Genomic DNA, 45,674 nt, shown 5'->3' with positions numbered 1-45,674 from the left:
GACTCTCCCGGCACGGGTGAGGAGACGGCCCCACGGCAGATTGCCCAAGGCGGGGGCGGCTCACCGACCCGTTCCCGTGGCAGATACCGCAAGGCTTGGGCAGCGCCGAGCTGCCCGGAGGCGAGTGGCGGTCGACTGCCGCGGACGGGGGGCGGGTAAATCAAGCCCCTGCGGCGATTGAGCAGCGGGGTCCGGGGCGGAGCCCCGTGAGGTGGGCTCGGGTGTCGTTGCGCGGGCGTCGTGGCGGGTAAGTCAAGCCTCTGCGGCGATTGAGCAGCGGGGTCCGGGGCGGAGCCCCTTGGGGTCGGCCCCGGTGCCGTGGCGCGAAACCCGTCGAAAACCCCCGCCCGGCCGAAGACCCCACCCGGTCCGGCCGGAGGCTACAGCCAGCCGGCGAATTCCAGGAGGTTCTCGCCGTCCCGGGCCCGGCCCACCCGAAGCGCCCGGGCACCCGATTCCACGGCGCGGAAGAGGGTCCACCCGCGCAGGCGGTCCTGGTCGACCTCCAGGGACTCCGCCAGGCGCTTCACCCGGCGACGGGTGATCGCGGGGCCCGAGGGGGAGCCGATCAGGTCCTCGACGCGGTCACGGACCAGACGCGCCAGGTCGAAGGCGGTCTCGCCGACGACCGGGTCGGGCCCGACCGCCAGCCACGGCATCCGCTCCCCGGACAGCACCTTGGACTGCCGGAACGTACCGTGCAGCAGCCGGAGTTCGGGCGGCGAGGACACCAGCTCGTCGCGGGTTTCGAGAGCCGCCTCGATCAGCGGCGCCACGTCCGGGAAGGACTCCACCGTCGCCCGCATCGCGACCGCCTGGCGCCCCGTGCGCTCCGGGACGGTCTCGCAGTTGCGGCCCTCCGGCGGGTCCACCCACAGGCGACGCAGCGTCCCCGCCGCCTCCAGGAGCGCCTTCGCCTCCGGCAGCGTACGGACGGAGATCTCCGGGTGGAGGCGTTCCAGGAGGAGCGCGCCGTCGTTCACGTCCGGGTCCAGCAGGCGTACCGCGCCGAAGCCGTCCCACTTCGTCAGAGCCGCACGCTCGGCCTCGGGACGGAACCGTTCGGGTGCCAGCTTGAGGATCGCCGGCGAGCCGTCGGCCCGGCGGACGTGGGCGACCAGGCTGCTGCGCCCACCGGGCACATGCACCCGCTCCACCGTCACACCGCGCCGCTCCGCCGCCTCGTCGAGCAGTACGCCGAGCCGGTCGAGCCACGCCGACGCCCCGTCGTCGCGCACTTCGCCGAGCGCGCCCACAAGGCGCGGAGGCGGTTCGAATGCCATGCGCGGGGATGCCATGCGCGGGGATTCCCTTCCCAAGTCTGCCTACGTGCTGGGGTCCGCCGACGGGGACGACGACGCCGACGGCGCCGAGGCCCGTTCGGAGAGCCCAGGGAAGGCTACGCTGCTGCCGCCCCAGCGCACGGCACGGACCGTCGCCTCCCGCAGCGCGTCGGCCGCGTCCCGGCGCCGCCCGCCGCTCGCCGCCCGGACGAGGTCCGAGTAGACGCCGGCGACCCTGTTCTCGATGTCGGCCGCGAGCCGCGCCGCGGCCGACGCGTCGGGTACCGGGAACGGCAGCGCGTAGGCACCGGCGGACTCCTCGGGACTGCCGCCCACGTCACGCACCGTGCGGCGCAGCCCGTCACGGCGGGCGCGGTGCGCGTCGTACGCGTCCCTGGCCTCGGCCCTGCGGTCCTCGCCGATCCGGCCGCCGACCACCCCGTACCCGTACACCGCCGCGTGCTCGGCGCGCAGCGCCGCCTGGAGCGCGGCGATGAGTGCGTTTTCGGTCATGTCGTCAGTCCTTCGCCAGCAGGTAGGCGTGCGCGGCCCCGGCCGCCGCCACCGACGCGAGCAGCCGCGCCAGCTCGGCGGGGGCGTCCACGAGCGCGGTCGTCCGGCGGTCGGAGAGCTGCTGTTCGGCCACTTTGAGCGCCTTGAGGATGTCCTTCTCGGCGACCGGCGCCGCGGTCGACTTCCGGCCGGGAGGCGCCGCCGCGGCCGACGGCGACTTCGCCCCGCCGAACGCCCGCACGTGCCGCTCGACCTCGGCCCGCAGCGGGGCGAGCCGCGAGGCGAGCGCGGGACGGGCCGAAAGCGCCTGGTCGTACTGGCCGAGCAGGTCCGCGCTCTCCCGCGCCGCCTGGCTGCGCAGTCGCTTCTCCCGCGTGGCCGCGGGCGCCCCGCTGCCCCCGTCGGCGGCGTCACCGCTGCCCGTGCAGCCGGTCAGCAGAGCGGCCCCGGTCAGCGAGGCGAGCAGGGTCCTGCGGCGGGGCCCGGAGCGGGCGAGAGGGGGCAGCGGCACGGCGGGCGTCCTCGATGAGGGGTGGTGAGAAAGCTTTTTCGTGGGTGCGACTTCTTGATCGGAACTGGTCGGGTCCGATCAAGGGGGAGTGGCGGTGATCACCGTACCGTCGCGCTTGTCCGGGTGGACGGCAACACCCCCCTGGACCGGATACCCTTTGAGCTGACGCGCAAGGCAAGTCAGCAACCACAACAGCACACGCGGCCGAGGAGTCACCCGGATGAGCACCACCCAGAACGAGAGGCTGCGGGAACTACTGGAACCGCTCGTCACCTCACAGGGGCTCGAACTCGAAGAGATCGAAGTGGCCTCGGTCGGACGCAAGCGTGTGCTGCGCGTCGTCGTCGACTCGGACGAGGGCGCCGACCTGGACGCGATCGCCGATGTGAGCCGCGGGCTCTCGGCGAAGCTTGACGAGACGGACGCCATGGGTGAGGGCGAGTACGAGCTGGAGGTCGGCACGCCGGGCGCCGAGCGCCCCCTGAGCGAGCACCGCCACTACGTCCGCGCGACGGACCGCCTCGTGAAGTTCCAGCTGAAGGACGACAGCGAACTTGTCGCGCGCATCCTCGAGGTCGACGACGACGGCCTCGACCTCGAAGTTCCGGGCGTGAAGGGCCGCAAGGCCACCACCCGAAGGCTCGACTTCGCCGACATCGCCAAGGCGCGGGTCCAGGTCGAGTTCAACCGTAAGAACAAGAACGACAGCAACGACAACGAAGAGGAGGCGTAGCCGTGGACATCGACATGAGTGCCCTGCGGGGTCTGGTCCGGGAGAAGGAAATCTCCTTCGATCTGCTGGTCGAGGCGATCGAGTCGGCTCTCCTCATCGCGTACCACCGCACCGAGGGAAGCTTCCGCCACGCGCGCGTGCGGCTCGACCGCGACAGCGGCCACGTAACGGTCTGGGCGAAGGAGGACCCGTCGGACCTCGAGGAGGGCCAGGAGCCCCGCGAGTTCGACGACACCCCTGGCGACTTCGGCCGGATCGCCGCGACGACCGCGAAGCAGGTCATCCTGCAGCGCCTGCGCGACGCCGAGGACGACGCGACGCTCGGCGAGTACGCGGGCCGCGAGGGCGACATCGTGATGGGCCAGGTCCAGCAGGGCCGCGACCCGAAGAACGTGCTGGTCGACATCGGCAAGCTGGAGGCCATCCTGCCGGTGCAGGAGCAGGTCCCCGGCGAGGAGTATCCGCACGGTCTGCGCCTTCGTACGTACGTCGTGCGCGTCGCCAAGGGCGTCCGTGGCCCGTCCGTGACGCTCTCCCGTACGCACCCGAACCTCGTGAAGAAGCTCTTCGCGCTGGAGGTGCCGGAGATCGCCGACGGCAGCGTCGAGATCTCCGCCATCGCGCGCGAGGCCGGCCACCGCACGAAGATCGCCGTGCGCTCCACCCGGAGCGGGCTCAACGCCAAGGGCGCCTGCATCGGCCCGATGGGCGGGCGTGTGCGCAATGTCATGGGCGAGCTGAACGGCGAGAAGATCGACATCGTCGACTGGTCCGAGGACCCGGCCGAGATGGTGGCCAACGCGCTGTCCCCGGCCCGCGTCTCCAAGGTCGAGATCGTGGACCTCGCGGCCCGCTCCGCCCGCGTGACCGTGCCCGACTACCAACTCTCCCTCGCCATCGGCAAGGAGGGGCAGAACGCCCGGCTCGCGGCCCGGCTCACCGGCTGGCGCATCGACATCCGCCCGGACACCGAGCAGGGCGGCGCCCCCGACGGTCCGGCGGACGGGGAATAAATCCGAGCGCTGAGCGCTTGGATCACGACAGTATGTGACGAGCCAACCGTTCGATCTTTGCCCCAAAGGGGTGAGGTCGGTACGGGGAGGTAGACTTAACCGTGTCTGGTCGGACGCATGCCCGCGCATGCCCTGAGCGAACCTGCGTGGGATGCCGGGAGCGAGCGGCCAAGAGCGAACTGCTGCGGATCGTGGTGATCGAAGGGCAATGCGTCCCTGATGATCGCGGTACGCTGCCCGGCCGGGGTGCTTATGTGCATCCCGCCCAGGCCTGTCTTGACCTGGCGGTCCGCCGCCGGGCGTTCCAGAGGGCTTATCGGGCCCCTGGACCGTTCGACACGGCGGCCCTGCGCCACCGCGTCGAGCAGGCGACACCGTAAGAAGCGCCGTACGGAACCGCCGTGCGGCCCTGGTACCTCGCGAGTTGGAAGTAGGTCGAGATTGCGATGAGCACTCGATGAGTACGCGATGAGTACGCCCATGAAGTAGCGACGGTCCGGCGTAACCCGGACCTAAAAGGAGCGAAGTGGCTAAGGTCCGGGTATACGAACTCGCCAAGGAGTTCGGTGTAGAGAGCAAGGTCGTCATGGCCAAGCTCCAAGAACTCGGTGAATTCGTACGTTCGGCGTCCTCGACCATCGAGGCGCCGGTTGTGCGCAAGTTGACTGACGCCCTGAACCAGGGCACCAACGGTGCGGCCAAGAAGGCCGCCCCGAAGAAGGCCGCGCCCGCGAAGCCCGCGGCGCCGCGTCCCACCCCCTCTCCCGCGCAGGCCGCCAAGCCTGCCGCCCCGCGTCCGGGTCCGGCTGCTCCGGCGCCGAAGCCCGCCGCGGAGAAGCCCGCTGCCCCGGCCGCTCCGGCGACCCCGGGTCCGCGGCCGACGCCCGGCCCCAAGCCGGCGCCGAAGCCCGCCTCCCCGGCGCCCAGCACGCCGGAGTTCCAGGCTCCCGCCGCTTCGCAGGCCCCCGCGGCCCCGAAGCCCGGCGGCCAGGCCGGTCCGCGCCCCGGCGCCCCGAAGCCCGGTGGCCGTCCGGCCCCCGGTCAGGACCGTGGCCAGGGCCAGGGTGGCCAGCGCGGTGACCGTGGCGACCGTCAGGGCGCCCCGCGTCCCGGTGGCCAGGGCCAGCGTCCCGGCGGCGCCCGTCCCTCGGGCCCGCGTCCGGGCAACAACCCCTTCACCTCTGGTGGTTCCACCGGCATGGCGCGCCCGCAGGCGCCCCGTCCGGGCGGCGCCCCGCGTCCCGGCGGCCAGGGTGCCCCGGGCGGTCCGCGCCCGCAGGGCGGCGGCCAGGGTGGTCCCCGTCCGCAGGCTCCGGGCGGCAACCGTCCGAGCCCGGGCAACATGCCGCGTCCGCAGGGTCAGGGTGGCGGCGGCGCCGCCGGCCCGCGTCCCGGCGGCGGCAACCGTCCGAACCCCGGCATGATGCCGCAGCGTCCCGCCGCGGGCCCGCGTCCGGGTCCGGGTGGCGGCGGCGGTCGCGGTGGCCCCGGCGGCGGTCGTCCCGGTGGCGGCGGCGGTCGTCCCGGTTTCGCCGGTCGTCCCGGTGGTCCCGGTGGCGGTGGCGGCGGCTTCGCCGGTCGTCCCGGTGGTCCGGGCGGCGGCGGTCGTCCCGGCTTCGGTGGCGGTCGTCCCGGTTTCGGTGGCCGTCCCGGTGGTCCGGGTGGTCGCGGTGGCACGCAGGGCGCCTTCGGTCGTCCCGGCGGTCCGGCGCGTCGCGGTCGCAAGTCGAAGCGGCAGAGGCGCCAGGAGTACGAGGCCATGCAGGCCCCGTCGGTCGGCGGCGTGATGCTGCCGCGCGGCAACGGTTCTACCGTTCGCCTCTCGCGCGGTGCGTCCCTCACCGACTTCGCCGAGAAGATCAACGCCAACCCGGCGTCGCTCGTCGCGGTCATGCTGAACCTCGGCGAGATGGTCACGGCCACGCAGTCGGTCTCCGACGAGACGCTGCAGCTCCTCGGTGACGAGATGAACTACGTCGTCGAGATCGTGTCCCCCGAGGAGGAGGACCGCGAGCTGCTCGAGTCGTTCGACATCGAGTTCGGCGAGGACGAGGGCGGCGAAGAGGCCCTCATGGCGCGTCCGCCGGTCGTGACCGTCATGGGTCACGTCGACCACGGTAAGACGCGACTGCTCGACGCCATCCGCAAGACGAACGTCATCGCGGGCGAGGCCGGCGGCATCACCCAGCACATCGGCGCCTACCAGGTGGGCACCGAGGTCAACGGTGAAGAGCGCGCGATCACCTTCATCGACACCCCGGGTCACGAGGCGTTCACCGCCATGCGTGCCCGTGGTGCGAAGTCGACGGACATCGCGATCCTCGTGGTCGCGGCCAACGACGGCGTCATGCCGCAGACGATCGAGGCGCTCAACCACGCCAAGGCGGCCGAGGTCCCGATCGTCGTCGCGGTCAACAAGATCGACGTCGAGGGTGCCGACCCGACCAAGGTGCGCGGTCAGCTGACCGAGTACGGCCTGGTGGCCGAGGAGTACGGCGGCGACACCATGTTCGTCGACATCTCCGCCAAGCAGGGCGAGAACATCGACTCCCTGCTCGAGGCCGTGGTCCTGACCGCGGACGCCTCGCTCGACCTGCGGGCCAACCCCGACCAGGACGCGCAGGGTATTGCGATCGAGGCCCACCTCGACAAGGGCCGCGGTGCCGTCGCGACCGTCCTCGTCCAGCGAGGCACGCTCCGTGTCGGCGACACGCTGGTCGCGGGCGACGCCTACGGCCGTGTCCGTGCCCTGCTCGACGACAAGGGCGAGAACGTGCAGGAGGCGGGTCCCTCGACCCCGGTCCTCGTGCTCGGTCTCACCAACGTGCCGGGCGCAGGCGACAACTTCCTGGTGGTCGACGAGGACCGTACGGCCCGTCAGATCGCCGAGAAGCGTGCCGCCCGCGAGCGGAACGCGGCCTTCGCCAAGCGCGTGCGCCGTGTCTCCCTCGAGGACCTGGACAAGGTGCTCAAGGCCGGCGAGGTCCAGCAGCTCAACCTCATCATCAAGGGTGACGCTTCTGGTTCCGTCGAGGCTCTCGAGTCCTCGCTGCTCCAGCTGGACGTCGGCGAAGAGGTCGACATCCGGATCCTGCACCGCGGCGTCGGTGCGGTCACGGAGTCGGACATCGACCTGGCCATGGGCTCGGACGCCATCGTCATCGGCTTCAACGTCCGTGCGGCAGGCCGCGCGGCGCAGATGGCCGAGCGCGAGGGTGTCGACGTCCGGTACTACTCGGTGATCTACCAGGCCATCGAGGAGATCGAGGCGGCCCTCAAGGGCATGCTCAAGCCGGAGTACGAGGAGGTCGAGCTCGGCACGGCGGAGATCCGCGAGGTCTTCAAGTCGTCCAAGCTGGGCAACATCGCGGGTGTTCTCATCCGTTCCGGCGAGGTCAAGCGCAACACGAAGGCCCGCCTCGTCCGCGACGGCAAGGTCATCGCGGAGGACCTCAACATCCAGGGTCTGCGGCGCTTCAAGGACGACGTCACCGAGATCCGCGAAGGCTTCGAGGGCGGTATCAACCTCGGAAACTTCAACGACATCAAGGTCGACGACGTCATCGCGACGTACGAGATGCGCGAGAAGCCGCGCGTCTGAACCGAAGGCAGCACCGCTCGCGCGTAGCGCGATCCACCAGGGGTGGTGGTCGGGCGACGGGCGGGCCCGACTGGGGCCGGTCGGCGGGACTTATTTCCGTCGATCGGCCCCGGCCGTTGCGTGTACCGTTCCCGTATCGGTGGCCGGAAGCGGTCGCCCATACGACCCCGGACCGGCGGGACATCCGGACACACACATGTATGTGGGGACTCTGTCCTTCGATCTGCTCCTCGGCGACGTCCACTCGCTGAAGGAGAAACGCTCCCTCGTCCGTCCGATCGTGGCCGAGCTGCATCGCAAGTACGCGGTGAGCGTCGCCGAGACGGGCAACCAGGACCTCCACCGCAGGGCCGAGATCGGGCTCGCGATGGTCTCGGGGGACACCGGCCACCTGACCGACGTACTGGACCGCTGCGAGCGGCTCGTCGCCGGGCGGCCCGAGGTGGAACTGCTCTCGGTTCGACGCAGGCTCCACGGCGACGACGACTGACGCAGACTGAAGCAACAGGCAAGTAAGCACTTAAAAGGAGACGGACCAGTGGCCGACAACGCGCGCGCCAAGAGGCTGGCGGACCTCATCCGAGAGGTGGTGGCCCAGAAGCTGCAGCGCGGGATCAAGGACCCGCGGCTCGGCTCCCACATCACCATCACCGACACCCGCGTCACGGGCGACCTCCGGGAAGCGACCGTTTTCTACACGGTGTACGGGGGTGACGAGGAGCGGGCCGAGGCGGCCGCCGGTCTGGAGAGCGCCAAGGGCATCCTGCGCTCGGCGGTCGGCCAGGCGGCCGGTGTGAAGTTCACGCCGACCCTGGCCTTCGTCGCGGACGCCCTGCCGGAGAACGCCCGGACCATCGAGGACCTCCTCGACCGGGCCCGGCAGTCCGACGAGAAGGTCCGCGAGGCCTCCGCGGGCGCCGACTTCGCCGGCGGTGCGGACCCGTACAGGAAGCCGGAGGATGCCGACGAGGACACGGCCGACGCCCCTGAGAAGGACGGCGAAGCCTGAGCATGTCCGACCGCACCCCTCCGCCCGACGGACTTGTCATCGTCGACAAGCCGTCGGGCTTCACTTCGCACGACGTCGTGGCCAAGATGCGCGGGATCGCCAAGACCCGCAGGGTCGGCCACGCGGGCACCCTCGACCCGATGGCGACGGGTGTGCTCGTGCTCGGCGTCGAGCGTGCCACCAAGCTCCTCGGCCACCTCGCGCTGACCGAGAAGGAGTACCTGGGCACGATCAGGCTCGGGCAGAACACGCTCACGGACGACGCGGAGGGCGAGATCACCTCGTCCACCGACGCGTCCGGGATCAGGCGCGAGGCCATAGACGCGGGCATCGCCAAGCTGAGCGGCGACATCATGCAGGTGCCGTCGAAGGTCAGCGCCATCAAGATCAACGGCGTCCGCAGCTACAAGCGGGCCCGCGAGGGCGAGGAGTTCGAGATCCCGGCGCGGCCGGTCACGGTCTCGTCCTTCGCCGTGTACGACGTCCGGGACGCGGTTGCCGAGGACGGCACGCCGGTCCTCGACCTGGTCGTCTCCGTCGTCTGTTCGTCCGGTACGTACATCAGGGCGCTCGCCCGTGACCTGGGCGCCGACCTCGGTGTCGGCGGGCATCTGACGGCGCTGCGGCGCACCCGCGTCGGCCCGTACAAGCTCGACTCGGCGCGCACCCTGGACCAGCTTCAGGAGTCGCTGACCGTGATGCCGGTGGCCGAGGCGGCCGCCGCCGCGTTCCCGCGCTGGGACGTCGACGGGCGCCGCGGCAAGCTGCTGCTCAACGGCGTGCGCCTGGAGATGCCCGAGGAGTACGCGGGATCGGGTCCCGTCGCCGTGTTCGGACCCTCCGGTCAATTTCTCGCCCTGGTCGAGGAGCTGAAGGGCAAGGCGAAGAGCCTGGCCGTGTTCGGCTGAGGCTGCCGCGCGGCCGGTCTTTGGTGGAGCGGCGGGTTCCGGTCCATGGGTGGCCGCCGCTCCACGCCCCCCCCACTGAAGGGTGTATCCAGCGCACCCGTTCACTTCACTCTTTTGGGCGGGCGCTCGGAGTGAATCGGGGTAGTGCACGGGGGCGCTTTCGTCTTGAGCGCTGTCCTGCTGATCTTTGCGCGCCTACCGTCGAGACAAGGGGTGTGGCGGAGAGCAGCGGGAGGATCGCGTCATGGTGGATCCGCCGCTGGTACGGATCTGTGATCAGGCAGGGCGGCCGCGCGGCGCGGGCTTCGCGGCGGACGACCGGGGGACGGTCGTCACCAGCCACGAGGCGGTGAGCGGGCTCGGACGCGTGCTGGTGCACGGTCCGGGCGGTGCGACGTGCGTCCTGGGACCCGAGTCGATCGTGGAACTGCCCGAGGCGGATCTGGCGCTGCTGCGCACGCAGGGGCTCGGGGCGGTGCCGCTGCCGGTGGCGGCCGCCGAGCCGATGGCGGCCGGGGCGTACGTCCGGATTCCCGCGGGCGGATGGCGCGAGGCGCGGGTGCTCGGGCACGCGCCGGTCACGTACACGACCGGGGACGACACCCATCTGTTGCAGGGCGCCCTGGAGTTGGCCGTCGGCACGGCCGGGGCGGACGCGCTGCGCGTCGGCGGCGGGGCCGCGGGCGGTCCTGTGCTGGACGCGCGCACCGGGGCCGTGCTCGCGGTGCTCGGTACGGCCCTGCGGGGCGGACACCGGGCGGCCGGGTTCGCGGTGCCGCTGCGGGTGGCGGCGGCCGGGAGCGGTGGGCGGGGACCGCTGGCCGAGCTGCTCGCGCGCAATGCGGCGACCGTGCCCGCGTACGGGGACGACCTCAACCTCGGTGGCGTGCTCCAGCTGGCCGGGATCTCGGTGGGCAGCGACGGGCCGGGGAGCGAGGGGCCGGATCCGGTCGAACGGCCGGACGTGGTGCGGGAATTGGACTCCTTCACGTCCGGTGCGGACGGTGACGCGCGGGTGCTCGCGCTGGTCGGGGAGCCGGGCAGCGGGCGGACCACGGAACTCGCCGCGTTCGCCGCGCGGCGGGCCGAGGGCGACGGCGCCGCTCCCACGCTGTGGCTGCGCGGCGCGGACCTCGGCGCCGACGACGCGTCCGTGGCGCAGGCCGTGGGGCGGGCGCTCACGCGGGCCGGGCGGATCGTGGCGGCGTCGCGGGAGGAGGCGGCCGCGCGCGAGCCGGGTGCGCTGGGGGATGTGTCCGCCGAGCGGATCGCCGAGGTCGCCAGGGAGTCGGGGCGACCGCTCGTGCTGTTGCTCGACGGGCCGGAGGAGATGCCGCCGGTACTCGCGCACCGCCTGAGCGCCTGGTCGCGGGGGACCGAGCGGTGGCTCGCGGCGTGCGGGGTGCGGCTCGTGATCGCCTGTCGCGGCGAGTACTGGGAGCAGGCGGGCGCGCTGTTCGGCGCCGATGTGCTGTACGGGCGGGCGACCCCGGCGCTGCCTGCCTGCGTACGGATCGGTGACCTGGTGGGGGAGGCGGCGCGGCTGGCGCGTGAGCGGCACGGGGTGCCGGACGGGGCGCTGGCGGAGCGGGAGGCCGGGCATCCGCTGTCGTTGCGGCTGCTGAGCGAGGTGCGGGCGGCGCTGCCGGGGGGTGTGGCCGGGTGCCCCGACCGGGACGAGATCTTCGGCGCGTATCTGGACCTGATGTGTCTGCGGGTGGCGGTTCGGCTGGCCGCGTCCTCGGGGGTACGGGGGAGCGGGGTGCGCAGGCTCGCGGCGCGGGTGGCCGGGCAGGTGCACGAGGCGGCGCGGCGGAGTCTCGGTCCCGGCCAGGGGGAGCTGGACCGGGAGGCGTTCGAGGAGCTGTTTCCGTGGGGCGTGCGGGGCGGGGTTTCCGGGTGGGCCTCTGCGGTGCTCACGGAGGGGGTGCTGGTGCCGGCGGGGGAGGGGTACCGGTTCGCCCACGAGGAGGTCGCCGAGTGGATCCAGGGGATGCACCTGGATGTGGACGGGGCGTTGGAGGCGCTGGTCTTCCGGCGGCGGGGGGACGGGTTTCCGGTTCCGCGGCATCGGGCGGGGCCGGTGGTGCGGGCGCTGCTCCTGATCGAGCGGCAGGCGGGGTGCGCGGAACTGGAGGTCCGGTTGCGGGGGTTGTCGGCGGGGGTGGGCGTGCCCGCACCGGGGCTGGGCTCACGGGGCTCTGCCCCGGACCCCGCTGCTCAATCGCCGCAGGGGCTCAATATCGCCCAGCGGGCCGCTCAAGCCCCGTCGGCGGAAGAAGCCGGGGCTGCCGCGGACGCGGAGTGGTGGGCGCGGGAGTTGTTGCGGGGAGTGTTGGTCCGGGTTCCGGATGCGGGGGCGTATCTCGGGGTGCTTGAAGGGCTGGCCGAGCAAGGGGGGTTCGACGGGGCGTTCTGGATGCGGGTCGCCGTGGACGACGACAGGCGGTTCGAGCTGTTGCGGCGGGCCGTCGTGCAGGACCGGGGCGAGGTCGGCGGGCGGTGTCTCGACGCCGTCGCGGAGGTGCTGGCCGCCGAGCCGTGGCGGGCGCAGCGGAGGCTGACGCTGTGGTTCGACGACGAGCGGGAGTTGCCCGCCCTGCCGGATGCCACCGTCGCCGCCGTGGCGCAGGCGCTGCTGCACACCCACCGGCACCGTGACATCGACGGTCTCGTCGAGGCCCTCGTCGAGTGCGCCCACCCGCGCGGCGACGAACTGCTGGTGACCTTCGCCGACGAGGAGCCGTCCGCCGTGTGCCGGGCCGTCGGCCGGTGGGCCCACGACGAGCGGCCCGACCGGTGGACCGCCGCCGCCGAGTACGGGGTGCGGGTCGCGCCGCGGGCCGGTGACGCGGCCGACCGGGAGCTGCTGCGGTATGCCGCGTTCGCCCTGCTGGAGCGGGCCTGCGAACCCTCGCTGCACGGCCCCGCGCTCGCCCTCCTCGTGCGCGATCCGGACTCCAGGCCCGCGTATCTGGCGCGGGCCCTCGAGCGGTTCGCGGCGGGCGACGCCCGGCTGCCCGCGCACGCGCTCGTCGCGGCCGTCGCCACCCACCCGGAACCGGTGTTCGCGGCGTTCCAGGCACGCCTTCGGGAGCCGGGGCCCGGCCTCGGCGACATCCTGCGGACCCTCGCCGAGCTGGCCGAACCCACCGCCGCCCGGCGCGCCGCCGGACTCGTACGGGAGCTGGCCGAGGACTGGCCCGATGCCGCCGCCGGGCAGGTGGCCGTGTTCGTGGACCGGTGTCTGGAGCGCGGGGACGGCGCGCGGGCCGTGATGTTCCCGCTGGTCGTGGGGCTGGTGTCGGAGCGGCCCGCGCCGGTGCGTAGCGCCCTCGCGCGGGTGCTCGCCGCGCCCGGCACGACCGCGTCACGGGCGCTGCGGGCCGAGCTGCTCGACGTACTGCTCGAAGAGGAGCGGGACCCCGTCGTGCTCGACGCGCTGCTGTGCGCCGCCGCGCGGGACGCGGCGCGGCGCGGGCAGGCCAGGACGCGGGACCTGGTGCACCGCACGGGCACGCTGCTGGTGCGTACGCCGGAGGGCGCGTCCCGCTTCGACCGGCTGCTCGTGGAGCTCGCGCGGTCCGTGCCGGGCTTCGCGGGCCTGGTGGCGCGGTGGCTGGAGGGGGCGCCCCGCGAGTGGTCGGCGCTCATCGGGCCCAGCTCCCGCCGCATGATCGAGAACCTGGCCGGACCGCGGGTACCCGTCCGGAGCGGGTAGCCGTCGCGGGCCCGCCCGATGCGAAGCGCGGGCGGGCGGCATGGCACTCTTAGACCTGCGTATTCGGTAGAGAGACGCAACGTTCCAAACGGTCGGACACAGGTTTGCGAGGGGCAATCACCGTGCAGCGCTGGCGTGGCTTGGAGGACATCCCCCAGGACTGGGGGCGCAGCGTCGTCACCATCGGCTCCTACGACGGGGTGCATCGAGGGCACCAGTTGATCATCGGGCGGGCCGTGGAGCGGGCGCGTGAGCTCGGCCTCCCGGCCGTCGTGGTCACCTTCGACCCGCACCCCAGCGAGGTCGTGCGGCCGGGCTCGCACCCGCCGCTGCTCGCCCCGCACCACCGTCGTGCCGAACTGATGGCCGAACTCGGCGTGGACGCGGTGCTGATCCTGCCGTTCACCACCGAGTTCTCGAAGCTGTCGCCCGCCGACTTCGTGGCGAAGGTGCTCGTCGACAAGCTGCACGCCCGCGTGGTCGTCGAGGGCCCGAACTTCCGCTTCGGCCACAAGGCCGCCGGCAATGTCGACTTCCTGGCCGAGCAGGGCGAGACGTACGACTTCGCGGTCGAGGTCGTGGACCTGTACGTCAGCGGCTCCGCCGGGGGCGGCCAGCCGTTCTCGTCCACGCTGACGCGGCGGCTCGTCGCCGAGGGCGACGTCGTGGGCGCCGCCGAGATCCTCGGCCGCCCGCACCGCGTCGAGGGCGTCGTCGTGCGCGGCGCGCAGCGCGGCCGCGAGCTCGGCTTCCCGACCGCCAACGTGGAGACCCTCCCGCACACCGCGATCCCGGCCGACGGGGTCTACGCGGGCTGGCTGTACGTGAACGACGAGGCGATGCCCGCGGCGATCTCCGTCGGCACGAACCCGCAGTTCGACGGGACCGAGCGCACCGTCGAGGCCTACGCCATCGACCGCGTCGGCCTCGACCTGTACGGGCTGCACGTGGCCGTGGAGTTCGTGGCGTTCGTGCGCGGGATGGCGAAGTTCGAGTCGCTGGACGAACTCGTCGCCGCGATCGCGGACGACGTGAAGCGGGCGCGCGAGCTCGTCGAGGCGTCCAGGGCCTGAACCGCACCGGAGTGACCGGGGTCACTTCCAGGCATGTCACATCGGGGCGGGGCGCTCCGTCGTAGTGGTGTCACCACTTTTGACGGAGCGCGAAGGAGCCCCTCATGGAAGCGCGACTCGACCTCTTCTCCAACCCGGTCCTCGGCAAGATGCTCAAGCACGTCGTCGCGGCGGGCAGGGCCGCCGAGGGCTCGGGCGTGCCGACGCCGACGCTGAACCTGGTCATGATCCGGGCCAGCCAGATCAACGGCTGCTCGGGCTGCCTGGACATGCACGTCAAGGACGCCGCCGCGGCCGGTGAGACGGCGGTCAGGCTCGCCCTGGTCGCCGCGTGGCGCGAGGCCACGGTCTTCACGGAGGCCGAGCGGGCGGCCCTGGAGCTGGCCGAGGCGGGCACCCGTCTCGCGGACAGCGCGGGGGTCTCCGACGAGGTGTGGGAGAAGGCCGCCAAGCACTACGACGAGGCGCAGCTCGGCGCGCTGGTCGGCTGCATCGCCATGATCAACACGTTCAACCGGTTCAACGTGATGACCCGGCAGCCGGCGGGCGACTACGTGCCGGGCATGTACGGCTGAGCGACCGCACGGTGAGGGCCCGGCTCCACGGAGCCGGGCCCTCACCTTTTCCACGTGCGCTACTCGGCCGGGTCCCCGACCGCCGCCCAGTGGCACGCCACCTGTGACGTGGCCGCCCCCGTCAGCACCGGCAGGTCCACCGTCCGGCAGGAGTCGGCGACCCCCGCCTCGGCCGCCCGGCCGTCCGCCAGCACCTGGCAGCGGGCGTGGAAGCGGCAGCCGGCCGGGATGCGGGACGGGTCCGGGGGCTCGCCCGTGAGGACCACGGGATCGCCCTGCGCCTCCGGGAGGACCGACAACAGGGCCTGGGTGTAAGGGTGCCTGGGCGAGGTCAGGACGTCCTCCACCCGGCCCGTCTCCACGATGCGGCCCAGGTACATCACCGCCACCCGGTCCGCGATGTTCCATGCGAGGCCGAGGTCGTGGGTGACCACGAGCGCGGAGAGGCCCAACTCGTCCCGCAGGCGCAGCAGCAGGGCGAGGATCTCCCCCCGTACGGACGCGTCCAGGGACGCCACCGGCTCGTCCGCGACGATCAGCTCGGGGTCGAGGACCAGCGCGCCCGCGATGACGACGCGCTGGCGCTGGCCGCCCGACAGCTCGTGCGGGTAGCGCAGGAAGAAGCGCTCCGGCGGGCGCAGGCCCGCGCGGGACAGGGCGTTCGCCACCGCCTCGCGTTCGTCGCCCGCGTAGCCGTGGATGCGCAGCCCCTCGGCCACCGCGTCGTACACCGTGTGCCGGGGGTTCAGGGAGCCGCTCGGGTCCTGGAGCACCAACTGCACGCGCTTGCGGTACGACTTGAGCGCCTTCGAGGCGTAGTCGAGCGGACTGCCCGCGAACGTGACCCTGCCCGACGTCGGCTTCTCCAGGCCGAGCAGGGTGCGCGCCAGGCTCGTCTTGCCGCAGCCGGACTCGCCGACCAGCGCCACGATCTCGCCCGGCGCGATGTCCAGGTCGACGCCGTCCACGGCCCGCGCCTCGGCGGCGCCCCGCCGGCCGGGGAACGTGACGTGCAGCTGGTCGGCGCTCAGCAGGGCCCGCGAGGTCCGGGGAGCCTCGGGCTCGCGCAGCGTTTCTGTCATGCCGTCGTGCTCCTTGCTTCGACTTCCGTGCCGACGGCGTCGCCCGATGCGACGTGGACGCAGGCCGCCCGTCGCTCCGGGCCCGCGTCCCGCAGTACCTGGTCCTCGCTCGCGCAGACGTCGAGCGCCACCGGGCAGCGGGGATGGAACGTGCAGCCGGACGGCAGCGCCGAGGGGTCCGGCGGATCGCCGGGAAGACCGCGCGGGGCGAACCGGGACGCCGGGTCGCCGATGGTCGGGAACGCCGCCGACAGCGCCTTCGCGTACGGGTGCACGGCGCCCTCGTAGACCTGGAGCGCCGGGCCCTCCTCGACGACGCGGCCCGCGTACATCACCGCGAGCCGGTCGCAGGTGTCGGAGAGGACCGCCAGGTCGTGGCTGATCATGATCAGTCCGAGGTTCTCCTCGGTCACCAACTGCTCGATCAGGCGCAGGATCTGGGCCTGGATCATCACGTCGAGCGCCGTCGTCGGCTCGTCCGCGATGATCAGATCGGGCTCGCAGGCGAGCGCCATCGCGATCATCACGCGCTGGCGCTGACCGCCGGAGAGCTCGTGCGGGTACGCGTTCGCGCGCGCGGCCGGCAGGCCCACGTGCTCCAGCAGCTCGCCGACCTTCTTCTTCGCGCCCTCCTGCGTCGCCTTCTTGTGCAGGAGGATCGGTTCGGCAATCTGGTCCCCGATCCGGTGCACCGCGTTGAGCGAGTGCATCGCGCCCTGGAAGACGATCGAGGCGCCCGCCCAGCGGACGGCTCTGACCCTGCCCCACTTCATCGCGAGGACGTCCTCGCCGTTCAGCAGGATCTCGCCGGTCACCTTGGCGTCCTTGGGCAGCAGCCGGAGCAGCGCCAGGGCCAGGGTCGACTTGCCGCAGCCGGACTCGCCCGCGATGCCGAGCTTCTGGCCCGCATCCACGGACAGGTTCACACCGCGGACGGCCTGCGCCCCGCCGGCGTACGTCACCGTCAGGTCCTTCACCTGAAGCAGTGTCTGAGGCTCAGTCATGAACGCACCCCGAGCTTCGGGTTGAGGACGGATTCGACCGCGCGGCCGCACAGCGTGAAGGAGAGCGCGACGATCGCGATGGCGATACCGGGCGGGGCCAGGTACCACCAGTCGCCGGCGCTGACCGCGCCCGCCTCGCGGGCGTCCTGGAGCATGCCGCCCCAGGAGGTGACCGTCGGGTCGGACAGGCCGAGGAACGCGAGGGTCGCCTCGGTCAGGATCGCGGACGAGATGATCATCGTGGTCTGGGCGAGGACCAGCGGCATCACGTTCGGCAGCACGTGCCGGGTCATCACGTGACTGTGGCTGCCGCCGAGCGCGCGGGCCCGCTCGATGTACGGGCGCGCCTCGACCGAGAGGGTCTGCGCGCGCACCAGGCGCGCCGTCGTCGGCCAGGTCGTCACGCCGATCGCGATGATCACGGTCCACATCGAGCGGTCCATGACGGTCGCGAGCGCGATGGCCAGGACCAGCGTCGGCATCACCAGGAACCAGTCGGTGATCCGCATCAGCACGGTCGAGTACCAGCCGCGGAAGTGGCCCGCGACGATGCCGATGACGGTGCCGATCGCAACGCACAGGAACGCGGCGAGCAGTCCCACGGTGAGCGAGACCCGCGCCCCGTACACCAGGAGGGCGAGCACGCTGCGGCCGAACTGGTCGGTGCCCAGCGGGAATTCACCGCTCGGCCCCTCCAGTGGGCCACCGGGCGCGTCGGTCACGCTCTGCGCGTCCGAGCCGACCAGGACCGGCGCGAGAAGCGCGATCAGCGCGATCAGGATGAGCAGCCCGAGGCCCCACAGGCCGCTGCGGTGCGCGCGGTAGGACCGCCAGAAGCGGGCCAGGGACTGGCGCTTGCGGGCCCGCGCGAGGGAGCGCGCACTGGGCGCCTTCGGTGTTTTCGTGGGCGCGGGCCCGGTATCGGTCGTCGTCATCGGCCCACCCTCGGGTCGAGCAGCGGATAGAGGATGTCGGCGAGGGTGTTCGCGAGGATCACCGCGGTGGCGAAGACGAAGAACAGGCCCTGGACGAGCGGGAGATCGGGCACGGACAGAGCCTGGTAGAAGAGTCCGCCGAGACCCGGCCAGGAGAACACCGTCTCGACGAGGATCTGCCCGGCGACGACATGCCCCAGGTTCACGAACATCAGCGTGAACGTCGGCAGCATCGCGTTCGGCACCGCGTGCTTGCGCCGCACGCTGTCGTCGCGCAGGCCCTTGGCGCGCGCCGTCGTCAGATAGTCGCTGCCCATCTCGTCGAGCAGCGAGGAGCGCATGACGAGGAGCGTCTGCGCGTAGCCGACCGCGACGAGCGTGATCACCGGCAGGATCAGATGGTGCGCGACGTCGAGGACGTACGCGAACCCGGTCTCGCCGCCCGACTCCAGGCCGCCCGTCGGGAACATGCCGGGGATCGGCCCGATGCCGACGGCGAAGACGATGATGAGGAGCAGCCCCAGCCAGAACGCCGGGACCGAGTAGAGGGTCAGCGCGAACGCCGTGTTGAAGCGGTCGCTCCTCGACCCGTTGCGCCACGCCGTGCGCGTGCCCAGCCAGATGCCGAGCGCCGAGTACAGGACGTACGCCGTGCCCGTGAGCAGCAGCGTCGCCGGGAGCGCGTCGAGGATCTTGCCCATGACCGGGGTGTGGAACTGGAACGAGATCCCGAAGTCACCGGAGAGCGCGTCCCCGATGTACGACGTGAACTGCTTCCACAGCGGCTGGTCGAGGCCGTACTGGTGGCGCAGGTTCTGCAGTTGCTCCGAGGAGACCTTGCGGCCGCCGGTCATCTGCTTGACCGGATCGGAGGGGATCAGCCGGAACAGGAAGAAGCTGGTCACGAGGACGGCGAAGAGCGAGACGATCGCACCGCCGATCTTCGCGAGCGCGTACCTGACGTACGCCTTGGTGTTGCGGGCCCGGGGGCCGCGGGCGGCCGACGGCGGCCCGGCCGAAGCCGGGTCGCCGTCGATCTGCGCGTCCGCGGACCGCACGAGCGCGGGTGTGCTGTCAGCTGTCATGGTTCACATGTCTTCTTACTCGCGTAGCGACGCTTCGGTTACTCGCGCTCGTCCGCCGTGGTCCGGCGCCGCCTGGCCACGAAGACTCCGCCGCCGATGACGACGAGGGCCGCGACCACGATGCCGATCACGACACCGGTGGAGCTGGACGAACCGCTGTCCTCGCTGTCGGACCCGTCCGCGGGAACGGCCGACCACCAGCTCCAATACCCGTCCTGGCCGTAGATGTTGCCGGCCGCGGTGGGCATCGTCTGGATCGACTTGATCTGGTCGGTGCGGTAGGCCTCCACCGCGTTCGGGTACGCCATGACATTCATGTACCCGGAGTCGTAGAGCCAGGACTCCATCTTCTTCACGGTCTTCGCGCGCGAGGCCGGGTCGTAATCCGCGAGCTGCTGGTTGTAGAGCTTGTCGTAGGTCTTGTCGCAGATGCCGTTGTCGGTCTGCGCGACCTCCTTCGGCTTGCTCGGCAGGGCGGCGCAGGTGTGGATGCCGAGGACGAAGTCCGGGTCCGGGTTGACCGACCAGCCGTCGAAGGCGACGTCGTACTCACCCGCGTACCAGGGCACGGAGACGTCGTCGACGCAGTTCAGCTTGAGGCCGATGCCGATCTTGCCCCACCACTCCTTGAGGTACTTGCCGACCGCCTTGTCGTTCGGGTCGGTGGCGTGGCACAGCATGCGCAGGGTGATCGGCCTGCCGTCCTTGCCGACGCGCTTGCCGTCCTTCATCTTGTAGCCCGCGTCGTCGAGCATCTTGCCCGCGGCGTCGGCGTCGTAGCTCAGCTGCTGATCGCCCGAGGGCTGCCAGTAGTAGTCCTGGAAGCGCGGCGGGATGTAGCCCTGGCCGCGCACGGCGTGGCCCTGGAAGACCTTGTCGACGATGGTCTTGGTGTCGACGGACCGGAAGAGTGCCTGGCGGAAGTCCTTGTCGAGCAGCGCCTTGTTGCCGTCGCCGAACTTCTTGCCGTCCTTCGTCCGCCAGCCGGGGTTCACGGCGATCGCGTAGAAGCGGCGTCCTGGCCCCTCGTTGACCTTGATGTCCTTCTCGCCCTTGAGGGACGCCGCCTGGGCGGGCGTCAGGGCGGGGGAGCCGGCGACGAAGGAGACCTCACCCTTGCGCAGGGCGGCGACCGCGGCGTCCTGGTCCTTGTACGTCTTGAAGACGATGTTCTCGAACTGCGGTGTCTTCGTCTTGCGCCAGAAGTCCGGGTTGCGCTTCAGCTTCACGTACTGGTCGGTCTTGTAGCCGGTCACGACGTACGGGCCGTTGCCGACGATCGGGAACTTGTCGTCGTTGTTGTACTTCGAGTAGTCCTTGACGTCCTTCCAGACGTGCTCGGGCACGATCGGGATGTCGAGGGCCGTCATGGTCGCCTGCGGCTTCTTCAGCTCGACGACGAGCTCGGTGTCGCTCGGTGCCGTGACCTTCTTGAAATTGCCGACGAACGAACCATTGGCGGTGGCCGCACCGTCGTCCGTCATCATTTTGTTGAAGGTGAAGGCGGCGTCGTGGGCGGTGGCCTTCTGTCCGTCCGACCACTTCGAGTTCGAGCGGATGGTGTACGTCCACGTCAGCTTGTCCGAGGAGGACTTCCACTTCGTGGCGAAACCCGGAATGACGTGGTTGTCCTTCGGGTCGTAGTTGGTCAGGTACTCGTACATCAGGCGGTGGATGCTCGTACTGACCAGGCGGGTCGCCAGGAAGGGGCTCAGCGAGTCGACGCTCTGCGCGACGGCCACGGTGAGGGTCTTGTTCTTGCCGTCGTCGGCCTTGGCCTTGGCGGCGGCTTCGGCCTGCTGCGGCGCCGGGTTGAGCGGCGTGGCGAGACCGGCCGTGAGAGTGAACGCCGCGGCACCGGCAGCCAGGAGTATCCGCGCTCCGCGCCGTGCGGGGCGTGCCGTTCTGTGGTGCGTGTCTTGCTGAACTGGTGTGTCCATCGGCGGTGACCTCGCGCATCGCTCGCACAGCTGGGCTGGATCCGACTTTTTCGGGTGGATTGAAGTGTTGGTTTATCAGCGGCAGTTGAGGAACGTCAACGGTGGGTGAACCCCATGTGGCCTGCGGAAATAACGAGTTGACCTGCATTTCACGCACATTGGTCAATACCTCTGACGCTGTGCAGGCCAGAGGATGACACCCGGATGGGGGCAGGACACGCAAAAGGCCCGCACCGGCGTTCGAAAGGTGCGGGCCATTTGCACGGAGTTACTGCTGTGGGGGTGGCGGTGGGGGCTGCCAGGTGGGCTGGGGCGCCTGGGGAGCCTGGGGGTGTGGGGGGTTCTGCGGGTGCTGCGGGTGCTGTCCCCGGCTGAAGCCCTCGGCGACCATCGCGGAGAGGTCGAAGTACGCCTCCCGCACCTTGGGGCGCATCATGTCCAGGTCGACCTCGGCGCCCGCCGCCAGGTGCTCGTCGAACGGGATGACGACCACGCCGCGGCTGCGGGTCCGGAAGTGGCTGACGATGTCGTCCACCTTGATCATCTTGCCGGTCTCGCGGACTCCGGAGATGACGGTGAGGGAGCGCGCGACGAGTTCGGTGTAGCCGTGCGCCGACAGCCAGTCGAGCGTGGTGCTGGCGCTGGACGCGCCGTCGACGGACGGCGTCGAGATGATGATCAACTGGTCGGCGAGGTCGAGGACTCCGCGCATCGCGGAGTAGAGGAGACCGGTGCCCGAGTCGGTGAGGATGATCGGGTACTGCTTGCCGAGCAGGTCGATCGCGGACCGGTAGTCGGCGTCGTCGAACGTCGACGAGACCTCGGGCTCCACATCGTTCGCGATGATCTCCAGGCCCGAGGGGGTCTGTGAGGTGTACTGCCGGATGTCCATGTACGAGTGCAGGTGCGGGATGTTCTGCACCAGGTCGCGGATGGTCGCGCCGGTCTCGCGGCGGACGCGGCGGCCGAGGGTGCCGGCGTCCGGGTTGGCGTCGATCGCGAGGATCTTGTCCTGACGCTCGGAGGCCAGCGTCGAACCGAGGGCCGTCGTCGTGGTGGTCTTGCCGACGCCGCCCTTGAGGCTGATCACGGCGATCCGGTAGCAGGACGAGACGGGGGTGCGGATGAGGTCCAGCTTCCGCTGGCGCTCCGCCTCTTCCTTCTTCCCGCCGAACTTGAAGCGTCCGCCTCCGGCGCTGGGCGCCTTGCTCTTCTGCTTCTGCCGCTTGCTGTTCACCAGCCGGTCGGCCGACAACTCGACGGCGGCGGTGTAGCCGAGCGGGGCGTTCTGGTCGGGGGCGGGGTAGCTCTGCGGAGGCGTGGGCGCGGCCGGGGGCGCGGGCTGGCCCGGGGCGGCCTGCTGGGGCAGCGGTTGGGCGGGGGCGTGCTGCTGAGGGGGCGGCGGGCCGAAGTTGGGGTGCTGCGGGGGGTTGGGGGTGCCGCCCGGTTGGGGGTGTGGTTGCGGTTGCGGGAAGCCGTAGCCCGGTTGGGGTTGGGCCTGGGCCTGGGCCTGGGCCTGGGGGAAGCCGTACCCCGGCTGGGGCTGGGGCTGGGGCTGGTGTTGGGGCGTGGGCATCGGCTGGGCGGGAGGCTGAGGGTGAGCCTGCTGGGGGAAGCCGTAACTGCCCTGCGGAGCGGGGGTGGTGGGCGACTCCGCGTTGACGGGGGGCGGGGCGAAGCCGTAGCCGGGTTGTGGGGCGGGGGCGTCGGGTGTGGAGGGGCCCGGTTGGCTCGGGGGCGCCGGTTGGGCCGGAGGTGTGGGGTAGCCGTAGCCGGGTTGTGGGGTGGGGGCGTTGGCCGCGGGCGGGGCCGACTGGTCGGGGGCTGGCGGCGCGGGTGTCGGTTGGGCGGGAGGCTGGGGGTAGCCGTAGCCGGGCTGTGGGGCAGGGCTTTCGGGTGCGGGTTGGGCCGGAGGCTGCGGGAAGCCGTGGCCCGGCTGGCCCTGGGGCGCAGGTGTCGATTGGGCAGGGGGCTGGGGGTAGCCGTAGCCGGGCTGGCTTTGCGGCGCGGGTGTCGGTTGGGCGGGAGGCTGTGGGAAGCCGTAGCCGGGTTGCGGGGGTGTGGGCGCGGCGGGTTGTTCCTGCGGTGCGGGCGACGGTTGGGCGGGGGGCTGTGGGAAGCCGTGGCCGGGCTGGCTCTGGGGCGGGGGTGTCGGTTGGGCGGGGGGCTGCCGGAAGCCGTAGCCGGGCTGGGGCGTGGGCTGTGCGGGCCAGGCGTTCGGGGCGGGCGGAGGCTGCTGGCCGGGTGCGGCGGGCGGCTCGGCCGGCTGGAACGACGGTGGCAGCGGCGGGACTCCACCTTCCGGGGGTGGCGGGGGAGCCCAGCCCGCCGAGGCGGCGGGAGCGGCCGGAGCGTCCCCTGACGCCACGGGAGTCGGGGCGGCCAGGGCGTCGCTGACGGAGGGGGCGGCGGATTCGGCGGCGGGCGCCGTCGGATCGGCCGTGGCCTCGGTGGTGGATGCCGCAGGTTGCGGCAGGGGCTGGGTGCCGGTCGCTGTGGGGTGTGGCAGCGGGTCGGCGTCGGCCGTCGTGGGCTCCGTGGCCAATTCGGTAGCGGGCGCCGCGGTCTGCGGCATGGGCTGGGCGCCGGTCGCTGTGGGGTGCGGCATCGGGTCGGCGTCGGCCGTCGTGGGCTCCGTGGCCAATTCGGTAGCGGGCGCCGCGGTCTGCGGCATGGGCTGGGCGCCGGTCGCTGTGGGGTGCGGCATCGGGTCGGTGCCGGCCGCCGTGGGCTCCGTGGCCGATTCGGTAGCGGGCGCCGCAGGCCGCGGCATCGGCTGGGCGTCGGCAGTCACGGTCTGCGCAAGCGACGGCGCGTCGGCAGTCACGGTCTGCGCAAGCGGCGGCGCGTCGGCCGTCACGGGCCGCGGCAGCGGTTGCGCGTCGGCCGGTGCAAGCTCCCACGTCGTCTCGGTCTCGGGCGCGGTCGCCGCACGTTCGGTCGGCGATGCGTCAGCGGATGCCGTGGTCTCGGTGGCTTCCGGTAGCGGCCCGGCGTCGGCCGCCGCAGGCATCCCGAGCCCCTCGGCACCGCCCGCCGCAGGCTCCGCCACCGCGCCGGAGGCGACGGCCCCCGCCCCATTCGTCGGCGCCGCGAGGGGAAAGTCGGTGTCGTCGGAAGGCGTGGCGCGGGCGCCGGCCGTGTCGATGTCGACGTGCACCCGGTGGGCCTCGACCCAGGCGCGGGCCCGTTCCTCCGGAGTCGGGACCTCGGCGGCGGGCGGAGCCGCTGGCGCTTCCCCGAGGGCCGCGAGCTCCGCGAAGCTCTGCGTCAGGGACGGCGCGGAGAACCGCAGGGTGGACCCACTCTCCAGGTCACCGCTTCCCGGCTCCCCGTTCGCCACGCTCTCGTCCGTCGGGCCACCGACGTCCGTACCCCAACCCCCAGGCCCCGCCGAAGGCACCGCGTTCCCGGTCCGCGACGCCGCCTGCTCGTACCAGGGCGGCGGGGCGTAGTCGATGGTGAACTCGCCCGTCTGCTCGACACTGGACCTCGCGGCGGAGGGGTCGCCGACGGGTGAGCCGTCGCCCCCGCGGACCTCGTCCCGATCGCTGCTCACAATGCCTCCTGGTGTTCGAGCACCGGCGTGCCTCCCCCTGCCCCCTGACGTACGCGCAGCCCGCGTAGGAACACAGGACACGCCGTACCCAGCCTAATCACCAAAACCGGCCGCACGTCAGGCCCGTCCACACCCCGTCGACTAGACTCGCCGCGCTGTGACAGGGGAGGTCATGGCTTGGACCGGGGCGGGGGAGGATGCGGCGTGCGGACTCGAATCAGGGGCGGCGCACCGCCCGAACGCGTAGAGCACCCCAACTGACCTGCTCCGCACCCGACCACGGCGAGAACTCACACCCATGCCTACCGCGCTCACCCACGACGACCCCGTCAGCCTCGGCCCCTTCCGCCTCGTCGCCCGGCTCGGCAGCGGCGGCATGGGCACGGTGTACGTCGCACGGACCGCCGGTGGGCGCACCGTCGCCGTGAAGACGATGCACGCCGGGATCGCCGCAGACCAGGCCGGACGGACCCGCTTCCGCCTCGAGATCGACGCCGCGCGCGTCATCGGCGGCCAGTTCGGTGCGACGGTCGTGGACGCCGACCCGCTCGCCGCGACGCCGTGGCTGGCCACCGAGTACGTGCTCGGGCCGCCGCTCGACGAGGCCGTGGAGACCGGCGGTCCGCTCCCCGAGCCGACCGTCCGCGCGCTGGGAGCCGCGCTGTGCGCGGCACTCGGGCAGCTGCACCGCAGCGACGTCGTGCACCGCGACCTCAAGCCGTCCAACATCCTCGTCACGGCGTACGGCCCGAAGGTCATCGACTTCGGTATCGCCCGGGCCATCGGCGACGACCGGCTGACCCGCACCGGATCCGCCGTCGGCACGCCCGCCTTCATGTCACCGGAGCAGGCCACGGGCCAGGACCACGGCCCGGCAGGCGACGTGTTCGCGCTTGCCGGGGTGCTGGTGTTCGCCGCGCGCGGCAGCGGCCCGTTCGGGCACGGGCAGGCCGCCGACCTGCTGTACCGGGTGCGGTACGGGGAGCCGGACCTGACCGGGGTGCCCGCCGGACTCGTCCCCGTACTGGCACGGTGTCTCGACAAGGACCCGGCGCGGCGCCCCAGCACGCAGGAGCTTGCGGCCCAACTGCACACAGGACACGGCGAGTTCGCCGACCACCTGTCCGAGGCACTGCTCGGTGACATCGGGCGCCGGGCCACCGACGTATGGCAGATCGCCCCGCAGCGCCTTGCCGCGCCGTTGAACCACACCGTGCCGCCGACCACCGCCGTGGACTCCGCCACCGGCCCCGTCTCGCGGCGGCGCTTCCTCGCCGCCGGTGGCGTGCTCGGCGTCGGCGCGGTCGCGGCCGGGACCGCCTGGTGGTGGACCGGACGCTCCTCCGGCGGGCAGGAGGCGGCGGACCCCAAGGCCCGCAAGGTCGACCCCAACACCCGCAACCTCGACCCCATTTGGAAGGGCACGGGCTACTTCGAGAGCAGCGTCGTCAAGGGAAAGGCGATCATCCCCGCCCTCGTCGACGGGGTCGCCGTCGTGATGCGCGGATACGCCCGCGGTCTCGCCCTGTCCGACGGCAAGAAGAAGTGGGACGACCACATCGGCAGCGGCTGGCAGTGGGCCGCGGCCGACGGCACGCTCTACCACCTGTCGTACACCGTGTACCAGGACGACCGGGCGGGCGCGCCCGTCACCGTCGACAGAATCGATCCGAGCACCGGCAAGAAGACCAGGACGCTCGCCCGCCTCGCCGACACCACCGACCATCTGGAGGGGAACCAACTCCTCTGCGTCGCCGACGACATCGCCTACGTGGCGGTGGGCAAGGGCAAGGGCGACGAGATGGGCTACAAGGCCGCGCAGAAGTGGACGCTGCGCGCCGTGAACTGCAAGACGGGCAAGACCCTGTGGTCGAAGCCGCTGCCCAAGCGGGACGACCTCGACCAGTCCATGCACATCCTCGGCGCGAAGGTCGCCGGCGGGCGCCTGATCACGTTCCAGCAGATGAAGGAGGACGAGACCCACATCGTGGCGCGGGACATGAAGGACGGCCGCGTCCTGTGGAACGTCCCGTACGCCGTTGAGGACGTGGCCACCCTGTGGGCCGAGATGGCCGTCGACGACACACATGTCTACATCGGTGGCACCCTGCTGCGCGCACTGCGCCTGAAGGACGGCAAGGAGGGCTGGCGGACCCCCGCGGGGCGCGCGTACGGTCCGCCGACGGTCGCCGACGGCGTCGTGTACTCGGTGGGCGAGGGCGTCGGGCTCACCGCCCTCCGGGCCGGTACCGGAAAGCGTCTGTGGGTGGAGAAGGACGGCAGCGCCGACGAACAGTCCAGGGCGTGGCGGCCACTCGTCGGCAAGAGCTGCGCCTACTACCGCAACGGCGGGCAGTTGCGCGGCATCGACCTCAAGACCCACGAGATCGCGTGGACGTACAAGACGGACGGCGACCGGTTCTACGCGGATCCCGGTCGCACCCGCATCCTCTCCATGAGCGACCAGGCCAAGCTGTCCGCGTACCCCATGAAATGACACGACCCATGACGCGACACGATCCATGACGCGTGACTCGACCCATGACATGACACGACCCACGACCCATGACGCGTGACCCGACCCATGACACGACACGACTCATGAAGTGACACGTCCCATGACGTGACACCGCCCAAGAAGTCCCCCCACGCACACACGTACGTCCCACGACCGCCCCCTCGGCAGAAGGCCCCACATGAAACCCCTCGGCATCGGCGACCCCCTCCGCCTCGGTCCCTACCGCGTCCTCGGCGTCCTCGGCGAGGGCGGCATGGGCAAGGTGTACGTCGGCCAGGACGGCGCCGGGACGCTCGCCGCGGTCAAGGTGCTCAAGCCCGAGCTCGCCCATGACACGAACCTCGCCCAGCGGTTCGTGCGCGAGGCGCAGGCCGCACAGGCCGTGCGGGGCAAGGGAGTTGCGAACGTCCTCGGCGCGTGGACCGAGGGCGGGCGCCCGTGGATGGCGACCGAGTTCCTGGCGGGCCTGACGCTCGACCAGGCCGTCGAGGCGCACGGACCGCTGCCCGAACCCGCCCTGCGCGCCCTCGCCGCCTCGCTCGCACACACCCTCGCCGACATCCACGCGGCCGGCTTCATCCACCGCGACCTCAAGCCGCCGAACATCGTGCTGACGTCGACGGGCCCGCGCATCATCGACTTCGGCATCGCCCGACCCGAGCACGGACTGACCCTCACCACGACCGGCGAGGTGCCGGTGACCCCCGGCTACGGAGCCCCCGAGCAGGTGCTCGGCCGACGCGTCACACCGGCCGCGGACATCTTCTCGCTGGGCGCGGTGCTCGTGTACGCGGCCAGTGGGCGGCGCGCGTTCGACGGCGGACACGTAGCAGCAGTGCAGTACGAGGTGGTGCACGGCGAGGCGCAACTCCACGGAATCGCACCGGAGTTGACGTCACTGATCGCGCCCTGCCTCGCCAAGGACCCCGCCCACCGCCCCACGCCCGCACAGATCGCCGAGGCGATGCGGCCGCCCAAGGGAGCGGAGAAGACCTGGCGGCGCGGTTCCATCGCCGACGCGATCACCGAGCGGGAGACCGGCGCCCGGCACCTGGCCACCGCCGTCGTGGGCGGAGTGCAACCGCAGAAGCCCGCCATGTCCCGAAGACGCCTCCTGACGACGCTCGCCGTCGGCGGCACCGTCGCCGCGGTGGGCGGCGGGACGGCCGCGTGGTGGTACGGCTCGCGCCCGGACAGCGCCCTGTTCGACATCCCGGCCGCGGCCAGGACCCCCGTACAGCCACTGAAGTCCAAGCCGACCGACGACTACGCCCGGGACGGCGGGTCGATGAACCTGTGGTCCGTCACCACCGCCGACGCCACCTCGCCCGAACTGCTGCCCGTGCGCGACGTCCTGGTCTTCGCGCTCGGCTCCGGCGGCATCGGGGCGTACGGGGTGGAGAAGGGCAAGCGGCGGTGGTCCGCCGACGGGCTGCGGGCCAAGGCCGGGTACCTGTCGCTGGCCGACCGGCTCGTCGTCGGCGCGGACGACCAGGGGACGCTGCACACCTTCGTGCCCTCCACCGGCGCCGCGAAGTGGACGTGCACGCAGGCCGAGGCGGACATCCTGCTCGCCGCGGACGCCGACGCCGTGTACGTGGTCACGAAGGACGAGCGGCTGCGCTGCGTCGGTGCCTCGGACGCCGAGGTCCGGTGGACGGTCACCGTGCCCTCGAAGTTCCGCGGCAAGCTGCACGGCCCCGCCGCCGTCGGCAGCGGCCGCCTCGTCGTCCCGTCCAGCGACGGCACCGTGCTCGTGGTGCGTACCGAGGACGGCCGCAAGGCATGGACGCAGGACCAGGAGTCCGAGTCGGTCGTCCGCCCCGCCATCGCCGGAGGCATGGTCTACCTCAACGGCGCGACGCTGGAGTCGTACAAGCTCGGCAACGGAAACCGGGAGTGGAGCACCCTGCAGATCGGCGGCACCGACTCCGTGTACAGCAAGTGGGGACCGCCCGAGGTGCGGGGCGACAAGGTGTACGCCAACGCCGTCGACGTCACCCGCTGCCACAACCGGGCCAACGGACAGCAGGAATGGTTCGCCGTCGGCACGTCCACGGCGAGCCGCGTGCTGGCGCAGGGCACCAGCATCTGGTCCGTCGACGACGGCGACGGCATCGGGGAGCTCCAGCTGAAAGGCATCCCGGGCAAGGACGGCAAGAACGCCTGGACGTCCCGGTACTCCCGGCCCCACTACTCCCAGCTCGCCGCCCACGGCAACCGGGTCTTCCTGCTCCGCGACAGCACGGTGCAGGCGCTGTCCGTCTTCTGAGCGACGGGTACGCTCAGGAGGCTTTTCGTTCGTATCGGGGGACCGGGAACATCGGGGGAGTGATCGCACGTGCACGGCACAGGGGTGCAGCAGACGGGCCCGTACCTGCTGCTCACTTCCATCGACCAGGAGGGCCGCTCGCCCGCCGCCCGCTCCATCGCCCGCACGCCCGGCGGCGACCGCACGGTCCTGCTGAGCACACCCGTCCCCGGCGTCGACCCGAACCGCTTCATGGCGGAGGCGGACGCGGCGCGCTACTTGCTGGGCAGTTGGACCCTGCCCACGGTCGAACTCGCACCGCCCGGCGGCGCCCCGTGGCACGCGCGCCCGTACGTCCCCGTGCTGCCGCTGCCCACCGCGCTCGCCCTGCACGGCGGACCGCTGCCGGAGCGCACCGTGCGCGCCCTGGGCGTCGCGCTCGCCGAGACGCTGTCCGTCGTCCACGGCCAGAGCCTCGTGCACGCGGGCGTCTCCCCGGCCGCCGTACTGCTCTCCTTCGACGGCCCCCGGCTCGACTGCTTCGGCGCGGTACGGGCCGCGGCGCCCGAGGGAGCGGTGCGGCGCGACCTGCCGGGCATCGACGGCACGGCCCTCGCGCCGGAACAGGCGGCGGGCGGACAACCGCGCCCGCTCGGGGACGTCTACGCCCTGGGTGCGACCCTCGCGTACGCGGCGACGGGCCACACGGTGCCCGAGCGGGAGGAACTCCCGGCGTCGCTGCGGTCCTTGGTCGGCAGGTGCTTGTCACGGGACCCGGTGCGGCGACCGCAACTGGTCGAGCTTGTCGCCGAGTTGAGCCAGGGCGTCGGCGCCGCGGCGGGCCGGCCGGTCGGCTTCGGCGCCACGGACCACGCCTCGGCGCTGCTGAGGCCCGGCTGGCTGCCCGCGCGTCTCGTCGCCGCGCTGGCACACCAGGCGGCGTCGGTGCTGGACGCGGACGTGCCGGTGCCTTCGACGACGACGGCGACCGCGCCGGGCACCTACGGGTGACGGCCGGTCCGGTGACGGTCGGCCGGGTGACGGTCGGGCACCTGCGGGTCATGCTCGGCCGGGTGACGGTCGGCCGGGTGACGGTCGGCCGTCTGACAGTCGGGCGCTACGCTTCAGCGCCGCCGTTGTTCGGGGCTGCCTCCAGGTCGAACTCTCCGTCTCGCGCGCCGAGTACGAACGCCGTCCACTCCGACTCGGTGTACCGCAGCACCGTCTCCGGCTCCAGCGACGAACGCATCGCCATGGCACCGTCCGGCAGCTTCGCGATCTCCACGCGCTCCTCGTGCTGCTCGGTGCCGGGTGCGCTCTCCCACTCGACGCCCGAGATGTCGAGCGCGTACAACTCGTCCTTCTCGCGCTCCTTACGGACCCGGGCCTCCTCCGGCGTCTCCTCCGGCACCCCGCCTGTGGTCCCCACGCCGCATCAGCCCTTTCCGTTGCCCTGCGATAATCACCGCCAGCTTAGTGGGATTTGACGGACGACCACGGCCTCTGGCGCCAGACGCCCCCCATCGAGCGACCGAACCAGGATCTTTGGTGGAGGAAGCGGCCCTCGGGACGCGCGGGTCCCGTGCGTCCGGCACGATGTTCCGACACATTCGCACGCGAGGGGGACTTCAGCAGTGAGCAGCAACCATCCGGGCCCGTACGCCGGCCGGCCCCAACAGCCGGGTCCGTACGGCGCACAGCCCGGACCGTACGGCGGCGGGCAGGTCCCGTACGGCGGCCAGCCCGGACCGTACGGCGCCCAGCCGGGCCAGCCGGGCCAGCCGGGCCAGCCGGGCCAGCCGGGGCAGCCAGGTCCGTACGGGCAGCAGGTCCCTTACGGCCAGCCGCCGCAGGGCGGTTACGGGTTCCCGCAGCAGCCGGGTGGATATCCGCCGCCTCCGCGCCGTGGCGGAGCCGGCAAAGCCCTGGGGATCACTGCCGGTGCAGTGGTGGCTCTGGCGGCGATCGGCGGCGGTCTGTTCTGGTTCTTCGGCTTCAAAGGCCTCAAGGACGACGGTCCGCACAAGCTGACCGCGCCGTCGACGATGTCGTTCGCGACGTATTACCGCGCCGGCGACCCGGCGGATCCCGACCTCGCGACGGAAGATCCCAAGAAGCTGTCGTGGTACGAGATGAAGAAGCCCACGGAGATCGCCGTCAGCTACTCCGACGAGCTTCTCGACAACGCCGGTACCTCTGATCCGGACGCGGCCCAGGACACGTTGCAGCGTGCGCAGAACAGCAAGAGGTTCTCGGTCACGGGTGCCTACGGCGAGTTCCGCAAGCCCGAACTGGCCCTGTCCTACTACTTCGAACTCGTGGAGAAGAAGCTCACCGATGCCGCGGACAAGGCCCCCGGCCATGTCATCTCGTCGCTGGGCGTGCCGGAGGAGACGGAGTCGGACTCGCTCGACGGCGCGGTGATGAGCTGCGCGGACCTCAAGGTGGACAGCTGGGACGACGACGACCCGGCCACCGAGACGACGGTGTGCGGTTGGGCCGACTACTCGACGGTCGGAGTGGTCACTCCGTACGACGGGACCCTCCGGGTGTCGAAGGAAGACTCGGCGGAGCTCACGGGACACATCCGCAGCGAAATGCGCGTCGAAAACTAGCGGACCGGCAACCACGAGGCCCGTGACCAGCCGCCTGGTCACGGGCCTCGATGCGTCATCCGGTCGGCCGTTCAGTGCCTACTGTCGCGGGGGACCCCACTGCGGGGGCTGCTGGTGGCCGTAGGGGCCGCCCTGCTGGTAGGCGGGCGGGGGCATCGTGCCGGGGGCGCCGGGTCCGCCGGGGCCGCCGCGGTTGTTCTTGTTGCGGGACACGACGACGATGACGATGATCACCGCGATGAGGACGAGGGCGCCGATGCCGATGCCGACGTAGAGCATCAAGTTCGAGCTGTCGTCGTCCGAGGACGAGGCGGTGGGGGAGGAGTCGTCCCCGGCCGCCTTGCCCTTGTCGCTGCCGGAGGCCTTGGGGAGCGAGGAGAGGTCCCACGGGCCGTTCGCGCCGCCCTTGGGGATGTCATCGGTGAGCGCCTTGCGGGGGCTCAGGTCGCCGTAGCCGTGGTAGGCGTCGGGTAGCTTCGACTTGTCGACGCCCTTGGCGATGTACGTGGACTTGATGATGCGGTTGACCAGCTGGCCGGGGGTGTAGTCCGGGTACTTCTGCTTCAGGAGGGCGAAGGTGCCGGAGGCGATGGCGGCGGACATCGAGGTGCCATCAGTGGTGAGGTAGTTGCTCTTGTGTGAATTGCCGTCGGCGTCCTCGAAGTCGCCGTTCGCGGTGGCCATGATGAGGCTCTTCGCGGGGGCGGTGAACATCAGGGACTTGGAGTAGTTCGAGGCGCCGTTGTCGTCGTCCCAGCGATTGCCGTCCTGGGTAGAGCCGCCGACCTGGACGACTCCGGGGACGGAGCCGAGGCCCCTCTTCTCCTCGGCGCCGTCGTTGCCTGAGCCCTGGACGACAACCACGTTGTGGTCGATGGCGTAGGCGATGGCTTCCTTGTCCACCTCGTCCGCGTAGTCCTGGCCGACGGAGATGTTGATGACGTCGGCGCCCTGGTCGACGGCGTACTTGATTGCCTCGTCCCATTCACAGGCATGCGGATTGTCGGCGCCGACAGGGCCGCCTTCGTTCTCGAAGATGTCAATGGGGAGGATCTTGGCGTCCGGCGCGAGCCCGAGAATGCCTTGGCTGTTCCCAGCCCCGTGGCCGTGGCCCGCGATGAGCGAGGCCATCGCAGTGCCGTGATCGTCGAGGGTCTCCTTATTGGCCGGCTGGCCGTCCTTGCAGCGCTTCCCAGGAAGGACGTTGCCGGTGAGGTCGGGGTGTGTGCCGTCCACGCCGTCATCGAGCACAGCGACGGTGACGCCCTTGCCTGTGGCGGTCTTGTGTACGTCGTCAAGGTTGAAGGCCTTGTTCTGCCACTGTTTGTCGCGGGTCGCGTCCGCCGATGCGGCCGTCGCGGTGCCGAGCACCAGGGCTCCCACCATGGCCGCGCCGCCGATCGCGCGTAGCGTCCTGTGCGCGAAGCGCATGCTCTGACACCTTTCGTGGTGAATTTTCGTGCTGCTGTGCGTGGTGTCCACGACCGGTACGTGCGCAGTGGCATGCGTGAGGCCCGTGGCCAGGTGGGTGGTCACGGGCCTCGGTGCGTCATCCGGTCAGCCGGTCTGTGCCTACTGGCGCGGGGGACCCCACTGCGGGGGCTGCTGCTGGCCGTAGGGGCCGGGCTGCTGGGGCGGGTAGCCGCCCTGCTGGTAGGCGGGCGGGGGCATGGTGCCGGGGGCACCGGGGCCGCCGGGCCCGCCGCGGTTGTTCTTGTTGCGGGACACGACGACGATGACGATGATCACCGCGATGATGACGAGGGCGCCGATGCCGATGCCTACGTACAGCAGCATGTTCGAGCCGTCGTCCGAGGAGTCACTGGCGGAGTCGGTTCCAGACGTGGAGTTTCCGGATGCCTTGTCCTTGCCGGGGGCATTGGGGAGCGAGGAAAGGTCCCAGGGGCCGTTCGCGCTGCCCTTGGGGATGTTGGTGGTGAGGGCCTTGAGCGGGCTCAGGTCGCCATAGCCATGGACCTTGTCCGGGAGCTTCGACTTGTCGACGCCCTTGGCGATGTACGTGGACTTGATGATGCGGTTGACCAGCTGGCCGGGGGCGTAGTCCGGGTACTTCTGCTTCAGGAGGGCGAAGGTGCCGGAGGCGATGGCGGCGGACATCGAGGTGCCGTCGGTGGTGAGGTAGTCGCCCTTGTGGCTGTTGCCGTCGGCATCGTCGAAGTCGCCGTTGGCGGTGGCTACGGTGATGCTCTTGCCGGGCGCAGTGAAGAGCAGGTCCTTGGAGGAGTTCGACTCCTCCCAAACGGTGCCGCTCTGGGTGGAGCCGCCAACCTGGGAAACACCGGGAACGGAACCGAGGCCGTCCCTTTCCTCGACTCCGCTGTTGCCAGAGGACTGGACTACGACGACGTTGTGGGCGAGCGCGTAGGCGATCGCTTCCTTGTCGCCTTGGCCCGAGTAGTTCTGGGAGATGGAGATGTTGACGACGTCCGCGCCTTGGTCGACGGCGTACTTGATCGCCTCGTTCCAGGTGCAGGCCGCTTTCTTCTCCGCGTCGACGGCACCGCCGTCAGTGGCGTAAATGTCCACGGGGAGGATCTTCGCGTCCGGAGCCAACCCGATCATGCCCTGGCTGTTACCGGCGCCATGGCCGTGGGCGGCGATCAATGAAGCCATGCCCGTGCCGTGGTCGTCGGTGATTTCGCGGTTGGCGGGCTGGCCGTCCTTGCAGCGCTTACCTGGGAGTACGTTGCCAGTCAGGTCGGATTGAGTGCCGTCCACGCCGTCGTCAAGCACGGCGACCGTGACACCCTTGCCCGTGGCGACTTTGTGGACGGCGTCGATGTCGAAGGCCTTGTTCTGCCACTGACCGTCTCTGGTCGCGTCTGCCGAAGCGGCCGATGCGGTGCCGAGCACCAGGGCTCCCACCATGGCCGCGCCGCCGATCGCGCGTAGCGTCCTGTGCGCGAAGCGCATGCTCTGACACCTTTCGTGGTGAATTCCGTACTGATGTACGTGGGGCCCACGACCGGCAATGGTCGTGGGCCCCACGAACGGTATCTGGTTACTCGATAACGGGCGGATTGGCCTTGCGGTCCTTGGGCTTCCAGGTCTCCTGGTCCTCGGTGAGGTAGTCAGGGAGACGGCTGGTGTTTCCGCCCTCGCCGCGCTGCTTTCCGGCGCCGCGTCCGCCGGCGGCTCCGGCGGGACCGAAGCCGTTGCGGCCGTTCTGGCCCTTGCCTCCGGCTCCGGCGCCGGCACCACCCGCGCCCGCGCCACGGTTGCGAAGTCCCGTGCCGCCAGGGGTGAATGCGCCGCCGGTCTTGCCCTTGGCGCCGCCGACAACGCCGCCCTTCAGGCGTGCCCCGGCGCCGGACTTGCCGCCGAGCCCCTTGCCGGCCGCACCACCCGCGCCGTGGGCGCCGCCGCCCATGCCGCCCATACCTCGGCCCGCGCCCGCGCCGCGACCGGTGCCCGCGCCGGTACCTCGGCCCGCTGCACTCGCACGCCCGGCCGCACCGCCGCCTGCGCCACGGGCGAGTCCCGCCGCGCCGCCGGCGAGTCCGCCCGCCATGCCACCGGCCATGCCGCCGCTCAGACCGGCTCCGCCGGCACCGGCTCCGGCGCCACCGCCGATGCCGCCGCCGGCTCCGAGGCCGCTGCCCGCTCCGGTCGCGGAACCCGGGCCGCCGGTGAGGCCGGGGGAGGCGCTGTCCAGACCCGTACCGATCTGGGACGGGGGAGTGCCCGAAGCGGTCGGCGACTTCAGCCCGCTCGTGTCGAAGCCGGGGATACCCTGGCCCGCCCCGCCTCCGCCGATGCCACCGCCACCGCTGATACCCGGGTTGGCGCCGCCGGAGCCGGGGACGTTCATGTCGCCGGGACCCTTGACGTCAGGTTGCTTGGGCATGGTCGGCGGCGTGTACTCGCCACCCTTGTCGAGGGACGACGCGTTCGCCTTGTAGTTGTTTCCCAACCGCTCCATATGGGTCGCAGCCTCGAGCGCCGCCTGCTTCTTCGCGCCCATCTTGTCGCCCCACTTTTCCATGACCTTCTGGGTCGGCAGGCCGCTGGCGAGGTCGGCGTCGATGCTGCTCCCGGAGCTCCTGACGCTTTGGTACAGCTGGTAGTCGGCGTACAACGCACTGGCGGGATTGGCGACCATCATGGCGTAGTCCTTGGCGGACATGTTGGTGAACATGTCCGTCGCGGTGTCCCACGCCTCGTCCCACCAGCTGACGTCGATGCTCTGGACCTGGTCCTGGATCTCGTAGAGCTCGTCCGCGGAGTTGCTCATGGCCTTGCCGGCGAGCTGGGCGAAGTTGCCACCCTTGGCCATCTCCTGGCTGATCTTGTCAGCCTCTTGCTTGAACTTGTCCGCGGATGAGCCCTTCCACTTCTCCAGGACCTTCTTCACCGCGTTGTCGAACTGCTGCTTGAGGCCGCCGCTGCCGTCGGAGCCCACGAGGTGCTCGTGGACCTCGGTCCAGTTCTGCGCGACCTCCTTGACCGTCTGCGGCTTGGCGTCCGCGACCATCTGCTTCAGATTGTCGAGGTCGTTCTGGTTGAAGTGGGTGTCCCAGCCTTTGCCTGATCCGCTACCGCTCAAGCCGCCACCCGACGGCGCGTCAGCCACCATCTCCCCGTCCCCCTTCAGGCGTTGCGGTTCGCGACGCCAGAGTTGCCGGTCTCCTTGACCGTGTTGTCGGCCTCGGCGTCCTGGTACTTGCCGCGAGCCGTGTCCGTCTTCTTGCCGAACTTGTCGACGAGCTTCTCGATCTTCTCGATCATCTCGACTTCGATCTTGTGCTTCATCTCCCCGTGCGCGTCGTACAGCTCTTGCGCCTCGGAGAACCCGTTCCCCAGTGCTCCGTTCGGCAAGTACGTCCCGTACTTCGCCTTGTCCTTCGGCCCGTTCATGTCAGCCAGGACCTGGTTCAACTCCTTGACCACCTGGTCCAGGGCGTCAAGATCGACCTCGTAACCACCATCAGCCATCGCAGGCCGCCTTCCCCGTTCTCCCCTAATTCCTTTGTGTCGCGCGTAGTTCAGTACGCAGACAGCTTCTCTAGGATCGCTCCCCGCACACCGGACTCACAAGTCGAGCACAGGTTCCCTCACAGAACGTCCTCGCCGCGCCGCCGCAGCCAGTCGCGGCGGGCCATCGCGCCGGCCGTGATGACCGCGAGGCCGATGCCGCCGCCGATGACCAGGTACGTGCCGTAGCGGGCGTTGCGTTCCGCAGGGGTTTCGCCGAGGGTCAGCTTCGCGGCGATGATCTTCTCGCCGGAGCCGTTCGTCACCGTGCCCTTCTGCAGGTCCTTGTTGGTGGGCTGGCGGGTCGGCTCCGTGTCGTCCTTGATGGCCGTGACCGGGTCGAGGACGCCCCAGCCGATGTTCTTGTCGTGGAACGCGTGCGTGCGCATCGCCGTCGACTCGAGGTGCCAGATGACCTGCTTGGGCTCCCAGTCCTTGTGCTGCTGCATGAGCAGCGCCGCCACGCCGGTCGCGTACGGGGCGGAGAAACTGGTGCCCTGGTCGACGCACTGACCGCCGGCCGGAACCGTCGAGACCATGTCGACGCCGGGTGCGGCGATGTCGACGTAGTCGTTGGGGGACGAGAACGGGGCGCGTTCGTTGTTGCGGTCGGAGGCGGCGACCGACAGCACGTTGGAGTTGGGCAGCGCGGCCGGGTAGCTGGTGGAGGGCTTGCCGCTCTCACCGCTGTTGCCCGCGGAGGCGACGATGAGGACGCCGGCCTTCTCGGCACGGTTGACGGCCGTGATCAGGGGGCCGAGATTGGACGGGTCGGCCGTGGTGCCCTGCGAGATGTTGATCAGCTTGATGTCGTTCTGAACGGCGTGGTTGATCGCGGCGACCATCGACGTCAGATTGCCGCCCGCCTCCTTCGTGCTGGTCTGCAGCGGGATGACGGTGGCACCGGGCGCCATGCCGTGGAAGCCGGTGCCGCTGATCTTGCGGGCGGCGATGATGCCCGCGACCTTCGTGCCGTGACCGACCTCGTCCTTGGTCGCGCTGGAGCCGGAGACGAAGGACTTGCCCTTGGCGACGGCGCCGCTGAGCTGGGTGTTCTTCGTGTCGGTGCCCGTGTCGATCACGCCGACCTTGATGCCTTGGCCGTTGCCGTGCGCCCACAACTGCTTGGTGATGACGCGCTGCAGGGACCAGGGGGTGCCCTTGATGACCTTGCCGCCGAACTGGCAGTCGGTGCTGGCCAGTTGGGTGCCGTCGTCGGCGGCCGCGGGGGCGGCGGCCGGGCCCGCGACGCTGAGCGCCGCGAGCGCGGCGGTGGCCGCGAGCACGGCCGCGCCGCGCCGGGCGGGCGAGGCGGTCGCGGCCGTGGTCGCCGGGGGAGCGGTGGTGTCCATGCTGTACGCCCTCCCGGTCACGAGTTCTGCGTCTGCTTGGCGGCCTGCGTCGTCAAGTCGGGGCCCGACGGCAGGAGTTGGGACCACACCTTGGGGACCTTGACCGCGTTGACCTCGCCGTAACCGAGCCGGGCCTTGGACTGGTTGACTTCCTTCTTCGCCGATCCGGAGGTGTTGCCGGAGTCGTTGTTGACGGGAAGGTAGTAGCGCAGGCCGGTGTCGGTGACCAGGTAGTTGAAGCCGCTGGAGGAGGAGCCGGTCTCCTCCTGGTACAGCATGCCGCTGCCGGGGCTGACGTAGGACGAGGCGCTCGCGGAGATCTTCCCGATCGGCAGGCTCTTGCCCGCCCATAGGCTCCGGGCCCCGCTGTTGTCGCCCTGGTAGACGGAGCAGGAGACTTCCTTGCCGCCGGAGTTCGCCTCGGAGTTGGCGCGGGTGACCTTCTGCTTCGGCCAGTTGAGCTTGCCGCCGGCCTTCTGCACCGCCGGAGCGTTGTCGTACAGGGATCCCTCGGTGGGGTGAATGTCCGTCTGCTGGACCTTCATGTACTCCGGGGCGCCGTCCGGGTACGCGGCGCCGACGGTCTCCTTGAGCAGGGTCGCCTCGAAGTCCGTGATGGCGATCAGGCGGTCCTTCTCGACCAGGTACTTCTGGTTCTGGGCGCCCTCGATCAGCATGCCGACCTTGTCGTGCCCGGAGGGCAGTCCGGCGGCGCTCGAGGGGCCGCCCAGGCCGTCGACGCTCGGCAGGGAGATCGGGACGGGGGCCTCGCGGAGCGTGTTGAGCCAGTCGTCCGACACGGTCTGCGGCTTGGCCTCCGCGCCGAAGAGCGTGGCGATCAGCGAGTCGAGACCACCGCCGGGGCCGTCGGTGAGGCGGTAGGCGACGCCGTTGCTGCTCACCAGGTACGGCTTGCCCGCCTTGTCCTGCACGTACAGGGCCTGGCCGCTGCCGAGCCCGCCCTTGCTCTTGGACGTGACTTCCGCCTCGTCGTTCTTGTCGAGGACGAAGACGGTCTGCTGCACGGACGCGGTGTCCGAGCCGCCGCCCGGCTGCTGGCACAGGGCCCAGGTCTTCGCCGTACCGGCGTCCTTGGTGGTGGGCATCCGGTCGGGTGCGTAGGGAATTCCCACCATGGAGCCCTGCGTGATGTCGGAGTCGTCAAGGAATTTCTCCTTGACCTTCTTCACAGCATCTCCGCCGGTCTTTTTCGGGTCCAGCAAAAGTTTCGCGGACGCGAGGTTCAGGACCGGGTGCAGGACGCCGACGGCCTTGCCGTTCTTGTCTTTCGTGTCCGAATTGAGAACCACGTACCGGGTCGCCGACGGATCCGTGACGATGATCCCGGCCTCGGCCTTGTCCCAACCCTTGGGCGCCACCGGGCTGATCATGCCGCAGGCGCCGAAGCCTGCCAGGACCACCACGGACATGACGATGCCCGGGACCGCGTGCTTGAGCGGCCGCGGGGCGCTGTCCACCGATCCATTGGGGAGTGGCTTGAGAAAAGCGGCAACGGTCCGCTTGCGTGCGAAATTGTAGGCATTCAGCTCATCACGACGTGATGCCATCGTTACGTATTCTCCCCGTCTTCGCTGGACCGTGCTGGACTATTGCTGCTGGCCCACTTCTCGACCACCCCCGGCGCATGCGCCGCACGGGCCTCTACTATGCCGTGTGGTGATCGGGCCGTAGCGTACGGGTACGGTTTTTCCACGCGCCAGCCGACGTTGGGTCCCGATGGCCCCGGGGCGGTCCGATTCCGACCGATTCCACCCAGCCGGCCATCACGATTCAGCACAGCAGCGAGCGAAGGAGCAGGGCGGGGGATGTCCAGCGCCAGCAGGACCCGACAGCGTGGCAATCAGGGGCGACCGGCCCCGAACGGGCGCCGCGGAGGGGGCCGTTCCGGCGGCCGCCCCACCGGCCGACCAGGTGGGCAGGGCGGGCGCGGTGGTCGTACCGCGCAGGCCGCGCCGCCGCCGCAGCAGGAGGCCGTAGGTCCGGCCAGGCCCAAGCTGCCGCGCAAGATCGGCAGCTTCGGACCGATCAGCACGCACCACTTGGTCATCATCGAGATCGCGCTGGCGCTCGTCGTGGCGGCCGCCGCGATCAAGGCGGTGCTGATGGTGCCCGCCGCCATCGTCGGCGGGCTGCTCGTCTTCCTTCAGCTCGGCCGGCGCCGCCGCCACCCGCTGCCCGAGTGGATGGCGATCGGCCGCGCCCTCAAGCGCCGCCGCCGCGCCTTCAACGGTCCGCCGCCCGCCGACATCGACAGCGGCTTCGCCCCGCTGCTGGAGGCCGACCCGAGCCTGCGCACGTACGAGTACGAGGCCCGGGACCGGCGGCTCGTCGGTTTCGTCGGTGACGGCTCGTTCCTCACAGCACTCGTTCAGGTGGACTCCGCGCCCGGCCCGCTGCGCCCGCAGGGTGACGCCCGGCCGCTGCCCATGGAGCTGCTCGCCGACTCCCTGGACGTCGAGGACATCCACCTCGAATCCGTGCAGCTGGTGCAGTACACCCAGCCCGCGCCCGCCCCGCACCTGCCGGCGCAGGCCCTCGCCGCGCAGGCGTACGCCGCGCTCCAGGCGCAGGCCGGGACCCCGGCCGTACGGATGACGTGGGTCGCGCTCAAGCTCGACCCCGAGCTGTGCCCGGAGGCCGTGGAGGCCCGCGGTGGCGACCTGCGCGGTGCCCAGCGTGCGCTGCTGCGCGCCGCCGACCAGCTGATCAGCCGGCTCAACGGCCAGGGCTTCGTCGCCGAGGTCCTCGACGAGAACGCCGTGCTCTCCGCGCTCTCCGTCGCCACCTGCGTCAACCCGCGCGCCAACCTCAACGCCCAGTCCCAGCAGGGCCGTTCGGGTCCGCGTACCGAGGAGAGCGTGCGCGCCTGGCGGTGCGACGACCGCTGGCACGCCTCGTACTGGATCGGTACCTGGCCGCAGCTCGGCCGCGGTGGCACGCCGCTCGGCGCACTCGCCTCCGGCCTGTCCACGACCCGTACGCTCGCGACGACGTTCAGCGTCGCCCTCGCGCGCGCGGGCCGTGAGGACGTCGCGGTCAGCGGACACGTGCGCCTCTCCGCGCGCAGCGAGAACGAACTCGGGCAGGCCAAGCGCGAGCTCGAGCGCGCCGCCTCCGGCCTCAAGGCCGGCCTCGTCCGACTCGACCGGGAACAGCTGCCCGGCCTCCTCGCCACTCTTCCCCTCGGAGGCACGCGCTGATGAGCACCCCCGGAAACCAGGATCCCCGCGCGCAGCTCACGCCCGAGCAGCAGGCCGAGCAGGAGCGGCGCGCCGCGGAGGCGGCGGAGCGGCGCAGGCAGTGGGAGGCGCAGCAGGCCGCCGCCCAGCAGCAGCCGGCTCCCGAGGCGGGCGGGTACGGCTACCCGCAGCAGGAGCAGCAGCAGTTGACGCCGGAGCAGCAGGCTGCCGAGCAGGAGCGGCGTGCCGCGGAGGCGGCGGAGCGGCGCAGGCAGTGGGAGGCGCAGCAGGCCGCCGCCCAGCAGCAGCCGACGCCTGAGGCCGGCGGGTACGGCTATCCGCAGCAACAGCAGCAGCAGCCGACCCCCGATGCCGGTGGCTACGGCTATCCGCAGCAACAGCAGCCGACTCCCGAGGCGGGCGGCTACGGCTACCCCCAGCAACAGCAACAGCAGCAGCCCACTCCGGAGGCGGGTGGCTACGGGTACCCGCAGCAGCAGCCCACTCCCGAGGCGGGCGGGTACGGCTACCCGCAGCAGCAGCAACAGCAGCAGCCCACGCCCGAGCAGGTGGCCCACCAGCAGGTCGCGCAGCAGCAGGCGGCGCAGCAGCAGGCCGCCGCCGAACAGGCCGCGCAGCAGCAGGCCGCAGCCCAGCAGCAGGCCGCCGCGGCTCAACATGCCGAGGAACAGCGGCAGTTGCGCGCCCGCTACCAGGAGGAGCAGCGCCGCGCCGAGGAGGCCGAGGCGCGCCGCCGCGAGTGGGAGGACCAGCAGCGCCAGCAGCACATGGCGCAGCAACAGCAACTCGCGGCGCAGCAGCAGGCCGCCGCCCAGCAGCAGTACGCGCAGGCGCAGCCGGAGGACCCGTCCCAGGGCGTCGTCGGCGGTATCGCCCAGGTGCCGCAGCAGGCCACCGCGCAGACCGGTGCCACCATGACGTACGCGCCCGCGCCGGAGGTCGGCTCCGGCCGGCCCACGCACCGGGCCCTGCCCGACGAACCCTCCGGCGACGACGACTTCGCGGAGTTCGAGGAGGAGTTCACCAGCCCCGGCTACGGACTGCGCGGACCGCGCCGCCGTCGGCACGTCATGCCGAAGAAGTCGCTCGGCTCGCTCGGCGTGAGCGTCGGGGACGACGGTGTCGTCATCGGCGTCGACCCGCAGGGCGCGCCCGCCGTCCTCGACGTGCTGCGGCCCAGGCCCCGCGAGATCGTCGTCGTCGGCTCGATGTGGACCGCGCAGATCATCGCGCTGCGCACCGCGGCCATCGGCGCCCGGATCGCCGTCGAGTCCGTGCGGCCCGCCGCGTGGGCGCCGATGGCGCAGGCCGCGGGCGGCGGACTGCAGTGCGTGTCGGTGTACGAGCCGCGCCAGATGGCCGCGCAGGGCGCGTCGGTCGCGAGCCCGGTCCTCGTCGTACGGGACCTGGGCGCGCAGCCCGGACGGTCCCAGATCGCGCCGACGCCGTGGCAGTCGACGCTCACCGTCGTGCCCTTCCTCGGCCCGCGTGCGCCGCGACTGCTCGCCCGCGCCGACGTGATCGGACTGCAGAACCTCTCCCCGCAGGAGGCCGAGGTCATCGGCCGCGTGCTGCGGCTGCCCGAGCAGCTCACCCAGACGCTGCCCACGCTCAGCGACGCGACGATGTTGTGGATCGCGGGCGACAAGCGCCAGTTCGTGATGGTGCAGCCGACGGAACCGGAGACCGGGCTGCTCGGCGGCCCGCGCCGGATGGACTGACGAGGGACCGGTTCGACAGCGACCGGAGCGGTGGTGGGCGGCCCGAGAGGCGGGTGGTGCCGTCGAGAGCGGGTACGTGGTGACGTGTACCGCCTTTACGACGGCCGCCCCGAACCGTTTACGCTGTCCGGACGAACGGCTGAGACGCAAGTGACGCGGGGCCGCCGCGACGGTCGGGGGCGACGACGCGCGACCCACCAGGTCCCGCCGGAACCGGTCGTTCAGGTGCACAGCAGAGACCAGGAGGCACAGTGACCAGTGACCGGGACCAGCGGAACCCGGACCCCGGCGACGGTTCGATCGAGACGGAGCTGACCGGCGAGTTCCGGCTCGATTTCGACGCGCCGTCCTGGTACGCGCAGCCAAGCGAGTCGAACACGACGCCGCCGTCCGGCACGCCCGCGAACTCCTCGTCCGACGCGACGTCCGGTGGGAACGCGACCTCCGGTGGGAATTCGACGTCCGGTGGGCACGCGACTCCTCCGCCGCCCGCGCCGGCCGCTCCCGGCTTCCCGTCCTTCGGGGGCCCGGGTACGGGTACGGGTGCTGGGGACGCGACGCCTCCGGCCGCTCCGGCTGCACCTCCTGCCGCACCGCCGGCGGCGCCTGCCGCACCTCCCGCCGCTCCTGCGGCTCCCGAGGCCGAAGCCGCCCCGTCGAGCCACCGGTCCGGCACGGTCGATCCCACAGGTGACCTCTGGGGGGACGACGACGATGACGACGACGCCGAGGACACCTCGGACTCCGCGACGGCCACGTCCGAGACCGCGCCGTCCGCGGACGCGGTGGACGTGAACCAGGCGGCCGACACGGCCGGTTCGCAGGTGCCCGGCGCTCCGGAGGCCGGTGCTCCGGCTCCGGCCGCGCCGCAGCCTCCGGTGGCGCCGAACGCGGCTCCTGCCGCGCCTCCGGCCGCCCCCGCGCAGCCGCAGCCCACTGCCGGTGGTTACGGCTATCCGCCGCAGCAGCCGCAGCCGGGTCAGCCCGCTCCGGGTGCGCCGCAGCCGCCCGCGGCCGGTGGGTACGGCTATCCGCAGCCGCCGGCGCCGGGTTACGGCTACCCGCCGCAGCAGCCCGGCCAGCCGGGCCAGCAGCAGCCGGGCCAGCAGCAGCCCGCTCCCGGTCAGCCTGCCCCGGGTCAGCCCGCTCCGGGTCAGCCCGGTCAGCCGATGCCTCCGCAGCAGCAGCCGCCGCAGCAGCCGGGTCCGTACGGTCAGCCCCCTGCGCAGCCGCAGCCCACTGCTGGTGGTTACGGCTATCCGCCGCAGCAGCCGCAGCCGGGTCAGCCGCAGCCGGGTCAGCCCGCTCCGGGGGCGCCGCAGCCGCCCGCGGCCGGTGGGTACGGCTATCCGCAGCCGCCGGCGCCGGGTTACGGCTACCCGCCGCAGCAGCCGGGCCAGCCGGGCCAGCCGGGCCAGCCGGGCCAGCCGCAGCCTCAGGCGCAGCAGCAGCCCGCTCCCGGACAGCCCGCTCCCGGACAGCCCGGTCAGCCGATGCCCCCGCAGCAGCCGGGTCAGCAGGCTCCGGGTCAGCCCGGCCAGCCGGTTCAGCCTCCTGCGCAGCAGCAGCCCACCGCCGGTGGTTACGGCTACCCGCAGCCCGGTCAGCCCCAGCCCGGTCAGCCCGCTCCGGGCCAGCCGGCTCCCGGTCAGCAGCAGCCCGCTCCGGGTGCCCCCGCCCAGGGCTCGTACCCGCAGCCGGCCGTCGACCCGCGCGCAGGCTGGGACCCGGGTGCGGGCCAGCAGCGTTCGGCGCCGGGCGCACCGCTCGGCTACAACGCGCAGGTCGAGCTGAGCTCCGACCGCCTTCTGCGCAACCAGCCCAAGCGCAAGAACAACAACAAGGGCCCCAGCAAGTTCAAGCTGGGCGCCAAGGCGGCCGAGGCCGAGCGCCAGCGCAAGCTCCAGATGATGCGCACGCCGGTCACGTCCTGCTACCGGATCGCCGTGATCAGCCTCAAGGGCGGCGTCGGCAAGACGACCACCACGATGTCGATCGGCGCGACCCTCGCCTCGGAGCGCCAGGACAAGATCCTGGCGATCGACGCCAACCCGGACGCCGGCACGCTCGGTCGCCGCGTCCGTCGCGAGACCGGCGCGACCATCCGCGACCTGGTGCAGAACATCCCGCACCTGCACTCGTACATGGACATCCGCCGGTTCACCTCGCAGGCCCCGTCCGGCCTGGAGATCATCGCCAACGATGTGGACCCGGCTGTCTCGACGTCCTTCAACGACGCCGACTACCGGTCCGCGCTCGACGTCCTGGGCAAGCAGTACCCGATCATCCTCACCGACTCGGGTACCGGTCTGCTCTACTCGGCGATGCGTGGAGTCCTGGACCTGGCCGACCAGTTGGTCATCATCTCGACGCCGTCCGTCGACGGCGCGTCCAGCGCGAGCACCACGCTCGACTGGCTGTCGGCGCACGGCTACGCGGACCTCGTCCAGCGCTCC

General features: G+C 71.5%; 33 protein-coding genes (1 of these 33 running past the window's edge). 17 read left to right on the top strand and 16 right to left on the bottom strand.

Annotation, left to right across the window (positions count from 1 at the left end; all coding sequences use genetic code 11):
* Nucleotides 1-380: 380 nt before the first annotated feature.
* From ACY34M_RS39220 to ACY34M_RS39210, 3 genes are read right to left on the bottom strand one after another with little or no spacing between them, the layout of a single operon-like run.
* Nucleotides 381-1,283, bottom strand: a complete 903-nt coding sequence (locus ACY34M_RS39220; protein ID WP_462723075.1) for an aminoglycoside phosphotransferase family protein — start codon at nt 1,281-1,283, stop codon at nt 381-383.
* Nucleotides 1,284-1,325: 42 nt separating this feature from the next.
* Nucleotides 1,326-1,796, bottom strand: coding sequence for a ferritin-like domain-containing protein (locus tag ACY34M_RS39215; RefSeq protein ID WP_462723076.1), 471 nt, complete (start codon nt 1,794-1,796; stop codon nt 1,326-1,328).
* A gap of 4 nt (nt 1,797-1,800) precedes the next feature.
* The gene (locus tag ACY34M_RS39210; RefSeq protein ID WP_462723077.1) at nt 1,801-2,307 is read right to left on the bottom strand and encodes a hypothetical protein; all 507 of its coding nucleotides are present in this window, start codon (nt 2,305-2,307) and stop codon (nt 1,801-1,803) included.
* 220 nt (nt 2,308-2,527) lie between these two features.
* On the opposite strand from ACY34M_RS39210, the gene rimP reads away from it, so the two are divergent.
* The 10 genes from rimP to ACY34M_RS39160 all read left to right on the top strand — a co-directional run bounded on the left by rimP (nt 2,528) and on the right by ACY34M_RS39160 (nt 14,940).
* Nucleotides 2,528-3,040 carry a ribosome maturation factor RimP gene (gene rimP, locus ACY34M_RS39205; protein ID WP_462723078.1) on the top strand — a complete coding sequence of 171 codons (513 nt, stop codon included), beginning with the start codon at nt 2,528-2,530 and terminating at the stop codon, nt 3,038-3,040.
* A gap of 2 nt (nt 3,041-3,042) precedes the next feature.
* Nucleotides 3,043-4,053, top strand: coding sequence for a transcription termination factor NusA (gene nusA, locus ACY34M_RS39200; RefSeq protein WP_462723079.1), 1,011 nt, complete (start codon nt 3,043-3,045; stop codon nt 4,051-4,053).
* A gap of 101 nt (nt 4,054-4,154) precedes the next feature.
* Nucleotides 4,155-4,433 (top strand): YlxR family protein, encoded by a 279-nt coding sequence (locus ACY34M_RS39195; RefSeq protein WP_462723080.1) that lies wholly within the window; start codon nt 4,155-4,157, stop codon nt 4,431-4,433.
* Nucleotides 4,434-4,579: 146 nt separating this feature from the next.
* A complete protein-coding gene (gene infB, locus ACY34M_RS39190) occupies nt 4,580-7,654 on the top strand; it encodes a translation initiation factor IF-2 (RefSeq protein ID WP_462723081.1) in 3,075 nt (1,024 codons plus the stop codon).
* A 196-nt stretch (nt 7,655-7,850) separates the two neighbouring features.
* Complete coding sequence (locus ACY34M_RS39185; protein ID WP_462723082.1) at nt 7,851-8,144, top strand: DUF503 domain-containing protein; 294 nt, start codon at nt 7,851-7,853, stop codon at nt 8,142-8,144.
* A 48-nt stretch (nt 8,145-8,192) separates the two neighbouring features.
* Entirely contained in the window at nt 8,193-8,663 is a 471-nt protein-coding gene (rbfA, locus tag ACY34M_RS39180; protein ID WP_462723083.1) for a 30S ribosome-binding factor RbfA, read from the top strand.
* A 2-nt stretch (nt 8,664-8,665) separates the two neighbouring features.
* Nucleotides 8,666-9,571 carry a tRNA pseudouridine(55) synthase TruB gene (gene truB, locus ACY34M_RS39175; RefSeq protein WP_462723084.1) on the top strand — a complete coding sequence of 302 codons (906 nt, stop codon included), beginning with the start codon at nt 8,666-8,668 and terminating at the stop codon, nt 9,569-9,571.
* Nucleotides 9,572-9,815: 244 nt separating this feature from the next.
* On the top strand, nt 9,816-13,292 hold the full coding sequence (locus ACY34M_RS39170) for a trypsin-like peptidase domain-containing protein (protein ID WP_462723085.1): 3,477 nt from the start codon (nt 9,816-9,818) through the stop codon (nt 13,290-13,292).
* Nucleotides 13,293-13,414: 122 nt separating this feature from the next.
* On the top strand, nt 13,415-14,365 hold the full coding sequence (locus ACY34M_RS39165) for a bifunctional riboflavin kinase/FAD synthetase (RefSeq protein ID WP_462723086.1): 951 nt from the start codon (nt 13,415-13,417) through the stop codon (nt 14,363-14,365).
* A gap of 104 nt (nt 14,366-14,469) precedes the next feature.
* Entirely contained in the window at nt 14,470-14,940 is a 471-nt protein-coding gene (locus ACY34M_RS39160) for a carboxymuconolactone decarboxylase family protein (protein ID WP_462723087.1), read from the top strand.
* A gap of 59 nt (nt 14,941-14,999) precedes the next feature.
* Here the strand turns inward: ACY34M_RS39160 and ACY34M_RS39155 are convergent, their stop codons facing one another.
* The 6 genes from ACY34M_RS39155 to ACY34M_RS39130 all read right to left on the bottom strand — a co-directional run bounded on the left by ACY34M_RS39155 (nt 15,000) and on the right by ACY34M_RS39130 (nt 24,545).
* Nucleotides 15,000-16,022 carry an oligopeptide/dipeptide ABC transporter ATP-binding protein gene (locus tag ACY34M_RS39155; protein WP_462723088.1) on the bottom strand — a complete coding sequence of 341 codons (1,023 nt, stop codon included), beginning with the start codon at nt 16,020-16,022 and terminating at the stop codon, nt 15,000-15,002.
* Nucleotides 16,019-17,026 carry an ABC transporter ATP-binding protein gene (locus tag ACY34M_RS39150; RefSeq protein WP_462723089.1) on the bottom strand — a complete coding sequence of 336 codons (1,008 nt, stop codon included), beginning with the start codon at nt 17,024-17,026 and terminating at the stop codon, nt 16,019-16,021. The genes ACY34M_RS39155 and ACY34M_RS39150 overlap by 4 nt, the downstream gene beginning before the upstream one ends.
* Nucleotides 17,023-17,961, bottom strand: a complete 939-nt coding sequence (locus ACY34M_RS39145; protein WP_462723090.1) for an ABC transporter permease — start codon at nt 17,959-17,961, stop codon at nt 17,023-17,025. The genes ACY34M_RS39150 and ACY34M_RS39145 overlap by 4 nt, the downstream gene beginning before the upstream one ends.
* A complete protein-coding gene (locus tag ACY34M_RS39140) occupies nt 17,958-19,046 on the bottom strand; it encodes an ABC transporter permease (protein WP_462723091.1) in 1,089 nt (362 codons plus the stop codon). Before ACY34M_RS39140 ends, ACY34M_RS39145 begins: the two co-directional genes overlap by 4 nt.
* A gap of 38 nt (nt 19,047-19,084) precedes the next feature.
* The gene (locus tag ACY34M_RS39135) at nt 19,085-20,986 is read right to left on the bottom strand and encodes an ABC transporter substrate-binding protein (RefSeq protein ID WP_462723092.1); all 1,902 of its coding nucleotides are present in this window, start codon (nt 20,984-20,986) and stop codon (nt 19,085-19,087) included.
* Between the two features lie 268 nt (nt 20,987-21,254).
* The gene (locus ACY34M_RS39130; protein ID WP_462723093.1) at nt 21,255-24,545 is read right to left on the bottom strand and encodes an SCO5717 family growth-regulating ATPase; all 3,291 of its coding nucleotides are present in this window, start codon (nt 24,543-24,545) and stop codon (nt 21,255-21,257) included.
* Between the two features lie 298 nt (nt 24,546-24,843).
* On the opposite strand from ACY34M_RS39130, the gene ACY34M_RS39125 reads away from it, so the two are divergent.
* The 3 genes from ACY34M_RS39125 (at nt 24,844) to ACY34M_RS39115 (ending at nt 30,325) form a co-directional block, all read left to right on the top strand.
* Nucleotides 24,844-27,042 (top strand): protein kinase domain-containing protein, encoded by a 2,199-nt coding sequence (locus ACY34M_RS39125; RefSeq protein ID WP_462723094.1) that lies wholly within the window; start codon nt 24,844-24,846, stop codon nt 27,040-27,042.
* Between the two features lie 199 nt (nt 27,043-27,241).
* Nucleotides 27,242-29,335 (top strand): protein kinase domain-containing protein, encoded by a 2,094-nt coding sequence (locus ACY34M_RS39120; protein ID WP_462723095.1) that lies wholly within the window; start codon nt 27,242-27,244, stop codon nt 29,333-29,335.
* 69 nt (nt 29,336-29,404) lie between these two features.
* The gene (locus tag ACY34M_RS39115; RefSeq protein WP_462723096.1) at nt 29,405-30,325 is read left to right on the top strand and encodes a protein kinase family protein; all 921 of its coding nucleotides are present in this window, start codon (nt 29,405-29,407) and stop codon (nt 30,323-30,325) included.
* A 106-nt stretch (nt 30,326-30,431) separates the two neighbouring features.
* On the opposite strand, the gene ACY34M_RS39110 is transcribed toward ACY34M_RS39115, so the two are convergent.
* Nucleotides 30,432-30,743, bottom strand: coding sequence for a DUF397 domain-containing protein (locus ACY34M_RS39110; RefSeq protein WP_462723097.1), 312 nt, complete (start codon nt 30,741-30,743; stop codon nt 30,432-30,434).
* Nucleotides 30,744-30,948: 205 nt separating this feature from the next.
* Between ACY34M_RS39110 and ACY34M_RS39105 the strand changes: the two genes are divergently transcribed.
* Nucleotides 30,949-31,929, top strand: a complete 981-nt coding sequence (locus ACY34M_RS39105; protein ID WP_462723098.1) for a hypothetical protein — start codon at nt 30,949-30,951, stop codon at nt 31,927-31,929.
* Between the two features lie 78 nt (nt 31,930-32,007).
* On the opposite strand, the gene ACY34M_RS39100 is transcribed toward ACY34M_RS39105, so the two are convergent.
* From ACY34M_RS39100 to ACY34M_RS39075, 6 genes are all read right to left on the bottom strand, one after another.
* Nucleotides 32,008-33,360, bottom strand: a complete 1,353-nt coding sequence (locus ACY34M_RS39100; RefSeq protein WP_462723099.1) for a S8 family serine peptidase — start codon at nt 33,358-33,360, stop codon at nt 32,008-32,010.
* A 141-nt stretch (nt 33,361-33,501) separates the two neighbouring features.
* A complete protein-coding gene (locus tag ACY34M_RS39095; protein WP_462723100.1) occupies nt 33,502-34,863 on the bottom strand; it encodes a S8 family serine peptidase in 1,362 nt (453 codons plus the stop codon).
* Between the two features lie 88 nt (nt 34,864-34,951).
* Nucleotides 34,952-36,496 carry a hypothetical protein gene (locus ACY34M_RS39090; protein ID WP_462723101.1) on the bottom strand — a complete coding sequence of 515 codons (1,545 nt, stop codon included), beginning with the start codon at nt 36,494-36,496 and terminating at the stop codon, nt 34,952-34,954.
* A gap of 44 nt (nt 36,497-36,540) precedes the next feature.
* Nucleotides 36,541-36,885, bottom strand: a complete 345-nt coding sequence (locus tag ACY34M_RS39085; protein WP_462723102.1) for a hypothetical protein — start codon at nt 36,883-36,885, stop codon at nt 36,541-36,543.
* A 119-nt stretch (nt 36,886-37,004) separates the two neighbouring features.
* The gene (locus ACY34M_RS39080; protein WP_462723103.1) at nt 37,005-38,276 is read right to left on the bottom strand and encodes a S8 family serine peptidase; all 1,272 of its coding nucleotides are present in this window, start codon (nt 38,274-38,276) and stop codon (nt 37,005-37,007) included.
* A gap of 17 nt (nt 38,277-38,293) precedes the next feature.
* Complete coding sequence (locus ACY34M_RS39075; RefSeq protein WP_462723104.1) at nt 38,294-39,844, bottom strand: type VII secretion protein EccB; 1,551 nt, start codon at nt 39,842-39,844, stop codon at nt 38,294-38,296.
* A gap of 258 nt (nt 39,845-40,102) precedes the next feature.
* Here ACY34M_RS39075 and eccE point away from each other — a divergent pair, with 258 nt between their 5' ends.
* From eccE to ACY34M_RS39060, 3 genes are all read left to right on the top strand, one after another.
* Nucleotides 40,103-41,497 (top strand): type VII secretion protein EccE, encoded by a 1,395-nt coding sequence (gene eccE / locus ACY34M_RS39070; RefSeq protein ID WP_462723105.1) that lies wholly within the window; start codon nt 40,103-40,105, stop codon nt 41,495-41,497.
* The gene (locus ACY34M_RS39065; RefSeq protein WP_462723106.1) at nt 41,497-43,218 is read left to right on the top strand and encodes a hypothetical protein; all 1,722 of its coding nucleotides are present in this window, start codon (nt 41,497-41,499) and stop codon (nt 43,216-43,218) included. The genes eccE and ACY34M_RS39065 overlap by 1 nt, the downstream gene beginning before the upstream one ends.
* Nucleotides 43,219-43,469: 251 nt before the next feature.
* Nucleotides 43,470-45,674 carry the 5' portion of an AAA family ATPase gene (locus tag ACY34M_RS39060; RefSeq protein ID WP_462723107.1) on the top strand. 465 nt of this gene lie beyond the right edge of the window, so the window shows 2,205 of its 2,670 coding nt (coding positions 1-2,205); it begins with the start codon at nt 43,470-43,472; the stop codon falls past the right edge of the window.

It is taken from the genome of Streptomyces sp. EDA2-14, assembly GCF_054963755.1.
The sequence above is the reverse complement of the archived record's forward strand: the minus strand, read 5'-3'. Positions and strand labels throughout refer to the sequence as shown.

Excerpts from the sequence above, each read along its gene's own strand:
- rimP (WP_462723078.1), top strand. The coding sequence starts at position 2,528 with ATGAGCACCACCCAGAACGAGAGGCTGCGGGAACTACTGGAACCGCTC.
- ACY34M_RS39155 (WP_462723088.1), bottom strand. The coding sequence starts at position 16,022 with ATGACAGAAACGCTGCGCGAGCCCGAGGCTCCCCGGACCTCGCGGGCC.
- ACY34M_RS39215 (WP_462723076.1), bottom strand. The coding sequence starts at position 1,796 with ATGACCGAAAACGCACTCATCGCCGCGCTCCAGGCGGCGCTGCGCGCC.
- ACY34M_RS39100 (WP_462723099.1), bottom strand. The coding sequence starts at position 33,360 with ATGCGCTTCGCGCACAGGACGCTACGCGCGATCGGCGGCGCGGCCATG.
- ACY34M_RS39220 (WP_462723075.1), bottom strand. The coding sequence starts at position 1,283 with ATGGCATTCGAACCGCCTCCGCGCCTTGTGGGCGCGCTCGGCGAAGTG.
- ACY34M_RS39185 (WP_462723082.1), top strand. The coding sequence starts at position 7,851 with ATGTATGTGGGGACTCTGTCCTTCGATCTGCTCCTCGGCGACGTCCAC.
- eccE (WP_462723105.1), top strand. The coding sequence starts at position 40,103 with ATGTCCAGCGCCAGCAGGACCCGACAGCGTGGCAATCAGGGGCGACCG.
- ACY34M_RS39140 (WP_462723091.1), bottom strand. The coding sequence starts at position 19,046 with ATGACAGCTGACAGCACACCCGCGCTCGTGCGGTCCGCGGACGCGCAG.
- ACY34M_RS39095 (WP_462723100.1), bottom strand. The coding sequence starts at position 34,863 with ATGCGCTTCGCGCACAGGACGCTACGCGCGATCGGCGGCGCGGCCATG.
- ACY34M_RS39145 (WP_462723090.1), bottom strand. The coding sequence starts at position 17,961 with ATGACGACGACCGATACCGGGCCCGCGCCCACGAAAACACCGAAGGCG.
- ACY34M_RS39170 (WP_462723085.1), top strand. The coding sequence starts at position 9,816 with ATGGTGGATCCGCCGCTGGTACGGATCTGTGATCAGGCAGGGCGGCCG.
- truB (WP_462723084.1), top strand. The coding sequence starts at position 8,666 with ATGTCCGACCGCACCCCTCCGCCCGACGGACTTGTCATCGTCGACAAG.
- ACY34M_RS39065 (WP_462723106.1), top strand. The coding sequence starts at position 41,497 with ATGAGCACCCCCGGAAACCAGGATCCCCGCGCGCAGCTCACGCCCGAG.
- ACY34M_RS39075 (WP_462723104.1), bottom strand. The coding sequence starts at position 39,844 with ATGGCATCACGTCGTGATGAGCTGAATGCCTACAATTTCGCACGCAAG.
- ACY34M_RS39150 (WP_462723089.1), bottom strand. The coding sequence starts at position 17,026 with ATGACTGAGCCTCAGACACTGCTTCAGGTGAAGGACCTGACGGTGACG.
- ACY34M_RS39135 (WP_462723092.1), bottom strand. The coding sequence starts at position 20,986 with ATGGACACACCAGTTCAGCAAGACACGCACCACAGAACGGCACGCCCC.
- ACY34M_RS39120 (WP_462723095.1), top strand. The coding sequence starts at position 27,242 with ATGAAACCCCTCGGCATCGGCGACCCCCTCCGCCTCGGTCCCTACCGC.
- ACY34M_RS39160 (WP_462723087.1), top strand. The coding sequence starts at position 14,470 with ATGGAAGCGCGACTCGACCTCTTCTCCAACCCGGTCCTCGGCAAGATG.
- ACY34M_RS39085 (WP_462723102.1), bottom strand. The coding sequence starts at position 36,885 with ATGGCTGATGGTGGTTACGAGGTCGATCTTGACGCCCTGGACCAGGTG.
- ACY34M_RS39080 (WP_462723103.1), bottom strand. The coding sequence starts at position 38,276 with ATGGACACCACCGCTCCCCCGGCGACCACGGCCGCGACCGCCTCGCCC.
- ACY34M_RS39125 (WP_462723094.1), top strand. The coding sequence starts at position 24,844 with ATGCCTACCGCGCTCACCCACGACGACCCCGTCAGCCTCGGCCCCTTC.